The organism is Streptomyces sp. NPDC102406, from assembly GCF_044765725.1.
Lineage (GTDB): Bacteria > Actinomycetota > Actinomycetes > Streptomycetales > Streptomycetaceae > Streptomyces.
On sequence record NZ_JBIWKP010000014.1, the window covers coordinates 1 to 57,671 of the forward strand.

Annotated in this window: 43 protein-coding genes; 26 read left to right on the top strand and 17 right to left on the bottom strand. The window is 73.0% G+C overall.

What is annotated here, in order from left to right:
* The 4 genes from ACIRF8_RS33770 to ACIRF8_RS33785 form a co-directional block, all read right to left on the bottom strand.
* Positions 1–933: homocysteine S-methyltransferase family protein (locus ACIRF8_RS33770; RefSeq protein WP_404221304.1), on the bottom strand; the 933-nt coding region annotated here is incomplete at its 3' end.
* Positions 930–1,913, bottom strand: a complete 984-nt coding sequence (locus ACIRF8_RS33775) for a carbohydrate kinase family protein (protein WP_404221306.1) — start codon at positions 1,911–1,913, stop codon at positions 930–932. The genes ACIRF8_RS33770 and ACIRF8_RS33775, both read right to left, overlap by 4 nt.
* Before the next feature lie 75 nt (positions 1,914–1,988).
* The gene (gene metK, locus ACIRF8_RS33780; protein WP_404221308.1) at positions 1,989–3,212 is read right to left on the bottom strand and encodes a methionine adenosyltransferase; all 1,224 of its coding nucleotides are present in this window, start codon (positions 3,210–3,212) and stop codon (positions 1,989–1,991) included.
* Between the two features lie 221 nt (positions 3,213–3,433).
* A complete protein-coding gene (locus ACIRF8_RS33785; protein WP_404221310.1) occupies positions 3,434–5,710 on the bottom strand; it encodes an MMPL family transporter in 2,277 nt (758 codons plus the stop codon).
* A 406-nt stretch (positions 5,711–6,116) separates the two neighbouring features.
* Here ACIRF8_RS33785 and ACIRF8_RS33790 point away from each other — a divergent pair, with 406 nt between their 5' ends.
* Positions 6,117–6,509: a hypothetical protein gene (locus tag ACIRF8_RS33790; RefSeq protein WP_404221312.1), complete on the top strand. Its 393-nt coding sequence runs from the start codon at positions 6,117–6,119 to the stop codon at positions 6,507–6,509.
* 58 nt (positions 6,510–6,567) lie between these two features.
* Here ACIRF8_RS33790 and ACIRF8_RS33795 read toward each other — a convergent pair whose 3' ends face one another.
* The 4 genes from ACIRF8_RS33795 to ACIRF8_RS33810 all read right to left on the bottom strand — a co-directional run bounded on the left by ACIRF8_RS33795 (position 6,568) and on the right by ACIRF8_RS33810 (position 10,005).
* Complete coding sequence (locus ACIRF8_RS33795; protein WP_404221314.1) at positions 6,568–7,332, bottom strand: thioesterase II family protein; 765 nt, start codon at positions 7,330–7,332, stop codon at positions 6,568–6,570.
* Positions 7,333–7,577: 245 nt separating this feature from the next.
* Positions 7,578–8,354 (bottom strand): ABC transporter permease, encoded by a 777-nt coding sequence (locus ACIRF8_RS33800; RefSeq protein ID WP_404221316.1) that lies wholly within the window; start codon positions 8,352–8,354, stop codon positions 7,578–7,580.
* Entirely contained in the window at positions 8,351–9,313 is a 963-nt protein-coding gene (locus tag ACIRF8_RS33805) for an ATP-binding cassette domain-containing protein (protein WP_404221318.1), read from the bottom strand. The genes ACIRF8_RS33800 and ACIRF8_RS33805 overlap by 4 nt, the downstream gene beginning before the upstream one ends.
* Positions 9,314–9,333: 20 nt before the next feature.
* A complete protein-coding gene (locus tag ACIRF8_RS33810; RefSeq protein WP_404221320.1) occupies positions 9,334–10,005 on the bottom strand; it encodes a DUF4097 family beta strand repeat-containing protein in 672 nt (223 codons plus the stop codon).
* A 786-nt stretch (positions 10,006–10,791) separates the two neighbouring features.
* Between ACIRF8_RS33810 and ACIRF8_RS33815 the strand changes: the two genes are divergently transcribed.
* The 6 genes from ACIRF8_RS33815 to ACIRF8_RS33840 all read left to right on the top strand — a co-directional run bounded on the left by ACIRF8_RS33815 (position 10,792) and on the right by ACIRF8_RS33840 (position 17,530).
* On the top strand, positions 10,792–11,406 hold the full coding sequence (locus ACIRF8_RS33815; protein ID WP_404221322.1) for a ScbR family autoregulator-binding transcription factor: 615 nt from the start codon (positions 10,792–10,794) through the stop codon (positions 11,404–11,406).
* Between the two features lie 92 nt (positions 11,407–11,498).
* The gene (locus tag ACIRF8_RS33820) at positions 11,499–12,263 is read left to right on the top strand and encodes an SDR family oxidoreductase (RefSeq protein ID WP_404221324.1); all 765 of its coding nucleotides are present in this window, start codon (positions 11,499–11,501) and stop codon (positions 12,261–12,263) included.
* 328 nt (positions 12,264–12,591) lie between these two features.
* Positions 12,592–13,554 (top strand): ScbA/BarX family gamma-butyrolactone biosynthesis protein, encoded by a 963-nt coding sequence (locus tag ACIRF8_RS33825; RefSeq protein ID WP_404221326.1) that lies wholly within the window; start codon positions 12,592–12,594, stop codon positions 13,552–13,554.
* Positions 13,541–14,524 carry an NAD-dependent epimerase/dehydratase family protein gene (locus tag ACIRF8_RS33830; RefSeq protein WP_404221328.1) on the top strand — a complete coding sequence of 328 codons (984 nt, stop codon included), beginning with the start codon at positions 13,541–13,543 and terminating at the stop codon, positions 14,522–14,524. Before ACIRF8_RS33825 ends, ACIRF8_RS33830 begins: the two co-directional genes overlap by 14 nt.
* Before the next feature lie 119 nt (positions 14,525–14,643).
* On the top strand, positions 14,644–16,515 hold the full coding sequence (locus ACIRF8_RS33835) for a 2-oxoacid:acceptor oxidoreductase subunit alpha (RefSeq protein ID WP_404221330.1): 1,872 nt from the start codon (positions 14,644–14,646) through the stop codon (positions 16,513–16,515).
* Positions 16,505–17,530 (top strand): 2-oxoacid:ferredoxin oxidoreductase subunit beta, encoded by a 1,026-nt coding sequence (locus ACIRF8_RS33840; RefSeq protein ID WP_404221332.1) that lies wholly within the window; start codon positions 16,505–16,507, stop codon positions 17,528–17,530. Before ACIRF8_RS33835 ends, ACIRF8_RS33840 begins: the two co-directional genes overlap by 11 nt.
* A gap of 29 nt (positions 17,531–17,559) precedes the next feature.
* Here the strand turns inward: ACIRF8_RS33840 and ACIRF8_RS33845 are convergent, their stop codons facing one another.
* From ACIRF8_RS33845 to ACIRF8_RS33860, 4 genes are all read right to left on the bottom strand, one after another.
* A complete protein-coding gene (locus tag ACIRF8_RS33845) occupies positions 17,560–18,405 on the bottom strand; it encodes a DUF4097 family beta strand repeat-containing protein (protein WP_404221335.1) in 846 nt (281 codons plus the stop codon).
* An 83-nt stretch (positions 18,406–18,488) separates the two neighbouring features.
* Positions 18,489–19,004: a hypothetical protein gene (locus tag ACIRF8_RS33850; RefSeq protein ID WP_404221337.1), complete on the bottom strand. Its 516-nt coding sequence runs from the start codon at positions 19,002–19,004 to the stop codon at positions 18,489–18,491.
* Between the two features lie 86 nt (positions 19,005–19,090).
* Entirely contained in the window at positions 19,091–21,415 is a 2,325-nt protein-coding gene (locus ACIRF8_RS33855) for a TOMM precursor leader peptide-binding protein (RefSeq protein ID WP_404221339.1), read from the bottom strand.
* Positions 21,412–21,612, bottom strand: a complete 201-nt coding sequence (locus tag ACIRF8_RS33860) for a hypothetical protein (protein WP_404221341.1) — start codon at positions 21,610–21,612, stop codon at positions 21,412–21,414. The genes ACIRF8_RS33855 and ACIRF8_RS33860 overlap by 4 nt, the downstream gene beginning before the upstream one ends.
* A gap of 278 nt (positions 21,613–21,890) precedes the next feature.
* Here ACIRF8_RS33860 and ACIRF8_RS33865 point away from each other — a divergent pair, with 278 nt between their 5' ends.
* The 7 genes from ACIRF8_RS33865 to ACIRF8_RS33895 all read left to right on the top strand — a co-directional run bounded on the left by ACIRF8_RS33865 (position 21,891) and on the right by ACIRF8_RS33895 (position 28,211).
* Complete coding sequence (locus ACIRF8_RS33865; RefSeq protein ID WP_404221343.1) at positions 21,891–22,583, top strand: tryptophan 2,3-dioxygenase family protein; 693 nt, start codon at positions 21,891–21,893, stop codon at positions 22,581–22,583.
* Positions 22,580–23,449, top strand: a complete 870-nt coding sequence (locus ACIRF8_RS33870; RefSeq protein WP_404221346.1) for an alpha/beta hydrolase — start codon at positions 22,580–22,582, stop codon at positions 23,447–23,449. Before ACIRF8_RS33865 ends, ACIRF8_RS33870 begins: the two co-directional genes overlap by 4 nt.
* Positions 23,434–24,120 carry a 4'-phosphopantetheinyl transferase gene (locus tag ACIRF8_RS33875; protein ID WP_404221348.1) on the top strand — a complete coding sequence of 229 codons (687 nt, stop codon included), beginning with the start codon at positions 23,434–23,436 and terminating at the stop codon, positions 24,118–24,120. The genes ACIRF8_RS33870 and ACIRF8_RS33875 overlap by 16 nt, the downstream gene beginning before the upstream one ends.
* A 128-nt stretch (positions 24,121–24,248) precedes the next feature.
* A complete protein-coding gene (locus ACIRF8_RS33880; RefSeq protein WP_404221351.1) occupies positions 24,249–25,814 on the top strand; it encodes an amino acid adenylation domain-containing protein in 1,566 nt (521 codons plus the stop codon).
* 141 nt (positions 25,815–25,955) lie between these two features.
* Entirely contained in the window at positions 25,956–26,177 is a 222-nt protein-coding gene (locus tag ACIRF8_RS33885) for an MbtH family protein (RefSeq protein WP_404221353.1), read from the top strand.
* Positions 26,178–26,217: 40 nt separating this feature from the next.
* Positions 26,218–27,156, top strand: coding sequence for an ATP-binding cassette domain-containing protein (locus ACIRF8_RS33890; RefSeq protein ID WP_404221550.1), 939 nt, complete (start codon positions 26,218–26,220; stop codon positions 27,154–27,156).
* Between the two features lie 47 nt (positions 27,157–27,203).
* On the top strand, positions 27,204–28,211 hold the full coding sequence (locus ACIRF8_RS33895) for an ArsR/SmtB family transcription factor (protein ID WP_404221355.1): 1,008 nt from the start codon (positions 27,204–27,206) through the stop codon (positions 28,209–28,211).
* 86 nt (positions 28,212–28,297) lie between these two features.
* Here ACIRF8_RS33895 and ACIRF8_RS33900 read toward each other — a convergent pair whose 3' ends face one another.
* The 5 genes from ACIRF8_RS33900 to ACIRF8_RS33920 form a co-directional block, all read right to left on the bottom strand.
* Positions 28,298–30,829 carry an FtsX-like permease family protein gene (locus ACIRF8_RS33900; protein ID WP_404221358.1) on the bottom strand — a complete coding sequence of 844 codons (2,532 nt, stop codon included), beginning with the start codon at positions 30,827–30,829 and terminating at the stop codon, positions 28,298–28,300.
* A complete protein-coding gene (locus ACIRF8_RS33905; protein WP_404221360.1) occupies positions 30,826–31,620 on the bottom strand; it encodes an ABC transporter ATP-binding protein in 795 nt (264 codons plus the stop codon). Before ACIRF8_RS33905 ends, ACIRF8_RS33900 begins: the two co-directional genes overlap by 4 nt.
* A gap of 83 nt (positions 31,621–31,703) precedes the next feature.
* Positions 31,704–32,246, bottom strand: a complete 543-nt coding sequence (locus ACIRF8_RS33910) for a flavin reductase family protein (RefSeq protein ID WP_404221362.1) — start codon at positions 32,244–32,246, stop codon at positions 31,704–31,706.
* Positions 32,243–33,535, bottom strand: coding sequence for a cation:proton antiporter (locus ACIRF8_RS33915; protein WP_404221364.1), 1,293 nt, complete (start codon positions 33,533–33,535; stop codon positions 32,243–32,245). The genes ACIRF8_RS33910 and ACIRF8_RS33915 overlap by 4 nt, the downstream gene beginning before the upstream one ends.
* A gap of 27 nt (positions 33,536–33,562) precedes the next feature.
* Positions 33,563–35,113, bottom strand: a complete 1,551-nt coding sequence (locus tag ACIRF8_RS33920) for a tryptophan halogenase family protein (RefSeq protein WP_404221367.1) — start codon at positions 35,111–35,113, stop codon at positions 33,563–33,565.
* Between the two features lie 311 nt (positions 35,114–35,424).
* Here ACIRF8_RS33920 and ACIRF8_RS33925 point away from each other — a divergent pair, with 311 nt between their 5' ends.
* The 12 genes from ACIRF8_RS33925 to trpC all read left to right on the top strand — a co-directional run bounded on the left by ACIRF8_RS33925 (position 35,425) and on the right by trpC (position 57,098).
* Positions 35,425–36,210, top strand: coding sequence for a BTAD domain-containing putative transcriptional regulator (locus ACIRF8_RS33925; protein WP_404221369.1), 786 nt, complete (start codon positions 35,425–35,427; stop codon positions 36,208–36,210).
* A 168-nt stretch (positions 36,211–36,378) separates the two neighbouring features.
* Entirely contained in the window at positions 36,379–37,374 is a 996-nt protein-coding gene (locus tag ACIRF8_RS33930; protein WP_404221371.1) for a LysR family transcriptional regulator, read from the top strand.
* A gap of 31 nt (positions 37,375–37,405) precedes the next feature.
* Positions 37,406–37,684 (top strand): acyl carrier protein, encoded by a 279-nt coding sequence (locus ACIRF8_RS33935; RefSeq protein WP_404221374.1) that lies wholly within the window; start codon positions 37,406–37,408, stop codon positions 37,682–37,684.
* Between the two features lie 16 nt (positions 37,685–37,700).
* Positions 37,701–38,978 carry a beta-ketoacyl-[acyl-carrier-protein] synthase family protein gene (locus tag ACIRF8_RS33940; RefSeq protein ID WP_404221376.1) on the top strand — a complete coding sequence of 426 codons (1,278 nt, stop codon included), beginning with the start codon at positions 37,701–37,703 and terminating at the stop codon, positions 38,976–38,978.
* Complete coding sequence (locus tag ACIRF8_RS33945; RefSeq protein ID WP_404221378.1) at positions 38,978–40,060, top strand: beta-ketoacyl synthase N-terminal-like domain-containing protein; 1,083 nt, start codon at positions 38,978–38,980, stop codon at positions 40,058–40,060. The genes ACIRF8_RS33940 and ACIRF8_RS33945 overlap by 1 nt, the downstream gene beginning before the upstream one ends.
* A gap of 31 nt (positions 40,061–40,091) precedes the next feature.
* On the top strand, positions 40,092–40,838 hold the full coding sequence (locus ACIRF8_RS33950) for a beta-ketoacyl-ACP reductase (RefSeq protein ID WP_404221380.1): 747 nt from the start codon (positions 40,092–40,094) through the stop codon (positions 40,836–40,838).
* 17 nt (positions 40,839–40,855) lie between these two features.
* On the top strand, positions 40,856–41,560 hold the full coding sequence (locus ACIRF8_RS33955) for a 2-hydroxychromene-2-carboxylate isomerase (protein WP_404221382.1): 705 nt from the start codon (positions 40,856–40,858) through the stop codon (positions 41,558–41,560).
* Between the two features lie 112 nt (positions 41,561–41,672).
* A complete protein-coding gene (locus ACIRF8_RS33960) occupies positions 41,673–52,934 on the top strand; it encodes an amino acid adenylation domain-containing protein (RefSeq protein WP_404221383.1) in 11,262 nt (3,753 codons plus the stop codon).
* A gap of 214 nt (positions 52,935–53,148) precedes the next feature.
* Complete coding sequence (locus tag ACIRF8_RS33965; RefSeq protein WP_404221384.1) at positions 53,149–54,030, top strand: ABC transporter permease; 882 nt, start codon at positions 53,149–53,151, stop codon at positions 54,028–54,030.
* 31 nt (positions 54,031–54,061) lie between these two features.
* Entirely contained in the window at positions 54,062–55,309 is a 1,248-nt protein-coding gene (locus ACIRF8_RS33970; RefSeq protein WP_404221385.1) for a cytochrome P450, read from the top strand.
* Between the two features lie 2 nt (positions 55,310–55,311).
* Positions 55,312–56,262: a TauD/TfdA family dioxygenase gene (locus ACIRF8_RS33975; RefSeq protein ID WP_404221387.1), complete on the top strand. Its 951-nt coding sequence runs from the start codon at positions 55,312–55,314 to the stop codon at positions 56,260–56,262.
* 44 nt (positions 56,263–56,306) lie between these two features.
* Positions 56,307–57,098 (top strand): indole-3-glycerol phosphate synthase TrpC, encoded by a 792-nt coding sequence (gene trpC, locus ACIRF8_RS33980; protein ID WP_404221389.1) that lies wholly within the window; start codon positions 56,307–56,309, stop codon positions 57,096–57,098.
* Positions 57,099–57,671 lie beyond the last annotated feature (573 nt).

Consider the following 57,671-nt stretch of genomic DNA (forward strand, 5'->3'; position numbering starts at 1 on the left):
CACGACCTGGCGCAGGTGCTCGGGTGTGGTGCCGCAGCAGCCGCCGACCAGCGACAACCCGTACTCGCGCACGAACGTCTCCTGCGCGTCCGCCAGACCCACAGGACCCAGCGGGAAGGTGGCGCCCTGCGAACTCAGCACCGGAAGGCCCGCGTTGGGCATGCACATCAGCGGTACGGAGGAGTGCCGCGCCAGATGGCGCAGATGCTCGGTCATCTCGGCCGGCCCCGTCGAACAGTTCAGGCCGATCATGTCGATGCCCAGCGGCTCCAGGGCGGTCAGCGCCGCGCCGATCTCCGAGCCGAGCAGCATCGTCCCCGTCGTCTCGAAGGCGAGCGAGCAGATCAGGGGGGTGTCGGCGCCGAGCGCCCGCATCGCACGCCGCGCACCGACCAGCGCCGCCTTCGTCTGCAACAGATCCTGCGTCGTCTCCACGAGCAGCGCGTCCGCGCCACCGGCCAGCAGCCCTTCCGCGTTGCGCTGGAATCCGTCGCGCAGCACGTCGTACGCGACATGCCCCAGCGTGGGCAGCTTGGTGCCGGGACCCATCGAGCCGAGGACCCAGCGCTGCCGCCCGGTGGAGGCGGTGAACGCGTCGGCGACCTCGCGGGCGATCCGGGCGCCGGACTCGGAGAGTTCGAAGACGCGGTCGGCGATGTCGTACTCGCCGAGCGCCGCGTGGTTCGCACCGAACGTATTGGTCTCCACGCAGTCGACGCCGACCTCGAAATACGCCTCGTGCACGGAGCGCACGATGTCGGGGCGGGTCACGTTCAGGACTTCGTTGCACCCTTCGAGCTGCTGGAAGTCCTCAAGGGTCGGCTCCCGCTCCTGGAGCATGGTGCCCATCGCGCCGTCCGCCACGACCACGCGCGTCGCGAGGGCTTCCCGGAGCGCCGCGACACGGGCGCGGCCCCCGTCCGGGGCGCTCACGACCGTCCGCCCAGGACCGCGGCGAGCGGCCCGACGGCACCGTGGCCGTAGGCGCGTTCGACGATGCGGGTCAGCTCCGCCGTGTCCACCTCGTACGTCTGCGAGCCGACGGCGGCGAGGACCACGGAGGCCAGCGCGCAGCCCAGGTGAGCCGCGGACCGGGCGTCGATGTCGTGCCCGACGGCGGCGAGGAACCCGGCGCGGAAGGCGTCGCCGACACCGGTCGGATCGGCCGTCTCGGCGACGGGGACGGCGGGGACGGTGAGGGGCGCGCGTCCGGCGCTCTCGACGCGGACGCCACCGGCGCCCAGGGTGGTGATCCACGTACCGACGACGGCGAGCACCTGGTCGCGGGACCAGCCGGTGCGCTCGCGCAGCAGCGCCGCCTCGTACTCGTTGGTGAACAGCCAGGTGGCGCCGGTGACCAGCTCGCGCACCTGGCCGCCGTCCAGGCGGGCCAGTTGCTGCGAGGGGTCGGCGGCGAAGGGGACGTCGAGCTCCCGGCACGCGGCCGTGTGGCGCAGCATCGCCGACGGGTCGTCGGGGGAGACGAGGACGAGGCCGGGGCGTTCGTCGACGGCGACGAGGTGCCGCAGGTCGATGTCGCCGGCTTCCTCCATCGCGCCGGTGTGGAACGCGGCGATCTGGTTGGCGTCCTCGTCGGTGATGCACATGAAGCGGGCCGTCTGCCGCTCGTGCGAGACACGTACCCCGCCCGTGTCGACGCCGTGCTCCTTCAGCCACACCTCGTACTCGGCGAAGTCGGCGCCGACCGCCCCGACGAGCAGTGGGGTCAGGCCGAGGCCGCCGAGGCCGAACGCGATGTTGGCCGCGACGCCGCCCCTGCGCACCTCGAGCCGGTCGACCAGGAAGGAGAGCGAGAGGTGCGCCAGTTGGTCGGGCAGCAGATGGTCCGCGAACCGTCCGGGAAAGACCATCAGATGGTCGGTGGCTATGGAACCGGTCACCGCGATGCGCACAGATCACTCCTTGGTCGCTTCGGTCGCTGATCGCCGGTGGTGCACGAGCCGGGCCCACCGGGGCGGGCCACGGGCTCAGATGCCCGCGGCCGCCTTGAGCTGCTGGGCGCGATCGGTGCGCTCCCAGGTGAAGTCGGGCAGTTCGCGGCCGAAGTGGCCGTAGGCGGCGGTCTGCGCGTAGATCGGGCGGAGCAGGTCGAGGTCGCGGATGATCGCGGCCGGGCGCAGGTCGAAGACCTCGGAGATCGCCGCCTCGATGGTGGCCTGCGCGACCTTGCCGGTGCCGAAGGTCTCCACGAACAGGCCGACCGGCTCGGCCTTGCCGATCGCGTACGCGACCTGCACCTCGCAGCGGGACGCGAGTCCGGCCGCGACGACGTTCTTCGCCACCCAGCGCATCGCGTACGCGGCACTGCGGTCCACCTTGGACGGGTCCTTGCCGGAGAAGGCGCCGCCGCCGTGGCGGGCCATGCCGCCGTACGTGTCAATGATGATCTTGCGGCCGGTCAGGCCCGCGTCGCCCATCGGCCCGCCGATCTCGAACCGACCCGTCGGGTTGACCAGGAGACGGTAGTCGTCCGTCTCCAGCTTGATCCCGTCCTCGGCGAGCTGGTGGAGCACCTGCTCGACCACGTGCTCGCGCAGATCGGGGACGAGCAGGGAGTCCAGGTCGATGCCGGGGGCGTGCTGCGAGGAGACCACGACCGTGTCGAGGCGGACCGGGCGGCTGCCCTGGTACTCGATGGTGACCTGTGTCTTTCCGTCGGGTCGCAGGTAGGGGACCGTACCGTCCTTGCGCACCGCGGTCAGGCGGCGCGAGAGCCGGTGCGCCAACTCGATCGGCAGCGGCATCAGATTGGGCGTCTCGTCCGTCGCGTAGCCGAACATCAGGCCCTGGTCGCCCGCGCCCTGCTGGTCGAGCTCGTCACCCTCCGCGCCGCGGGAGGCACCCTCGACGCGCTTCTCGTAGGCCGTGTCGACGCCCTGCGCGATGTCGGGCGACTGCGCGCCGATGGAGACCGAGACACCGCAGGACGCGCCGTCGAAGCCCTTGGCGGAGGAGTCGTAGCCGATGTCGAGGACGGCCTCGCGCACGAGCTGCGCGATCGGCGCGTACGCCGTGGTCGTCACCTCACCGGCCACATGGACCAGACCGGTGGTGATCAGCGTCTCGACCGCGACGCGGGAGGTGGGGTCCTCCCGCAGCAGCGCGTCGAGCACGGTGTCGCTGATCCGGTCGGCGATCTTGTCGGGATGCCCCTCGGTCACGGACTCCGAGGTGAACAGGCGACGGGACATGGCTCTCCAGACGGTAGTGGCCCACAGCGCGAAGGGCGTCAGACACGAAGCGCGGCACAGGCGGGCGAGATCGCCCGGGTGCCCGCCACGATGACCGATCCCGAACGAGGAGCACTCGAAGAGCGGCAGAACCCCGCCAGAGCCGCGCACCGCACGGCGCACGCATGCCCGCGGCCCGGCACGACCCGCAGGGGGTCGCACCGGGCCGCGAGGGGGTCGCGTCAGTGCACGAGGTCGCGCTCGTACCCGTCCGGCTGACCCTGCCTGCCGGGGCCGGCCGCCACCGGGGCGACCGACAGCCGCCGCCGCAGCTTCTCGCCCTCGACATCCACGTTCGGCAGCAGCCGGCCGAGCCACCCGGGCAGCCACCAGGCGGCGTCACCGAGCAGCGCGTGCACGGCGGGCACGAGGGTCATCCGGACCACGAACGCGTCGAACAGGACGGCGGACGCGAGACCGAAGCCCATCATCTTCACCAGGTCGTTGGCCTCGAAGACGAAGCCGGAGAAGACGCTGATCATGATGATCGCGGCGGCCGTGACGACCCGCCCGCTGTGCCGGAAACCGGTCACGACGGCGTCCGTGGCCCCGGCGCCGTGCACGTACGCCTCCCGCATCCGGGTCACGAGGAACACCTCGTAGTCCATGGCGAGTCCGAAGACCACACCGATCATGAACATCGGCATCGTCGTCATGATGGGGCCCGGCTGGTCGACGCCGAGCACATCGGCGGCCCAGCCCCACTGGAACACCGCGACCACGGCGCCGAGCGCCGCGCTCACCGACAGCAGGAAGCCGAGCGCCGCCTTCAGCGGCACGAGCACCGAACGGAACACCAGGAGCAGCAGCAGGAACGCCAGGCCGACCACCAGCGCCAGATACGGCAGCAGCGCGTCGGACAGCGCCTGCGAGAAGTCGATGAACAGCGCGGTCTGCCCGGTCACCAGGATCTCGGACGCGCCCGAGGCCGCCGCCAGCGACGAGGCCCTGGCGCGGACGTCCTTGACCAGATCCTTCGTCCGGTCGTCCGTCGGTCCTGTCTTCGGTACGACACTGAGGATCGCCGTGTCGCCCGCCTCGTTGGCGGCGGCCGGGGAGACGGAGTCGACCCCCGCCACCTTCTTCAGGGCGGCACCGACCTTGTCACCGGCGGCTGCCGCGCCCTTGCCCTCCACGGTCACCGTCAGCGGACCGTTGAAACCGGGCCCGAACGACTGCGACAGCAGGTCGTACGCCTTGCGCTGCGTGGTGTCCGTCGCCATCGTGCCCTCGCCCGGCAGACCGAGCTCCAGCTTCGTGGCGGGCAGGGCCAGCGCCCCGAGCCCGAGGACCGCGACGACGAGCACACCCACCGGGCGGCGCACCACGAACGAGGCCCACCGCGTCGACAGGTTCGGCCTGGTCCGCGCGGCCAGCTTCGCCGCCTTCTTCTCGGACCTGGCCAGCTTGCGGGCCGACAGCGGCTTCTTCGTCCGTACGAGACGACGGTCGGCGACCCGCAGCACCCGCCTGGGCGCGAAGCCCAGCAGAGCCGGTACGAGGGTGACCGCCACCAGCACGGCGACGGCGACCGTGCCCGCCGCGGCGAGACCCATCTTGGTGAGGACCGGGATGTTCACGACCGCGAGACCGGCCAGCGCGATGATCACGGTGAGCCCGGCGAAGACGACCGCCGAACCGGCGGTGCCGGTCGCCCGGCCCGCCGCGTCGTCGGGGGCGTGGCCCTCGGCGATCTCGGAGCGGTAGCGGAAGATGACGAACAGGGCGTAGTCGATACCGACCGCGAGGCCGATCATCATGGCCAGCGTCGACGTCGTGGCCGAGAGACCGAGGGTGCTGCCCAGCGCGGTGATGGCGGACGTGCCGATGGCCACCCCGATCAGGGCGGTCAGCAGCGGCATCCCGGCGGCGAGCAGCGCGCCGAACGTCAGCACGAGGACGACGGCGGAGACGAGCACACCGATCTGCTCGCCGGTGCCGTTCATCTCCTGCTCGACCATGATGGCGTCGCCGCCCGCCTCGACGGTCAGACCGCCGTCGCGGGCCCGGTCGGTGGCCTTGGTGAGCGCGTCGTGCGCCTCGTCGGTGACGTCGGGCGCCGCGACCTCATAGGTCACCACCGCGTACGCGGTACGGCCGTCGTCGCTGATCGAGCGGGCCTTGAACGGGTCCGCCACGGCGGCCACCTGGGGCGCGTCGCCGAGTTCGCCGACGAGACGTTCGACCGCGGCCCGCTCGTCGGAGATCGTCCTGCCGTCGGGCGCGCGCAGCACCACACGGGCGCTCGCGCCCTCGGCGCTCGCGTCGGGGAACTTCTTCTCCAGCAGGTCGAACGCCTTCTGGGACTCGGTGCCCGGCATCGAGAACTGTTCGGTCGGAGGTGTGGGCGCGGACGACGCCGCGGCACCGACACCGACGACGATCAGCACCCACAGGAGTGCGAAGAGGCCGCGGCGCCTGAAGGCGAAGCGGCCGAGTCTGTACAGGAAGGTAGCCACGGCAACCGCACTTCCGTCGAGTGGGGGGTGAGGACGTACGCAGGGAGCCGACCGCCGGGGCGTGCCCGCCCGGGTGGTCGGTACTGCATGCAGACACGGTGACCGCAAAGGCCGTCGGCCGACCGGATCCACCCGGAACTCTGGAGCGGTCCTCCAGCGAATCTCGACGGCATGCCCTGTTTCCGGCCAGTCGCGCACCCGCCGTTCAGCGCTCGTGCTGCATACCGGGACGAGCATCACTGAAGGATCCATGGACCGGCCGCCCCCGGCCTTCCCGGCCGCGCCACGATGGGCGCGCGTCCTGTTCCGGCACCACCGCTGCCGACACCACCGACCCGCCTGCCCCACCGACGCCGCCTACCCCACCGCACGCCATCGGTCGCCCCAGGGAAGGGACCCGCCCCCCATGCCCCGCACCCGCCCGCGTGTCATGGCCGTCCACGCCATCGCGCTCGCCCTCACCACCGCGCTCACCCTCACGGGCTGCGAGGCGGCCCACCGCACCCTGGACTGCGTCCGCACCGCCAACGCCATCGCGAACAGCTTCGACGACCTCCAACGGGCCGCCCGCGACGCCGCGTTGGACCCCTCCGACGCCGACCGCTACTTCTCCCCCATCCGGGACGACCTGAAGGACATCGCCCGACAGAGCGACGACGTCGACGTGGACAAGGCCGTCAAGGACCTGGGCCGGGCCGTGACCAATGTCAGCGACGCCCTCGGCGACGGCGACAAGAGCCCGGACCTGGGTCCCGCCGAGGCCGCGGCGGGCGAACTGACCAAGGCCTGCGCGCGGTGACGGCGCACGCGCCGGTCGACGAAGGCCCCCCACCGGGTTGACGTTCCGTCAGGCTCCGTCACGCGGTGAGGACGGCCGCCCCCGCCACCTGCTCGGCGACCGTCGCGGCGATCCGCTCGACGTGCTCGGTCAGATAGAAGTGCCCCCCGCCGAACACCTCCAGGGCGAAGTCACCACGACTGCGCTCCCGCCAGGCGCAGGCCTCCACGGCGGTCACCATCGGATCCCTGTCCCCGATCAGCGCGGTGATCGGGATGTCGAGCGGGGCGCTCTTGCGCCACCGGTACGTGGCGAGGGCCTGATAGTCCGCGCGCAGCGCAGGCAGCACCATCTCCAGGACCTCGGGATCGTCGAGCATCGACGGGTCCATGCCGCCGAGCCTGCGGACATCGGCCAGTACGGCGGCGTCGTCGTAGCCGCGTCCGTACGGTTCGGGGCCCGGCCCCGGCGCACGCCGACCGGACAGGAACAGCCGCCGCGGCTCGGGCAGCCCGCGCTCCACGAGCAGCCGCGCCGTCTCGAAGGCGACGAGCGCCCCCATGCTGTGGCCGAACAGGGCATAGGGCCGCTCGGGCTCCGCGGCCAGTTCCGGCGCCAGACGTCCGGCGACGGCGTCCACGAGCCCGGCCAGCGATGTGAACGGCTCCTCCGAATAGCGGTCCTGACGCCCCGGGTACTGCACGGCGACCACGTCGAGAGGGGCGGGCAGCGCCTTCGCCAACGGCAGGTACGCCGTCGCGGAGCCGCCCGCGTGCGGGAAGCACACGAGCCGGGGCCCGTGCCCGTCGGACGTCGTGAAGCGCCGGAACCATGTGCTGTCCATAGCGGGTGGACCCTTTCCGTCGGGGTGCGGGAAACGAGAAGCCCGCCGGTGCCCCGCGGGGGGTGGGCGGGGCGCCGGCGGGCGGGTGCGGAGTCACGCGGGCGGTGTGGCCGTGGGCGAACTCCCTGGGCCGAGCATCCCGTCACCTGATGGACGTCCGCTCGTGGACGGCTGGAGAGCCGCGACGCGCGGCGGCGCGCACCGGAGGGGGTCCGGTGCGCGCCGCTCGGGTCGTGCTCTTCGCGTTACTTGGGGTCGGCGTTGAACTGGGCCTTGGACCACAGGTAGCCGAGGACGGTCAGGCCCACGCACCAGACCAGCGCGATCCACCAGTTGTTGCCGATCTCGGAGCCGAGGAGCAGGCCGCGCAGCGTCTCGATGGCGGGGGTGAAGGGCTGGTACTCGGCGATCGGCTGGAACCAGCCGGGCATCGAGTGCAGCGGGACGAAGGCGCTGGAGATGAGGGGGAGCAGGATCAGCGGCATGGCGTTGTTGCTGGCGGCCTCGGCGTTGGGGCTGCCGAGACCCATGCCGACCGCGATCCAGGTGAAGGCGAGGGTGAAGAGGGTGACCAGGCCGAAGGCCGCGAGCCATTCGAGGACCGAGGCGTCGACCGAGCGGAAGCCCATGGCGACGCCGATGGCGCCGACGAGGATCAGGCTCAGGAGCGTCTGCACGACGCTGCCGACGACGTGGCCGAAGAGGATGGAGCTGCGGTGGATGGCCATGGTGCGGAAGCGGGCGATGATGCCCTCGCTCATGTCCGTGGAGACGGACACGGCGGTACCGATGGTGGTGGAGCCGATCGTCATGAGCAGGATGCCGGGGACGATGAAGGCGATGTAGGCGTCGCGGCCCGCGCCGCCGCTCATGGTGTCGCCGAAGATGTAGACGAAGAGCAGGAGCAGCATCACCGGGGTGAGCAGCAGGTTCAGGGTGAGCGAGGGGTAGCGGCGGGCGTGCAGGAGGTTGCGGCGCAGCATCGTGGACGAGTCGCGGACCGCGAGGGACAGGGAGCTCATCGGACGGACTCCTTGGGCTGGGTGGGGACGCCGCTCGTGCTGGTGAGCGCGAAGAACACGTCGTCCAGGTCGGGGGTGTGCACGGTCAGTTCGTCGGCCTCGATCCCGGCCGCGTCGAGCCGGTCGAGGATCGAGCGCAGGTCGCGCTGGCTGCCGTCGCTGGGGAGCTGGAGGGCCAGTGCCTCGTCGTCGCGGGCGGCCTCGGTCAGGGCGAGGGCGGCGGACTGGTAGCCGACGGGGTCGGTGAAGCGGAGGCGGACGTGGCCGCCGGGGACCAGCCGCTTCAGCTCCTCTGCGGTGCCCTCGGCCGCGATCTTGCCGTCGTTCAGGACCGCGATGCGGTCGGCGAGTTCGTCGGCCTCCTCCAGGTACTGGGTGGTGAGGAAGACGGTGACGCCGTCGGTGACGAGCTCACGGATGATGTTCCACATGTTGTGGCGGCTGCGCGGGTCGAGGCCGGTGGTCGGCTCGTCGAGGAAGATGACGCGCGGGCTGCCGACCAGGGTCATGGCGATGTCCAGGCGGCGCTTCATACCGCCGGAGTAGGTGGACGCGGGCTTCTTGGACGCCTCCACCAGGTCGAAGCGGTGCAGGAGTTCGGCGGTGACGCGTCGCCCCTCGGCCTTGGACAGGTGGTGCAGGTCCGCCATGAGGAGCATGTTCTCCTCGCCGGTGATCAGCCCGTCGACGGCGGAGAACTGGCCGGTGACACCGATCACGGCGCGGGCGGCCTGGGCCTGCGTGGCGAGGTCGTGTCCGCCGATCGTGATCTGCCCGGAGCCCGCGTCGGGCGCGATCAGGGTGGAGAGGATCTTCACGGCGGTGGTCTTGCCCGCCCCGTTCGGGCCGAGGAGGGAGAAGATCGTGCCTTCGGGGACGGTGATGTCGAAACCGTCGAGGACGGTCTTGTCTCCGTAGGACTTGCGCAACCCGTGCGCCGCGATGGCCAGGTTCGTCATGGGGGGAGCTCCGTTTCGGGTCAGAGGCCGCGGGCGGTGATGTCGCCGTGCGAGGTGGTCGCGTGGATGGTGAGACCGGCGGCGGCACCGTCGCTGTTGCGCAGCGTGTTGGTGATCCGGCCGTAGGCGGTACGGGCGTCGAGCGAGGCGGAGACGCCGGGAGCGGCGCCGACCGAGATCCGGCCCGACTCGGTGTGCAGCGTGAGGAGGCCCTTCGTGGCTTCGGCGACCGTCAGATCGCCCTTCTGCGCGCGGAGTTCGCCGGGCCCGGTGAGACGGGCCACCGAGAGGTCGCCGTCGGCGACGGTGAGCCGGGTGTCGGCGGTCTCGTCCAGCGCGACGGTGGCCCGCGCCCCTTCGAACGTGACGTCGCCGAGCCGTCCCTCGCTGCGCAGTTCGGCGCTGGCCGCCTTCGCCTCGACGCTGGAGCCGGCGGGCAGGTGGACGGTCACCTCGACGGAGCCGGAGGTGCCGAGCACCCCGTGCTCGGCCTCGGGCGCCTCGATCCGCAGCACGCCGTCGCGGAAGGAGACCTCGATCCGCTCGGCGGCCTTCACGTCGCGGCTCTTACCGGCGTCGGCGGGCAGCACCTCGACGCGGGTCTCGGCCCGGTCGGTCGCGAGGAGCCGGATACGCCCCGCCGGGATGTCCAGGACGGCCGGGACCGGGGCCGGGGTGTCGAACTTCTGCATCGTGCTCTCCTTCATCCGCGTCGCGGTCCCTGCGGCCCGCCGTTTCTGATGATGGAAACGCTACGTTGCATTCACGACTTCGGCAACACAGCTAGTGCGCTCAACTCCACGTTTCCCCAGCTCAAAGCCGAGAAATCATTGCAATGAAGTCGGTTTGAATGCAACGAGCCGAGTGACACCTGTTGCAATGATTGACGGTGAACGCCATGCGGGGGCGCCGGGGGCCGCGCGCGGGCCGTCGCGCCGGGACCGGACGACGAGCCGACTGTCCCGCCCGCCGGTGCAGCCCCGCTCGAACCTCACTCGAGCCGCGACGCCCGCCCGCGCGGCACCGCCGCGCCCGGGTGCGCTCGACCGGCCTTCCAGTGCTGCCGCCTATGCTCGGCGGCCCGGTGAGGGGCGCGGCTGCGCGGGGCCGAAAAGTGACGCCCGACAGCTTTCGATGGCGAGAAACGCTACGTTGCGTTCATTGGCGTGGCAATATATTTACAGCGCAACTACGTTATGACGTAGGGAAAGCTCGGGCGGGGTTGCAACAGTCTCCTGATGGATGCAACGGCGCGCTGGGGATTGTTGCAATGAGCTGGAGGTGAATGTCACGCGTGGCGCTCCCTCCGCTGGTCGGTGACCTGCGATGGACGGCAGGGTGCTCATCCCATTGCGCACAAAAAACCTACCGAGCGGTTTGAATTGACTTGCTATTCGACCGGTTTATACAGTCATGCGCATTCCGGGCGGATCTTGGCTGATGCCGGCCCGTTCACGGACACACGAGGTGAAGCGCCCATGAAGGCGAAGCAGGACCGGTCGGTGCGGACGCTGGAGCGGCTGATCACATCGGCGGCGGAGCAGTTCGCGGACCGCGGCTTCATCCGGGCCACCCTCAGCGACGTGAGCGTGGCGGCCGGTGTCACCAAGGGCGCGCTCTTCTTCCACTTCGCCACCAAGGACGAGCTCGCGGACGCCGTCCAGGCGCGCGGCGAGGACGTCTGCGAGGCCGTCATCAGGGGCATCGCCAGGAAGGAGGAGGTGAGCCTGCAGGTCCTCGTCGACGCCACGCACGAGCTGAACCGACTGCTGCGGGAGGACCCCTTCGTGCGGGCGGGCGTGCGCATCGCCCGGGAACGCACGAGCGAGGCCGCCGCCCCGTCCGACTTCTATCCCCTGTGGCTCGGACGGCTGTGGGACCTGCTGGACGAGGCCCGGCGCAAGGACGAACTGGACGGCCAGGTCGCCGACCGGTCGGCCCGCACCCTCGTCACCGCCGCGGTCTGCGGGGTCGAGGTCCTCGCCTCGATGGGGGTGCCCGCGGACGAGGGCGATCAGTGGCTGGCCGGCCTGTGGGAGCTGTTCCTCCCCCTGCTCCTGCCGCCCGGTGAGCCGAACCGCCTACGGGCATGACCTTCACGGACCTCCCGTAGATTGCCCATGAGTGCTACAAACTTCACACGCTGGGGGCCGAACGCTCCTGCGGGGGAGTCTCAGGGGGAGACATGGGCGCTTTGGCGGGCAAAACGGCGTTGGTCACCGGAGCGAGCCGGGGGATAGGGCGCGGTATCGCGTGCCGGCTCGCCCGGGAAGGGGCCCTGGTCGGCGTGCACTTCAGGGGGGACGACGCCGCGGCCGACGAGACGCTGGGCGCGATCCGCGACAGCGGCGGCAGGGCCTTCTCGATCCGGGCGGACCTCGGCGCCCCCGGCGCGGTGGAGATGATGTACGCCCAGTTCGACGCGGAGGTCGCCCAGTTGGGCGCGGCCCCGGGCCTGGACATCCTGGTCAACAACGCGGGCATCAGCGGTTCGGCGCGGATCGAGGAGGTGACGTCCGAGCTGTTCGACCGCATCTTCGCGGTGAACACCAAGTCCCTGGTGTTCGTGTCGCAGCAGGCGGTCAAGCGCATCCACGACGGCGGCCGGATCATCAACGTCTCGTCGGCCGCGACGCGCCTGGCCTACCCGGAGTCCCTCGTCTACTCGATGAGCAAGGGCGCCGTGGACACCTTCACCCTGGCCCTGGCCAAGGAGATGGGGGACCGGAACATCACCGTGAACGCGGTGCGCCCGGGGTTCATCGAGACCGACATGAACGTCGGCAAGCGGCTGGACGCGAAGGCCGCGGACGAGATGGCGGCCTGGTCCGTCTTCAACCGGCTCGGGCAGCCCACGGACGTCGCCGACATCGTCCTGTTCCTGGCGTCCGACGCGTCGCGGTGGATCACCGGACAGTGCATCGACGCGTCCGGCGGCTCCCGGCTGTGACGACCGGCGGCGCCTCCCCGGCCTGAGCGGCCGTCAACTCCGGTTGCTGAACGCGGCGTTCGGGGAGCGTCCGCTTCGGCCGCCCTCAAGGGCCCTCACCTCGGCACTCCCGCGACGCGTGGGATTCCGGCCAGGCCCCGATGCCGCCGCCACCCCGAACTTCCCAACCCGTCCGCGTACCCAACTTGCCTTCGTCTAACGAAAAAAAACCAGTCGACTGGTATTCTCTCCATACTTTCGCGGCGCGCACTGGGGGCCTCGCGCCCCTCATTTGTTCTGCTCCGGACGCGTTGTATCCAGCTCACGTCTTAGTCAGGGGGACAAGGTGATGAGTCCGCTTATACAAACCGACCGTCCGACTAGTCGGGTAGGTCTAGACCGCGATCTCGATCTCTTCGAACAGACCGTCCCGCGCAGCCTCGTGCACCGGGCCGCGGTCTCCGAAGTGCTCGTGACCGGTTGGCGGAGCACCGAGGGCACCTCGTACCGGCTCGGTGCGCAGTGGTCCCGCGGCCACAGCTACTACGGGTCCGTCGCCAACCGGTGGCACGATCCGATGCTGCTGGCCGAATCAATTCGTCAGTCCTGTCTGCTGCTCGCCCACGAGGCACTGGACGTTCCCATGACGCACCAGTTCCTCACCACGCGGACCTCCTTCCAGGCCGACGAGGCCGGGGTCAGGCTGTCGCGCCCCGGACGCCCGGCCCACGTCGTGCTCGACATGAGCCTGGCCGAGGTCAAACGCCGTGCGGGGGCGGTCAGTTCGTACGCCTACGACGTCGTCGCCCTCCGCGACGGCGAGCGCATCGGCTCGGGCTACCTGCAGGGCCAGTGCGTCTCCCCGGCCGTCTACAAGCGGCTGCGCGGCGACCGCTACAAGGCGCGGGCGTCGGGCCCCGCCGTCCAGCCCGTGGACCCCCGGCTCGTCGGCAGGGACTGCGAGTTCGACGTCGTGCTCGGCACCTCCGTGGCCGACGGCGTGATGCCGCTGCGCATCGACCCCGAGCACCCGGTGCTGTTCGACCACCCCGTCGATCACGTGTCCGGCATGGTGCTGATGGAAGCCGCACGCCAGATGGCCGTGCTCGCCCTGCGGGCCCCTTCGGCCCTGCTGGTCGCCTGCGAGGCGAACTTCAAGCGCTACGTCGAGTTCCACGTCCCGTGCCTGGTGACCGTGGGCCCCTCGGAGCGCGACGCGGAGGGCCGCAGCCTCCTCACCGTCCGCTTCCACCAGGGCGGCGCCGAGGTCGGCACCTGCCGGGTCGCGATGGACACCAGTGCGGAGGACTGAGCCGGACGCGTCCGCGGTGGCCGCCCCGGCCGCCGCGGGCACGGTCCTCGTCGCGGGAGGCACCGGCTTCATCGGACGCGCCGTCGTGCGCGAACTCCAAGCCCGCACCGGCACCGGTGTGCGGGTGCTGTCCTCCCGCGGCGGGACCCGCGTCCCCGCGGGCCTCTCCGTCCGGCACGTACGCGCCGACCTGACCCGCCGGGACAGCCTGCGCGGAGCCTGCGACGGCGTCACGGCCCTGGTGCACACCGCCTCCTACGTCGGACGGGACGCGGAGCGCTGCGCGGCCGTCAACCACGCCGGCACCCTGGCCCTCCTCGACGAGGCGCGCCGGGCGGGCGTGGACCGCGTCGTCCACGTCAGCACCGCCTCCGTGTACGGCGGCGGACCCCACCGCGGGGCGCGCGAGGAGGACCTGCCCCTGCGGCCGGAGTCCGCGGCGAGCGCCTCCAGGATGCGGGCCGAACAAGCGGTGCTCGACGCGGGCGGGACGGTCCTGCGACCGCACCTCGTCCACGGGGAGGGCGACCGGTGGGTCGTGCCGCTCATCGACCGGCTGCTGCGCAGCGTCCCGGCGTGGCCCCGCGACTGCGACCCGCTCATCTCGATGATCGCGGTCCGTGACCTGGCCCGCTGCGTGGTCTCCCTGGCCCTCGACCCCTGGGCGGCGCGAGGACCGGAGATCTTCCACGCGGCGGACCCGCTGCCGGTGACGATGAGCCGGCTGCGCGCGGCACTGCACCACACCCTCGGCACGCCCCTGCCGTCCGGCACGGTCTCCCGCGACGAGCACCGGGCGCGGATCCGCGGCGCCCTGCCCGCGCTCTCCGACCACCAGTACGCCCTGATCACCCAGGACCACTGGTACGACACGGACAAGCTGTGGTCCCGGACCGGACAGCACCCGGGACCCGGCCTGGAACCGCGGCTCGCCGAGAGTCGCGAGTGGTACCTGCGGCACGGGAGTTGACGGCCCCCGGGCGAGCTCCGCTCGCGCACAGCCGCCACTCCACCCGCGGTGCCTAACCTCCCGAACGTTCGACGACCCTGTACCGCACGACGCCAGCACCGACAGGAGCCGACACACGTATGTCCGTGGAATCCAAGGATGTCCGGCGTCTGGACCGGGTGGTCATCCGGTTCGCGGGTGACTCCGGTGACGGGATGCAGTTGACGGGGGACCGGTTCACCTCGGAGACCGCGTCGTTCGGCAACGATCTGTCGACGCTGCCGAACTTCCCCGCCGAGATCCGGGCACCGGCCGGCACGCTGCCGGGGGTCTCCTCCTTCCAGCTCCACTTCGCCGACCACGACATCCTCACCCCCGGCGATGCCCCCGACGTGCTGGTGGCGATGAACCCCGCCGCGCTGAAGGCGAACATCGCCGACGTGCCCCGCGGCGCGGATGTCATCGTCAACACCGATGAGTTCACCAAACGGGCGATGGCCAAGGTCGGCTATGCCGTCTCCCCGCTGGAGGACGGCTCGCTGGACGGCTACCACCTGCACCCGGTGCCGCTGACCACGCTGACGGTGGAGGCCCTCAAGGAGTTCGCGCTCTCCCGCAAGGAGGCCGAACGCTCCAAGAACATGTTCGCCCTGGGCCTGCTGTCGTGGATGTATCACCGCCCCACCGAGGGCACCGAGAAGTTCCTGACGGCGAAGTTCGCCCGCAAGCCCGAGGTGATGAAGGCGAACCTGGCCGCGTTCCGTGCGGGCTGGAACTTCGGGGAGACCACCGAGGACTTCGCCGTCTCCTACGAGATCGCCCCGGCCACCACCGCGTTCCCCACCGGCACCTACCGCAACATCTCCGGGAACCTGGCGCTGGCCTACGGTCTGATCGCCGCCTCCCGGCAGGCGGATCTGCCGCTGTATCTGGGCTCTTATCCGATCACTCCGGCCTCGGACATCCTGCACGAGCTGTCCCGGCACAAGAACTTCGGGGTGCGCACCTTCCAGGCCGAGGACGAGATCGCCGGGATCGGCGCGGCGCTGGGCGCGGCGTTCGGCGGGTCGCTGGCGGTGACCACCACTTCCGGGCCCGGGGTGGCCCTGAAGTCGGAGACGATCGGGCTCGCGGTCTCCCTGGAGCTGCCGCTGCTGGTCATCGACATCCAGCGCGGCGGGCCCTCCACCGGCCTGCCCACCAAGACCGAGCAGGCCGATCTGTTGCAGGCGATGTACGGGCGCAACGGCGAGGCCCCGGTCCCCGTGGTCGCGCCGAGGACACCGGGGGACTGCTTCGATGCGGCGCTGGAGGCGGCCCGGATCGCGCTGGCCTACCGCACCCCCGTCTTCCTGCTCTCCGACGGCTACCTGGCCAACGGCTCCGAGCCGTGGCGGATCCCCGAGGTCGACGAACTCCCCGACCTGCGGGTGCAGTTCGCCACCGGCCCCAACCACACCCTGGACGATGGCACCGAGGTGTTCTGGCCCTACAAACGCGACCCCAAGACTTTGGCCCGGCCCTGGGCGGTGCCCGGCACCCCGGGCCTTGAACACCGTATCGGTGGGATCGAGAAGCAGGACGGCACCGGCAACATCTCCTACGACCCGGCCAACCACGACTTCATGGTCCGCACCCGCCAGGCCAAGATCGACGGCATCCAGGTCCCCGACGCCGAGCTCGACGACCCCACCAACACCGCCACCACTCTCGTCCTGGGCTGGGGCTCCACCTACGGCCCCATCACCGCCGCCGTCCGCCGCCTGCGCGCCGCCGGCGAGGAGATCGCCCAGACCCACCTGCGCCACCTCAACCCCTTCCCGCGCAACCTGGGCGAGGTCTTGCGGCGTTACGACAAGGTGGTGATCCCCGAGATGAACCTCGGCCAGCTCTCCCTGCTGCTGCGCGCCCGCTACCTGACCGACGTACGCCCCTACACCCAGGTCAACGGCATGCCGTTCAAGGTCGAGCAGCTCACCGACGTACTGGAGGAAGTCCTTCATGCCCACTGAACTCACCCTGCGGGCAAAGGACTTCAAGTCCGATCAGGAGGTGCGGTGGTGCCCGGGCTGCGGTGACTACGCGATCCTCGCCGCCGTCCAGGGCTTCATGCCCGCACTCGGCCTGGCCAAGGAGAACATCGTCTTCGTCTCCGGCATCGGCTGCTCCTCCCGCTTCCCGTACTACATGAACACCTACGGGATGCACTCCATCCACGGCCGCGCCCCCGCCATCGCCACCGGACTCGCCTCCTCCCGCCGCGACCTGTCCGTCTGGGTCGTCACCGGCGACGGCGACGCCCTGTCCATCGGCGGCAACCACCTCATCCACGCCCTGCGCCGCAACGTCAACCTCAAGATCCTCCTCTTCAACAACCGGATCTACGGCCTCACCAAAGGCCAGTACTCACCGACCTCCGAGATCGGCAAAATCACCAAATCCACCCCCATGGGCTCCCTCGACGCCCCCTTCAACCCCATCTCCCTGGCGCTCGGAGCCGAAGCCTCCTTCGTCGCCCGCACCATCGACTCCGACCGCACACACCTCACCGACGTCCTGCGCCAGGCCGCCGACCACCCTGGCACCGCCCTGGTCGAGATCTACCAGAACTGCAACATCTTCAACGACGGCGCCTTCGACGTCCTCAAGGACAAGCAGCAGGCCGAAGAAGCCGTCATCCGCCTCCAACACGGACAGCCCATCACCTTCGGCGCCGACGCCTCCAAAGGCGTCGTACGCGACCCCGCCACCGGCGACCTCACCGTCGTGGCCGTCACCGACGCCAACCGCGCCGACATCCTCATCCACGACGCCCACGCCACCTCCCCCACCACCGCCTTCGCGCTCTCCCGCCTCGCCGACCCCGACACCCTGCACCACACCCCCATCGGCGTCCTGCGCAACGTCAAACGCCCCGTCTACGACACCCAGATGGCCGACCAGCTCGACACCGCCGTCGAACAACACGGCAAGGGCGACCTCGCCGCCCTCCTCGCCGGCAGCGACACCTGGACCGTCATCGGCTGAGACGCACCCCGCGCTCCCGAGGACGGCGCTCAGACCTTGGCGCGCCGGATGTCGATGGCGCCGTGCTTGGTGCGGGCGCGGACCTGGACCGTGTCGTCGGTCCGCGCCGGGGCGCCCGAGCTGGTGAGGCTGTTGCGGACCTGTCCTGAGCCGGAGGAGACGTCGAGCCAGGCGGCGGTGCCCTCGCGGATGCCGATGTCGATCGAGCCGTAGGCCGTCTCCAACTGGACGGTGCCGCGGGCGACATCGGCCAGGCGCAGGGCGCCGTGCGCGGTGGTGGCGGTGACCGACGCCTCGGCGCGGTCGATGCTGATGTCGCCGTTGGCGCCGCTCACGCGCAGGTCGCCGAGGGCGGCGCCGACGGTCGTGGTGCCGTGCGAGTTCTTCAGGACGGCGGAGCCCTCGACGAGGCCGACGCGCAGGCTGCCGGTGCTGGTGCTGATCTCGGCCGCGCCCTCGACGCGGTCCACGGTGACCGAACCGTGCGACGCGGCCAGCTTCAGCGGGCCCGTCACATCGAAGCGGGCGTCGCCCGATGAGGTCCGTACGCTGACCTCGCCGAGCCGCCCCTCGCCGATCACCTGGGCCCAGGCGCCGGTCATGTCCACGCGTGAGCCGGCGGGCAGTTCGACCGTGACGTCGACCGTGCCGGTGCGGCCCACGAAGTAGCGCTGCTTGGGCGTGCGGACGGTCAGATTGCCGCCCGCGTACGTGACCTCGGTCTGCTCGGCGGCCCGTACGTCCTGGTCCTTCGTGGGGTTGCGGGGCCGGACCTCGACGACGGTGTCGGTGCGGTCGCCCGCGGTGAGCTGGAGGGAACCGGCCTCCACGCGGGCGGTGACCGTGATGGCTCGGGGGGTGTCGAACGATGGCATGGCGGTACCGTCCTCAAAGTCCTGGATGGCCGGATGGCCGGGGCGACCTGGGTGCAGGGTGGGATGCGCGGGGCGGCGCGGTGTCAGCGCACCCAGCCCTTGAGGCTGTGCCCGACGGCCTGGCTCTTCTCCGGGGTGCGGGGCCCGGCACCGCCGTCGACCGCGGCCGACACGGCACGCACCAGCCACGCGTTGACCGACAGGCCCTCGCGCCCGGCGGCCTCCTCGGCACGGGCCTTGAGGTGGGCGGGCAGGCGCAGGTTGACGCGGGCGGCGGCGCCCTCCTCGCCCTCCGCGGGCACGGGCGCCCGGAGCGGTTCGACGGGCGGGGCGGCCTGCGCGGCCTCGGCGTCGGACGGGGGCAGGGTCACCACGAAGTCGGGGTCGAGACCGCGCAGCCGTACGTCGACCGAGCCGGGCGCGAGCTCCCTGGTGATCTCGTCCATCGCGGCGGAGATCACGTTGAGCAGGGTCAGGCGGGTCGCCGACTCCAGGGGGGCGATGAGCCGCTCGGCCAGCTCGCGGGCTTCGTCGCCGCCGGCCTCGGCGGCCACGGCGAGTTCCCGGCGGAGGGTGTCGATATACGGCGTGAGGTCCATGATGCCATTATGGCGCCAAAATGGCATCATGCGCAAGTCGCGCTGATGCCATCCGGACGGGCCCGTACGGGCGCGCGGCGCTGTGCTCAGACGAACAGCGGCTGGGGGTTCAACTCCTCGTACGTCGTGGCTCGTCGGAGGCGACCCATGGTGACCGGCACATCGAACAGGCGGCCCGGCGCGAACCGGGACCAGAAGTGCCGCAGACCCGGCACGATCACCTTCACCACCGGCAGGCCCAGGTCGGGACGGAGCTGGTCGAGCACGAGCAGGTCCAGGCCCTTGGCGCGGACCAGCTCGGTGACGGCGTGCACGTCGTCCAGCAGATCGGGGCGGTAGGGGGTGTGCCAGTGCGCGGGCCCGCGCGGCGTCTCGCCCGGATCGGGCGTCAGGTAGGGCTGGTTGGCGAGCGTGGCGTGCTGCCACCAGTGCGCCGGCTCGGGGTCGTCGATCCGGTACCCGGACCCGTCGGGCAGCACGTCGCAGACCGCGGGCAGCAACTGCCCCATCTCGGTGAGCGCGCGGCGCAGGGCGATCCGCGGGTCGAAGTGGGCGCCGAAGCCGAAGATGACGTCCTCGGCGGGCTTGTCGCGGCGGCGGGAGAGCGCCGCCATGACGGGGATGCCGAAGTCGGAGGTCAGATCGAGGACCCAGAGGTCGCGGTGCACGCGCCCGTACCCGTCGCGCAGCCGCTGCACGTACGGCTCGTCGAAGGCGTCCAGGTCGACCGCGGGCTGCCGCGTGCGGTTGTACCACCACAGCGCGACCGCGTCCCGCTCGACGAGTTCGAGGAAGCCCTGGAGCAGCGCGTCCTCCGGGCTGCTGCCCGCGGCGTTGCCGTTCGAGTCGGCCCACAGGCCGTCGCCCGCCGCGGCGCCCGCCGCGGCGCCGCCGAAGTAGAGCATCGACGTCGGCAGCAGCCGCTGCGTCTGGTCGGTCAGCGACCACACGGGCGTCCAGTCGGTGGGGCGCGACTCGTCGAAGGGGGCGGTGACGTGCTGGAACCGGGAGTGGGCCGCGTTCCAGTGCTCCCGCTGCGCGAACTGCCGGTCCGCGTAGAGCTGGCAGTCGTTCGGGTGCACGGCCGCCGCGCCCAGGTCGTGGTAGGTGCCGCGGACCACCGGCTCGTCGCCGTGCCGGGTGCCGCTGTAGCGCTCCACCGCCTCGCACAGGGCGCTGGTGCGGGCCTCCGTCTCGGTGAGGCCCTTGCCGCCGCTGAGCGCCCGCAGTCCGGTGCGCAGCCCGGCGAGCGTCGCGGGACCCATCGCCAGGTTGTGCCCGGAGAGGTAGGAGGTGACGAAGTCGGGGCAGCCCGACGCCTGCCGGATCTCCTTGACGACACCGGTCACCGGGTTGACCAGATGGCTGTACGTGTCGAGCATCTGCCGCGCCGTCAGCGCCCGGTGCCCGCTTCCGTCGGTCACGGCCTTCGGGCGGGTGGCGGGCCTGAACGGGGCGCTCACCTGCCGGGCGACCAGCTCGCCGTCCCCGCACGCGGGGCACTGCGGGCGCCGGGTCACCGGGTGGGAGGCGGTGCGCAGGCGCGCCGTGTCGAGCGTACGGATGTGGCTCTGCTCCGGATCGCGCACCCCGGCCAGCCACTTCGCCGTCTCCAGGGCGGCGACGCCGACGGCCAGGGTGCGCCCGGCGGCCAGGGACGCGACGGGGCGGGGGAGCGGCCCGTCGAGCCCGAGGGCCCGCTGCACCGGCACCTCCGAACTGCGGTGCCCGCGCAGCCGTACGGAAAGGCAGTGCCAGCAGGGGCCGTCGGCGTCGGCAGGCCGGAAGACCGGGCCGACCCACGGGTCCGCGCCGCACAACTTCGCGAGCAGCCACGGCCGCCCGGTGGCGCGGTGCGCGGCGTCCACCGCGGCGAGTTCGGGGTCCAGGTAGTCGTCGCACACGACGAGCGTCAGGTCGGCGACGGTGCCGGGCGGGGCGATGGTCAGCCCCTCGTCACGGCAGGCCCGCACCACGGCGTCGGCCGCCACCCCGGGCAGCGCCTCGACGGCGACACTGGCGCCCGCGACCGCGGCGGCCGCACGGCCGCCGTCCAGGCCGATCAGGTCCCAGTACGCCTCGGCGGCCGGGTCGGCGCGGCGCGGCTCGGGCACCCCGAACCGCAGCAGGCCCGCCCGGTCCAGGGCGCGCAGCGCCGCCTCGGCGTCGGCGCCGCCGAGCACCGGGGAGGCCTCGCGCAGCACGGCCTGCGGGCTGCGCGTGCCGTCGAGGAGCGGCACCAGGACCTCGGCCTGCGGGCCGTGCAGCGCCGTGACGCCGCGCCGCGAGACCAGATACGCCGCGTCGTCCGGCAGGACCGTGGGGCGCAGATGACTCTTGAAACCCACCAGGACGTCGTGGTCCGCGTCGAGCACGGGGACCGCGTCCTCCCGTCCGTCGGAAAGCGTCATGCGTCGAGCCGCCCCACTCTCCGCGCGGCAGCCGGGACAGCGGCTTCGGCCAGGATGCAGAACGTGGAGAGCGCGACCATGTGGTCCCCCACCGAGTCGAGCTCCTCGATGACGAGGGCGGCCCGGGAGGGGCGCGTGGGAACGGTGCTGTCGGCGCCGGCGGTCTTCATCTGAAGTCCGGAGGAGAGCATGTTCATGGCAGTGTCATCCTTGTTCGGGGTGTGGAGTGGTGCCGTCCTGTGCGGTTCCTTGCGGGCCGTGCTCGCTTGCTGTGCGCTTCCGAGGAAGATTCTGCGAAGTCCGCCCGGCCGCGCCCAGTGCCGGTGTCATCACTGGGAGATGAAGAACTCATGTGGTCCTCAAGTGGTTCTTTAAGGCTCCGCTTGATCACGGTGATCCGGGGACGGCGCGTGGTTACGCTCGCGGCACCAGCGCCCCTGTCCTGTACGGGGCGTACGCGAGGAAGTAGGCCCTTGTGAATGCCGTCACCGCCGCCCCGCCCTACGGCCGGGTACTCCGGCTCGACGAGCTGCTGGAGATCGCCCGCGTCCACGAGGACGACGTGGACCACGTCCTGTTCATGGCAGCGCACCAGTCCTGCGAGATCCTCTTCGCCGTCGCCCTGCGCCACCTGGAGGAGGTCCGCGCGGCGCTCGACGCGGGCGACGCCGACCTGACCGTGCGCCGGGCCACCCCGCTGCCGCGGCTGATGTCCACCCTGACCGGCCACTTCGACGTGCTCGCGACCCTGACCCCGGCCGCCTTCGAGGACATCAGGGCCGCGCTCGGCGACGCGAGCGGCTTTCAGTCCGCGCAGTGGCGCGAGATCGAGTTCCTGTGCGGCCTGCGTGACGCCCGCTACCTGAGCACGGCCGGTTTCACCGCACGCGACCGGGCCCGGCTCGAAGCGCGGATGGCGGAGCGCTCGGTGGCCGACGCCTACCACGACTTCGCCGCCGCCCACCCGGACCGGGCCGCCGCCGAGCGGGCCCGCCTCGCCCTCCTCGCCTTCGACGAGGCCGCCGCGGTCTGGCGGGCCCGGCACGCGGTGCTCGCCGAGCGCTTCCTCGGCACCGCCGTGGGCACCGCAGGCTCCGAGGGCGCGGGCTACCTGTGGCGCGCCGCGCTGCGCCGGGCGCTGCCCGAGGTCTGGACGCCGGTGTCGTGACCGGCTCCGAGGCCGCCGTCAGCCCCGCGCACGCCACCGACCTCGACCGGGAGTACTCGCCCAGTTCGCGCGTCACCGACCTCGACGTCCACCTCGCGCGCTACGCCACCGACAGCGCCCGGGCCCGCGCCGATCTCCCCGCCCACCTGGACCTGCCCTGCGGCCCGCTGCCCGAGCAGCGCCTCGACCTGTTCCCCGCGCCCGACCCGCACGCCCCGCTCCACGTCTTCGTGCACGGCGGCTACTGGCAGGAGCTCAGCAAGGCCGAAGCGGCCTTCGCCGCCCGGGACTTCGTGGCCGCGGGCATCTCCTTCGCCGCGCTCGGCTACGGGCTCGCGCCCCGCCACCGGCTGCGCGCCCTCACCGCCTCCGTCGGCGACTCCCTGCGCCGCATCGCCACCGGCCGCGCCCGGCTGCCCGTCACCCCGCGCGCCGTACACCTCGGCGGCCACTCCGCAGGCGCCCACCTCGTGGCGAGCGCCCTCCTCGACGCGGCCGACCGCGACGAGCCGGGCCTGTTCGCCTCCGCGACGCTGATCAGCGGGGTCTACGACCTCGAACCCCTGCGGCACACCTACGTCAACGACGCCCTCGGCATGGACGCCGCCGAGGCCGGCGAGTGCAGCCCCCTGCGCCGCCTGCCCGCCGCCCTGCCCCCGCTCGTCGTCGCCCTCGGGGCGAACGAGACGGACGCGTTCGCGGCGCAGCACCGCCGTTTCGTCGCCGCCGCGCGCGCGGGCGGCACCGACGTCACCGACCTCGTCGTCCCCGGCCGCCACCACTTCGACCTGCCCTTCGACCTCGCGGACCCGGCCACGGCCCTGGGCGCCGCGACCCTGGCACGGATCCGGTGCGACACCCGCTGATCGAGGGGCTGTTGCCGCCGTACGCCGCCGGGGCCGAGGCCCGTGCCGACGTCGGCGACGACACCCTGCACCCGCGGGAACGGGCCGCGATCGCCGGCGTGGGCGAGGGACGGCGCCGCGAGTTCACCACGGTCCGGCACTGCGCCCGCTCCGCCCTGACCGCGCTCGGCCACGCCCCCGCGCCGCTGGTCCCGGACGCCCGGGGCGTACCGAGCTGGCCCGACGGGGTGGTGGGCAGCATGACGCACTGCCGCGGCTACCGGGCCGCGGTGGTGGCGCACCGCCGCGACGTGGGCGCGGTGGGCCTGGACGCCGAGCCGTCGCGCCCGCTGCGCGAGGGGGTGCTGCACGCCGTCGCGCTCCCCGAGGAGCGGGAGAGGCTCGCACCGCTCGCCGCCTCGCACCCCGGGCTCGACTGCTGGGACCGGCTGTTGTTCTGCGCGAAGGAAGCCGTCTTCAAGGCGTGGTTCCCGGCCACCAGGACCGAACTGACCTTCCGGGACGTCGCCGTCGTCCTCGACGCGGCGGGCCGCACCTTCCACGCCACCGTCCTGCCCGCCCCGGGCCGTGACCTCCCCGGCCGCGACGCCCCCGGCCGCACCTTCCACGGGCGCTGGCTCGCACGGGACGGGCTCCTGGTGGCCGTCGCCCTCGCGGCCGGGCGCCTCTGACCGGCGAGTTTCGGCCCGGGCTTAAGGGCGTCGCGCAGACGGCCCCGCCGTTCCTACGCTGGCGCCGCCCGGAACTCCGCGCCGGCGCCCCGTCCGCCCGCCCGCCCGTCGCCACCCCAGGAGCAGTCATGGCCCACGTACCCCATCCCAGCTCGGTGTCCGGCGCGGTGCGCCCCGTCGCGGACCCCTCGGTCCTGCACATGATCGTCCGGCACGCGCGGACCCGGCCCGACGCCGTGGCGGTGCGCTCGGCCGAACAGGCCCTGACCTACGGCCAGTTGTGGCGCCGTACGCTCGTGGTCGCGGCGGCCCTGAAGGAGACCGGCGTCGGCGCGGGCGACCGGGTGGCACTCATCGCGGCCCGCACCCCGGACACGGTCGCGGGCGCCCTCGCCGTGATGGCCCTCGGAGCGGCGTACGTCCCGATCGACCCCGAGCACCCCGGGGAGCGCACCGCCGCCGTCCTCGCCGGAGCGGCCCCCACCGCGCTGCTGCACGCGGGCCACGACCCGCGAGCGCCCCTGCCCGCACCGCGGCCCGCCCACCCCGCCCCGCCGCGCATCGACATGGCCGCCCTGCCGGACGCCGCCGCCCCCGACCTGAGTGGCTCGCTGCCCGGCCCCGAGACCATCGCGTACGTCGTGTTCACCTCCGGCTCGACCGGCACGCCCAAGGGCGTCCAGGTGCCGCACGCCTCCCTCGCCAACTACGTCTCCTGGTGCGGTGACCTGGTCGGTCCCGATGGCACCGGCAGCCCCCTCTTCGGCAGCCTCGGCTTCGACCTCGCCCTGACCTCGCTGTGGGTGCCGCTCGCCCAGGGCCGCACCGTCGAGGCGGTCGCCGGGCTGTGGGACCAGGAGACCCTGTTCGGCGAGCGCGCGCAGAAGTACACGTTCGTGAAGATGACCCCGTCGCACGCCCGCTTCTTCGACGTCCTCGCGGAGCCGCCCCGCTACGACCGGGTGACGCGGCTGCTCATGTTCGGCGGCGAGGGCCTCGACCCCGCGCTCATCGCCTCCCTCGGCGACCGCCTCGACGGGGTCCGCCTCGTCAACCACTACGGCCCCACCGAGACCACCGTCGGCTGCTGCGCGCTGCGCTTCGACCGGACGACGGTGCCCGCGACACCGACCGTGCCGATCGGCCGGCCCGCCTGGAACACCCGCGCCTACGTCGTCGACGACCAACTGCGCCCCGTCCCGCAGGGCAGCCCCGGCGAACTGGTCATCGCCGGCCGGGCGGTCGCGGCCGGCTACCTCGGCCCGCAGCCGTCGGGAAACCGGTTCCTCGACGAGTCCGAGCTCGGCGGCCCGGCCGGGCGCGCCTACCGCACGGGCGACGTGGTGGAGCTGCGCCCCGACGGCACCCTGCTCTATCTCGGCCGCGGGGACGACCAGTTGAAGGTCAACGGCCACCGGGTCGAACTCGGCGAACTGCGCCACCACGTGCTGTCCGTGCCGGGCGTCGCCGACGCCGCGTTCGACATCGTGCGCGGCCCGGTCGACTCACTGGAACTGTTCGTCCGCCCCGCCGCCCCGGCCGGCGCCGCCGGCCTGCCCACCGCCGTCCGCTCCGTGCTCGCCTCCGTGCTGCCCTCGGCCCTGGTGCCGGAGACCGTGCACACGGTGGCGGAGATCGTCGTCAACGCCAACGGCAAATGCGACCTCGCGGCCACGAGGTCACGCGTGGCCTGACGGCCCCGCCGCCGGGCAGGGCCGTACACGTCAGCAAGTGGTCAGCGTTTCGTCAGCGCGGGTCGAGATCCTCGACGAGCCCGGAGGTCACGCACGAGGACCCCGGGCCATCGAAATCCGACATGACCTGGAGTGTGCGACGTGGCGAACCCCTTTGACGACCCGGACGGAACCTTCCTCGTACTGGTCAACGACGAGGACCAGCACTCCCTGTGGCCCGCCTTCGCCGAGCGCCCCGCCGGCTGGACGGTCGCCCTCGGCGAGAGCCCGCGCGACACGGCGCTCGCCTACGTCGAGGAGCACTGGACCGACCTGCGCCCGCGCAGCCTGCGCGAGCCCGCCGCCGACGCTCCGGCCGCCTGACGAGACCGGCCGGCCAGGGCGAGGAAGCAGGGTGTCAGCGGTGAAATGGGCGATCGAGGCCGAAGGCCTGTGCAAGCGGTACGACGGGCGCCCGGCGCTCGGCGGCGTCGATCTGGCGGTGCCCCCCGGCACCGTCCTCGGCCTGCTCGGCCCGAACGGGGCGGGCAAGACGACCACCGTCAGGATGCTGGCGACCCTGCTCGCGCCCGACGGCGGCCGGGCCGAGGTGGCCGGACACGACGTGGTGCGCGAACCGGCCGAGGTGCGGCGCCGCATCGGCCTCGCCGGGCAGTACGCCGCGGTGGACGACATGCTCACCGGGCGGGAGAACCTGGTCCTCATCGGCACCCTGGCGCACCTGGGCCGGCGCGCCGCGCGGACCCGGGCGGGCGAACTGCTCGACCGGTTCGAACTGGCCGGCGCCGCCGACCGCCCGGCCCGCACCTACTCCGGCGGGATGCGGCGCCGCCTCGACCTCGCCGCCTGCCTGGTGGCGACCCCGTCCGTGCTCTTCCTCGACGAGCCGACGACCGGACTCGACCCGGTCAGCCGCTCCCAACTGTGGGACGCCGTCAAGGAACTGGTCGCCGACGGTGTGACCGTGCTCCTGACCACGCAGTACCTGGAGGAGGCCGATGTCCTCGCCGACCGGATCGCGGTCATCGACACCGGCCGCGTCATCGCCGAAGGCACCCCCGAGGAGCTGAAGCGCAAGGCGGGCGAGGAACGTCTTGAGGTCGCGCTCACCCGGCCGGACACCGTGGCACGCGCCGCCGACGCGCTGCGCCGCGTCTCGCCCGGCGAACCCACCGTGGACACCGCCGACAGCACCGTGTCGATCGTCCTCAGCGACGGCATGGAGAGCATCGAGAGCGCCGCGGCGGCACTGCGCCAGGCGCACGTGTCCGTCGCCGACTTCACCCTGCGCAGACCCACCCTCGACGACGTCTTCATCTCCCTGACCGGCAAGTCGGCCTGACCTCGCACGACCACGCACCACCACGCACGACAACGGGGGGCATCCCGATGCAACGTATCCACTTCACCCCTGCCGACTTCGCCCGGGTCCGGCTCCGCACCAGCGCCGGGCCGCTCGTGGAGAGCGCCTTCGCCCACGGGCTGCTCGGGCGCGGCGTCGGCGCGCCCTACGCCCGCTGGCGCAGCCAGGTCGGCAAGCGGCTCACCCAGTGGCCGCTGCCCCTGACCGGCGGCAGCGCCACCCCCGGCCTCGACGGACTGCTCGACCTGATCGAGCGCAGCGGGCGCCGCGTCAGCACCGAACCGCACACCGGGCAGGGGCCGCCCGAGCCGCCCTTCCACCCGGCCGCCGGTGACCTGTCCCAGGTGTGGCGGGCCGCCGTGGCCCCGTACTGGGAGCATGTGCTCGGCTATCTCGACGCCGAGTGCGAGGCCCGCGGCCGGGTCCTGATGGCCGGCGGCGCCGAACTGCTCCTGGCCACCCTGCACGCGAAGATCACCTGGCGGTCCCCGGTCCTGGAGATCCACGACGGCCCCGACGAGGACATCCGCCTCGACGGCCGCGGCCTGGTCCTCACCCCGTCCGTCTTCCTCGCCCACCGCCCCGGCCGCGTCACCCGCCGCCTCGCGGAGAGCGGCCCGGTCGTCCTCGCCTTCGCCGCGCCGCCCGACCCCCGCCAGGCGGCGGCGCTGTGGGACGAGCCCGACGACAGCGGCCAGTCGCTCGGCGCGCTGGTCGGCCAGACCAGGGCCGCCGCGCTGCACGCCCTGCGCAGCAGTTGCACGACAGGCCAGCTCGCGGACCGCCTCGGCATCTCGGCGGCCGGCGCCAGCCAGCACACCGCGGTCCTGCGCCGGGCGGGCCTCATCACGACCCGCCGCATCCGCAACACGGTCCTGCACACCCTGACCCCGCTCGGCCTGGCCCTCCTCAAGGGCATGACCCCGCGCCCCGCACCCACGACCACGATCCGCGTCCCCGTCCCGACCGTCCCCGTTCCGACCGTGCCCGGCGTCAGCGTCCCGATCCGGCGCAGCCGGGCCGCGGCGGCCTGAGAACCCGCCTCCAGCACCACGTGGGCCGCGATGCCCGGCACGGATCTCCGTGCCGGGCATCGCGGCCTTCCGCGTCGAGGGGGGGGTCACTCCTTGATGCCCGCCATGTCCCCGGGCCGTCCCCGCAGCACCGCACCGGCCGCGAGCAGCGTCGTCGTGAGTGTCAGCGCCGCCGCTCCGGCCAGCACCACCACGAGGACCCACGGGGAGCCGCCGGGCAGGGCCGTGCCGAGGACGCTCATGCTGAGCGGCACCAGCGTCGCGCCCGCGACCAGGAGACCGAGGACGATACCGGCCAGCGCCACCAGGGACGCCTCGACCGTCATCATCTGGAGGACCTGGCGGCGGGTGGCCCCGATCAGCCGTTGCAGCATGAACTCCTTGCGCCGCTCGGTCGTCGCGAGGACCTGCGTGTTGATCAGGGCGAGCGTCGCGTACCCGACGACGACGCCGAGGACCAGGTACGCCATCCATGCCTGGGTGTCGTTCGCGTCGGCCTGCGCCGCCTGGAGGACCTCCGTGCCGGCCACCTGGAGACCGGGCTGGTCCTTCCCCAACTTGCTGAGGGACGCCGCCAGTTGACCCTTGTCCGTGCCGTCGGTCGCGCTCACCATGATCTGCGGTACGAGCCCGCCGTCGGTGTGGCCGACGAGCACCGACGCCGGGACGAGCGCGGTCTCGTAGCCGCGCCGACCGTCGACGGTGGCCACCAGCTTCAGCTTGACGTGGCTGCCGTCGCCGAGCCGCATCGGGACCAGGTCGCCGAGCTCGTGGTCCTTCGCGTACGCGGCGGGCAGTGCCACGGAGTCGCCGCGCAGCGCGCTCAGCGTGCCGCTCGCCGCGTGGAACGCCGTGGTGCGGTCCAGGCCCTGCGGCGTGACGCCCTGCATCGACACCTCGGTCGGCTGCGGGCCCTTGTCCTCGCCCTCGCTGGGCCGCATCGGCTCGTCCGGCTCCAGATAGCCCGTCGTCGGGATCTGCGCGGACGCCGCCGCCACCCCGGGCTGCTCGCGGATCGTGTCCACGAGGTCGAGCGGGAGCCCGCCGGAGGCCGAGGTGACCACGACGTCGGCGCGCAGGTTCTCCTCGAACGCCCGATCGGCGCCGTCGGACTGCGTGGTCTGCATGTAGATGAGGCCGACCGCGAGGCCGCTCGCCAGCATCACCGGCATCACCGCCGACGCGAGACGGGCGGTGCGCGCCCGCGCGTTGTGCGCGGCGAGTTCACCGGCCAGCCCGGACACCTTCCCGACGGGGCGGCGCAGCACGGCCACCATGCCCCGTACGACGACGGGCCCGAGGAGGCCGAACGCCGCGGCCCAGACCATCGCCGCCGGAGTGGCGACCCCGGCCGCGTCAGGGCCTGCCGAGCCCGCGGTCCCCCAGGCGAGGGCGGCGCCCCCGACCAGGCACAGCAGACCGACGATGAGGCGGAACGCGCTGAACCAGCGGCGCTGCAGGGTCGCCTCGGCCAGCGCCTCGGTGGGCCGGGTGCGGGCGGCTGCCTGCGCCGCGATGTACGCGGAGCCGATCGCGGTGAGCAGCGCCGTGGCCACCCCGATGACGACGGGGACGGAACCGGCCCGGAACGCGATCGACTCGGGCACGACGCCCGCGTCGGCGAACGCGCTCAGCAGCCAGCGCCCGAACGGGGGCCCGGGGATGGTCGCGAGGCCGGTGGCGACGACCGCGAGGAAGAGGGTCTCGCCGAGGATGAGGCGGCGCAACTGCCCCGGCGTCGTACCGATCGTGCGCAGCAGCGCCATCTCGCGCTGCCGCTGCTGGATGGAGAGGCCGAGCGTGCTGGCGACCACGAAGACGGTGACCATCGCCGACAGTCCGCCGAACGCGGCGGCCAGCGGGATCAGGTCGCTGCCGTCGGCGATGACGCCAGGGTCCTCGGCGCGACCGCGGTCGTCCCCGGTGAGCACGGTGACGGGCGCGCCGTCGACGACCTCACGGACGGCGGACGCCACGTCCCGCGCGTTCGCGCCGGAGGCGGGGAAGACGCCGATGTTGTCGGTCCTGCCGACGCGGTCCGCGGCCGTGGCGGCTTCGGCGTCCGCCAGGAAGACGTCGCCGCCGTCGTCGGGGCCGGTGGCGAGGCCCGAGACCCGGTAGCTCTTCTCGGTGCCGTGCACGAGGAGTTCGATCCGCTCGCCGCTCTTGAGCCCCGTACGCCCCGCGAGCTTCTCGCCGAGGACGATCTGGTCGTCCGCGGCGGGCGCGGTGCCGTCGGTGAGCTTGTACGGGGACAGCTTGGCGGAGGACCAGCCGTGGCCGGTGACCTGGCCGCCCCGGCCGAGTGCGGCGGGGAACGAGATGTCCTGGACCGCCGACCCGACCCCCGGGACCTTCGCGATCTTCTCGGCGAGGGCGGCGTCCATGTGCAGGCGCTCGGGGAAGACCAGCTCCTGCTGGGTGTACTCGTAGCGCTGGTCGCCGGTGACGACGATCGGCGCGGCGGCGAGCCGGTGCGGCGGCGCCGCGTTGTGGATGCCGGTCTCCAGGAGGCCCCCGGAGCCGATGACGATGACGGCGCCGAAGAACAGGGCCAGGAACGAGGCGATGAAGCCGCCCTTGTGGAAACGTAAGGTGCGCAGCGCGATCCGGATCATCGGCGCACCCCGTGTCCGGTCTGGAGCGCGAACGGGTCGCCCCACGTGCCCAGTTCCTGCATCTGCTCCGTGACCTGCTCCACGGTGGGGCGCTCCAGGGAGCCGATCAGCCGACCGTCGGCGAGGAAGACGACGCGGTCCGCGTAGGCGGCGGCCACCGGGTCGTGGGTGACCATCACGATGGTCTGGCCCACCACGTCCACGGACTGCCGCAGCAGGGTGAGGACCTCGGCGGCGGTCCGGGTGTCGAGGGCGCCCGTCGGCTCGTCGCCGAAGATCACCGCGGGCCGGGTGACGAGCGCCCGCGCGATGGCGACGCGCTGCTGCTGGCCGCCGGAGAGCTCGCCCGGACGGCTGCGCCGCTTGTCGGTCAGGCCGACCTGTGCGAGGACCTCGTCGACGACGGCCTTCTTGGGGCGGGTGCCCGCGAGACGCAGCGGCAGCGTGACGTTGTCGACCACGTTCAGCGCCGGCAGGAGGTTGAAGGCCTGGAAGACGAAGCCGATGCGCTCACGGCGGAACTTGGTCAGGGACTTCTCCCGCAGCGAGGCGAGGTCCACACCGTCCAGGTGCACCGCTCCCGAGGTGGGCCGGTCGAGACCGGCGGCGCAGTGCAGGAACGTGGATTTGCCGGACCCGGAGGGGCCCATGACGGCGGTGAACGTACCCCTCTCCAGGCCGATGCTGACGTTGTCGAGTGCCGTCACGCGGTTCTTCGTGCCGCCGTAGAGACGGCTGACGGCGTCGAGCCGGACGACCGGCTGGGCATGCGGGTCCTGTGTCCCGTTCATGGGTGTCCTTAATGCCTGGGAAAGGGGTGGCTGGTCGGGGTGCGGGGCGCGGGCCGGGAGGCCGGCGCCCCGCACCGGGAGGATCAGGTGACTGCGGGCCAGGCGGCGAAGGTCCGCAGCCCGTACAGGAGGGGTGGGAGCTCGCTCGGTGTGCGGATGCCGCGCACCCGCCCGTAGACCGTCACGTGGTCACCGACCCGCTGGGTGAGGGAGACGGTGCAGTCGGCGATCGTGTGCGCGTCCCGCGACAGATGCGGTCCCGCGCCCTCGGGTCTTCGGTCCCAGGGCGTGACGCGGAACCGCTCGGGGTCCCCCGAGGCGAACAGCTCGGCGACGTCCCGCGCGTCCTCGTGCAGCAGGTTCACGGTGAACTCGCCCGAGGCGAGGACCGCTTGCAGGGTGGGACTGCCCTCGCGCAGGCACACCAGGAGGGTCGGCGGGTCGAGCGCGACGCTGCACACCGACGAGCACGTCATCCCGCGCGGTGTGCCGTCGAGGTCCTCCGCGGCGATCACGGCGACCCCGGTGGGGAAGCTGCTCATCATCGCGCGGAAGTCGCCGGAGGGTGCCGTCCGCGCGGCGGGGGCCGTCGTGGCCGTCGTGGTCGGGTAGGTGGTCTGGGTCATCGGGTACCGCCTTCTGTCGCCGCCGCGACCAGGTCGCCGGCGGGAACGGGCACGGGGCGGCTCGCGCCGCGGTCGAGGAGGCCGAGCAGCGGGCCCGTCGCGGCGGTGGTGGCCACCGCCATCAGGGTCAGCGCGAGCGCCAGCGGAGCGGTGAGCACTCCCGCGCTGAGTCCGGCCTGGAGCACGATCAGTTCGGTCAGTCCGCGCGCGTTCATGAGCACGCCGATGCGTCGGGAGTCCGCGCGCCGTTCACCCGCGAGGCGCGCCCCGGCGTAGGCACCGAGCCCCTTGCCCGCACAGGCGAGCACGATCGTGACGGCGAGCAGCGTCCAGGAGAGCTGGGAGAACGCCTTGTTGAGCACGGTGATCCCGGTGACCACGAAGAACGCGGGCACCAACGCGCGCCCGGCGCGGCTCAGGGACGCCACCACCGGGGTCCAGGGGGTGTGTTCGCCCGCCGGGAGTGCGAGGCCCACCAGGGCGGCGCCGAGGATGGCCGTCATCCCCAGGTGTTCCACGGTCAGCGCCAGCGCGAGCGCCACCGAGCCGAGGGCGACGGTCGCGGTCCGCGGCAGCCGCGCGCACAGGCGCGCCACCGAAGGCACCCGCACGCCGTGGCGCACGGCGAGCGCGCCCGCCGCACCGAGGCCGAGGGCCAGGAAGGAGTGCACGACGCCGGACGCGCTGCCCGCGCCGAGCCCGATCGCGACCATGCACAGCAGCCAGCCGACCGAGTCGATCACGACGGCGGAGGCCAGGGCGAGCCGTCCCGTCGGGGTGTCGCTCAGCCCCCGGTCGGCCAGGATGCGCGCCAGGACGGGTACGGCCGTGATGGACAGGGTGACGGCGACCATGAGCACGAACGCGGTGAGCGGGGCGTCCCCGCGCACCACCGGGTCGCCTTCGACGAGCACGTAGCCGGCGAGCAGGGCCCCCGCGAACAGCGGCGGCACCAGCGCTCCGGCCGCCACCCACAGGGTGGGGCGCCCGGCGACGCCGGCACCGGCCCGCAGCTCATGGGCGAGCCCGACCAGGAACAGCACGAGACCGATCTTGGAGATCCACTTCAGCGCCTCCAACTGGGTGCCGGGCAGCACCGTGTCGAAGACGTCCTGGCCGAACAGATGGAGGACGACGGGACCGGCGGCGAGTCCGACGACGGTCTCCCCGATCACCTCCGGCTGGCGCAGTCGGCGTGCGGCGGCCCGGCCCGCACGGGCGAGCAGCAGGACCGCACCGAGCAGGACGGCCAAGTGCACTGCGTGGCGCGACAGTTGTAGAAGATCCATGGCGCGGCACCTTTCGGCCGTCGGGACTCAGTGCTGCGCGGCGAAGTAGTCGTAGGCGTTGGGCAGCGTCTCGACGAGGCGGCGCGTCTTGTCGCGGATCGCCGCGAACTCGCGCTCCGCCGGGCCCGGGTCGGCCAGGTCGAGGGCGGGGGAGTGGTGCACGTCGATGCCGCCCATGCCGAGCAGGACGCACATGTACGAGTAGGGCGGCAGGCCGTGGTAGTAGGGGTAGACCGACTCGGAGTCGGGGAGCTGGTTCTTCCACATCTCGATGCGGGCCGCCAGCTCCTCCGGTATGGGGCGGGTCTTCGCGTCGCGCCAGTACTGGGTGTCGTTGCGCTTGGCCGCGACGTAGTGCAGGACGAGGAACTCCCGTACGCCGTCCATGACATGGGCGACCGAGTCGTTGTACAGCTTGCGCTGGACGGGGTTCCAGGTCTCGTCGGGGAAGTGCTTGGCGAGCTGCTCGATGGCGTGGTGGATGAAGAAGATGCCGGTGGACTCCAGGGGCTCGACGAAGCCGCTGGAGAGGCCGATCGCCACGCAGTTGTTGACCCAGGAGTTCTCGCTGCGGCCGACGCGCATCTTGATGTGGTTGGCCTCGACGTCGGCCGCGGCCGGGCCGACGAACTCGCGCAGGGTGCGCTCGGCCTCCTCCGGGGACAGGTAGTCCTTGGCGTACACGTAACCGGTGCCGATCCGGCCCATCAGCGGGATCGTCCAGATCCAGCCGGCGTCCTGGGCGGTGGCGGTGGTGCACGGCAGGATGCCGCGGGCCTTCATGTCCTGCGGCACCTGGAGGGCGACCGCGCTGTCGTTGGGCAGGGTGTCCGCGTAGGAGATGAACGGGGTCTCCAGCGCCTTGTTGATCAGCATGCCGCGGAAGCCGGTGCAGTCGACGAACAGGTCACCCTCGATGAGGCCGTGCTCGGCCGTGCTGACGCCGGAGATCCAGCCCCGCTCGTCGAGCTCGACCTTCTGGACGTCGTCCGTGATGTGGGTGACGCCGCGCTCCACCGAGTACTTCGACAGGTATTTGGCGAGCAGCGCCGCCTCGAACTGATACGCGTAAGGGAACTGCGTCTTGCCCTGGTGCTCGGTCATCGTCAGGCCCTGCATCTCGTCCGCGCCCTCGTCGAAGGGCTGGTCGATCAGGGTGCCGTCCAGGTGGCGCGGGCTGAGCCCGGCGTCGATGACCGACGGCATCACGAAGCAGTCCTTGTCGAACCGGTCCGTGGGGCCGTTCTTCAGCCACCAGTCGGTCAGCGGGAACCCGTTGACCGAGCGCATCTGCTCGAACGGGTGGTAGAAGTAGTGGCCCTTCTCCCGCCAGTTCTCGAAGCGCACCGCGAGCTTGTACGTCGCGTTGCACGCCGGCATCCAGTCCTTCTCCTTGAGCCCGAGGAACTCGAAGAAGTGCCGGATGTCGCTGAAGGTGGCCTCACCGACGCCGACGGCGCCGACCGTGCCGGACTCCACCAGGGTGACATCGATACGATCCCCGAAAGCGGCCTTGAAGTACGAGGCTGTCATCCAGCCCGCTGTTCCGCCGCCGACAATCACAAGTCTGTTGAGCATGAGGTGACTCCTGTTCGCTGACCGACTTCCCGTACACGGGAGGAGCCTAGGAATCGGGGCGGGCGCGCGACAGGTGATTAAGTCAGCGCTGAAAAACGCACGTGGAATCGGTTCCGTGTGGCTGCGGGCCCGGAAAGTCCCGGCGTCAGCGGACCGTCAGTGAGGTTCGGAATTATGCCCGTGTGCGCCGCACCCCAGCAAGGGGGCATACCACGCGGGCGTCCGCGGGCGACGCGGATGGTATTTCCCCCGACCGGTGGACCCGGGCGATATTTGGGCCCTTCAACCGACGAGTACGGGGACGTGGCCCAATGGACATACAGATTCTCGGTTCTGTTTCTGTGCGGTACGGCAACCGGCAGCACGTGGTGGTGTCGAAGCGCCTGACGGCGATCCTCGCCCTGCTGGCCCTGGATCCCGGCCGCACGGTCCCGGCGGACCAACTGGAGGACGAGCTGTGGGCGGGGCGCACCCTCGCCAATGCCCGCAACGCGCTCCAGGCCGGCGTCGGCCGGCTGCGCAAATACCTGGAGTCGATCACCGGACAGCGCGGCGACGAGCTGATCCGCACCGTCGGCGGCGGCTACCAACTCGTCGTACCCGCGACCCTGGTGGACGCCCACCGCTTCCGTGAGCAGGCCCGCAGCGGCGCCGCCCTGGTGGCGAGCGATCCGGCGCTGGCCGCCGTCGTCTTGGACGAAGCCCTCTCGCTGTGGCGCGGACCCGCTCTCCAGGACGCCCACGACGGCCTGCGGGTGCGGATCGCCGCCGCCGACCTGGAGGAGCGGCGCATCACGGCGTACGAGGATCTGACCACCGCACGCCTGGCGGTGGACCCGCAGCGGATCTCCCTGCCGGAGCTGCGCGCGACCGCCGCCGAACACCCCGAACGGGAGCGGCTGAGCGAACTGCTGATGCTGGCGCTCTACCACGCGGGCCGGCAGGCCGAGGCGCTTGAGGTGTTCCACCGCGCGCGCCGCCGCCTCGCCGAGGAAATGGGTCTGGAACCGGGCCGCGCATTGCACCGCGCGTATCAAGCCATTCTCCGCCAGGACGCCCTGCTCGGCGAACCCCGGCAGGTTCTCGCCCATCGCTGACACCGTTCTGACGTGCCGCTGAAGGCCCGCTGAGGAAGGGTTGCCCTCACTCCGGCCGCCATTACCGTGGATCGACAGAGGAATCCCCGCCCGCCCCGGCCCCGCGCTTTTCCCGCGGGGATGCGGAATCGGGCGGAATCCTATGTCTGCTCGGTAGTGAGGCGGCTCATGGACATCGAATTACGGCATGCGCGGATCGTCGTCACCATCAGCGAATCCGGCAGCATCTCCCGCGGCGCGGGTGAACTCAATCTCCCGCAGCCGAGTCTCACCGCCCAGCTCAAACGCATCGAGAAGGCCGTGGGCGGCGACCTGTTCGTGCGCTCCCGCAGCGGTGTCACGCCGACGCCGCTCGGCGAACGCCTCATCCCGATGCTCGGCGACCTCGTACGGCGCGCCGACGAGGTCATCGCCCAGGCGAACTTCGCCACCGTCGGACAACTGCGCCTGGGCAACACCGAATGGACCCCGCCCGCCCTCGGCGACGCCCTCCAGAGCGTGCTGCCCGGCACGGCCGTGGCCACCGAGACCTTCTCGCCCGCCGCCGCGGTGGCGGGCGTGCGCCGGGGCGCGCTCTCCGTGGCCCTGGTGCCGGGCCCGGCCCGCCTGTCCGACCCGGCCGGCGCCGCCCTCGGCAGCACGGTCGTGGTGCGCGAACCGGTCTGGCTCGCGCTGCCCGCGCAACGGGAGCGGGCCCGGGACACCTGGGTGCGTTACTCGCGGGAGCACTGGCTGCACCCCGTCGAGGAGCGGCTGCTCGCCGGGCGCGGCCGGGGCGGGCCCGTGAAGGTGCTGCACCACGTCAGCACCCAGCGCGAGGCGATGGCCTGGGTGCGCGACAGCGGTGCCGCCGCGCTGACCACCCCCTCGGGGGCCACCCCCGACATCCGGCTGACACCGCTCGCCGACACCGAGTTCGTCGAGATGCTGCTGGTGTGGCGGCGCGGCGCCGTCACCGAGCTGACCCTGCGCCGGCTCGTCCGCGCGGTCCGCGCCTACTACTGCGCGTACGCCCGCACGATCCCCCACTACTGGCAATGGCTGATCGCCCACCGCGCGGACCTCCCCGAGCTCCAGCAGTTCCTGCCGGAGAGCGCGGGCACCGACGAGAGCGCGGACCTCAGGTCAGAGCCTGTCAGTGGGTGGTCAGCGGCTCGTCAGTGAATGGTCAGCGGGGTCCGACAGCATCGTTGACATGACAACGACGAATGAACTGAACGCCACGGACCGCGACCGGATCAAAGAGATCATCTGCGACATCCTGGAGATCGAACCCGAGGACATGACCGACACGAGCCGCTTCAAGGAGGACCACGAGGCGGACTCCATGGGCGCCATCGAGATCCTCTCCCAGTTGGAGCGCGCCTTCGGCACCGACATCGACCAGGCGGAGCTGTCGCGCATGGTCCACCTGGACGGCGTCGTGACCGTGGTCGGCGAGGCCGTCACGGCCAAGCTCGCCCGGGCCAACTAGCCACCGCGCCCGACGGATGCGACGGGAGCGCAAGGTGAACGACGACGAGCAGCGGCCGCGCCGGGTGGTCATCACCGGACTCGGCACGGTCACCAGCATCGGGCTCGGGGCCCCGGCCTTCCTGGACGGACTGCGGTCGGGCCGCAGCGGGGTCAAGCCCATCACGGCGTTCGACACGACGGGTTTCGCGCACGCCAACGGGTGCGAGGTGGCCGATTTCGTGCCGGGCGACTGGATCCACCACATCGACCCGCGGGAGCTGGGCCGAGCCACCCAGTTCTCCGTGGCGGCGGCCAACATGGCCGTGGCGGACGCCGGACTGAGCGCCCAGGACCTGCGCGAGCGCAGGATGCTGGTCTCGGTCGGCACCACCGACGCGGAGTCCCGCGACCTCGACACCCTGGTCGGCATCCAACTGACCGAGGGGCCCGAGCAGTTGCCGCCCGGCGTCGCCCGCAGGGCGCAGGCCGGGCGCCTGTCGAGCTCCATCGTCAGGGAACTGGGTCTCGTCGACGTGGAGGCCCTGACCATCCCGACCGCCTGCGCCGCGGGCAACTACGCGATCGGCAGCGGCTTCGACGCCATCCGGCACGGCGAGGTGGAGGCCGCGCTGTGCGGCGGCGCCGACGCCGTCTGCCGCAAGACGTTCACCGGTTTCTACCGGCTCGGCACCATCGCCCCCGAGGTGTGCCAGCCCTTCGACAAGGACCGCAAGGGCATCCTCACCGGCGAGGGCGCCGGCGTCCTCCTCCTGGAGAGCCTGGACTCCGCCCTGGCCCGCGGCGCCCGGATCTACGCCGAAGTCCTCGGCTACGGCCTGAACTGCGACGCCCACCACCCGGTGGCGCCCGACCAGGACAGCCTCGCCCGCTGCATGGAGGTCGCCCACCGCAACGCGGGCGTCGACCAGGACGACATCGACTTCATCTCCGCGCACGGCACGGGGACCCGGGCCAACGACGTGACGGAGGCCGGCGCCATCCGGCAGGTCTTCGACACCCCGCCGCCCACGGTCTCCATCAAGTCGATGATCGGCCACTCCATGGGCGCGGCCAGCGCCCTCGCCGCGGCGGCCTGCGCCCTCGCCATCACCGAGGACTTCATCCCGCCGACCGTCAACCACCGCGAGACGGACCCGGAGTGCGGCCTCGACTGCGTACCGAACGAGGCACGCCCGGCCGAACTGAACGTCGTGCAGAACAACGCCCTCGCCTTCGCGGGCAACAACGCGGTGCTGATCCTCGGCCGCATGAACCGCCCGCGGCGTACAGCACCCCTAGAGGAGGTCGCGTGATGCCGCTCGTCATCTCCGCCTGGTCGGCGATCTCCCCCTACGGCGTGGGCAACGCGCCGCTGAGCGAAGGGCTCGCCGAGGGCCGCGACACCGTGGCCGACCTCGACCGCGACACGTACGAGGTCCCCTTCCGGCAGGCCGCGCTCGTGCCGGACTTCAGCGCCGCCACCTACGTCGGCAAGAAGGGCACCCGGACCATGGACCGGGTGACCGCCCTGGCCGTCACCGCCGTGGGCGGCCTCGTCGGCGCGATCGCCGAGGAACTGGCGGCCCGCCCCGAGCAGACCGCCCTGGTCCTCGGCACCGGCTCCGGCAGCGTCCAGAGCATCATGGACTTCACCAAGGACTCCCTGTCGGGGGAGCGCCCCTACCACGTGGAGCCCGCCCGCTTCCCGAACACCGTGATGAACCGGGCGGCGGGACAGAGCGCCATCTGGCACCACATCAAGGGCCCCAACACGACCGTCGCGGGCGGCTCGCTGACCGGCCTGCTCGCGCTCAGCTACGCCCTGCGGCTGCACCGCGGCGGCCACTGCGCGCGCGTCCTGTGCGGCGCGGCCGAGGAGTTCTCCACCCAGCGCGCCTGGCTGGAGTGGCACGGCCGGGCCGAGGAGGAACGCGAGAGCCCGCTCGGCGAGGGCGCCGCCGTCTTCCTCGTCGAGACCGCCGAGGACGCCGCCGCGGCGGGCCGCACCGCCCTGGCCCGCGTCGGGGCCGCACGCTTCCGCGCCTACCAGGAACCGGACGGCGCCCGGGAGGCGCTCACCGCGTGTGTGCGCACCGCCCTGGACGCGGCAGGGGTGACACCCGACTCCGTCCGCTTCGTGGCCCCGCTCGGCGGCGGCGGGAAGCTCGCCGCCGAGGAGGAACAGGCGGTCACCGACGCCCTGCCCGGCGCGCACCCGCACTGGACACGGCTGCGCGAACACGTCGGCGACACCTCGGCCGCCGCCACCTCGCTGCAACTGGCCGCGATCCTCGCCACCGCCGGGGAGCAGGGCCTTCGCCCCGGCGAAGCGGCCCTGGTGACCGGCATGGAACGGGACGGCCAGGTCGGCTGCGCCGTACTCGTCGGCACCTGACCCCGCCCCCTTCCAGTCAGGAGAGACCAGCATGTCCGCAACCGATCGACCCGTCGCCCTCGTCAGCGGCGGCTCGCGCGGCATCGGCCGCCACGTCGTGACCCGGCTCGCCCGCGACGGCTACGACGTGGCCTTCTGCTTCCGGTCCGACAAGGAGGCGGCCGACGCCGTCACCGAGGAGGCCACCGCGGCGGGCGCCCGCGTCCACGCGGCCCGCCTGGACGTGGCCGACCACGACGCCGTCCGCGACTTCGTCAAGGGCACCGAACGGGAACTCGGCCCGCTGAGCACCGTCGTGTCCTGCGCGGGCATCGTCCGCGACAACCCGCTGGTGCTCCTCGCCCCGCAGGACTGGGACGCGGTCCTGCGGGTCAACCTCGACGGCACGTACAACCTCTGCAAGGCCGCCGTCTTCGCCATGATGAAGCGCAGGGCCGGGTCCGTGATCACCCTGTCGTCGGTGGCCGGCGTGTACGGCAACGCCACGCAGACCAACTACTCGGCGACCAAGGCCGGGATCATCGGCTTCACCAAGGCACTCGCCAAGGAGTCGGGGCGCTACGGGATCCGCGCCAACGCGGTGGCGCCCGGCTTCATCGACACCGACATGCTCTCCGGCCTCGCCGCCGACCACGTCGAGAAGATGACCGAGCGGATACCGCTCGGCCGTCTCGGCCGCCCCGAGGAGGTCGCCGACCTGGTGGCGTTCCTCGCGTCCGACCGCGCCTCGTACATCACAGGACAGGTATTCGGAGTCGACGGCGGACTCGTCGTCTGACCGGAAGGGGTCGCCCCATGCCCAAGAACAAGACGCCACGGTTCTACTTCTCCCTGCGCAGCCCCTACTCGTGGCTCGCCTACCGCAAGCTGATGACCGAGCACCGCGACCTCGCCGAGCGCCTCGAATGGGTGCCGTTCTTCGAGCCCGACCCGCTCAGCGCCCGTCTCATGGAGGACCAGGGCGGCCGGTTCCCGTACTCGGAGATGTCCCGCGAGAAGAACCGCTACGTCCTCCAGGACGTCGGCCGCATCACCAAGTCCCTCGGCATCAAGGTCACCTGGCCGGTGGACCGCGACCCGGTGTGGGAGGTCCCCCACCTCGGCTACCTCGTCGCCGCCCGCGAGGGCCGCGGCCACGACTACATCGACGCCGTCTACCGGGCCCGCTTCGGCCACGGCCGCGACATCTGCGACCCGCGGACCATCGAGGACATCGGCTGGGAACTGGGCATCGACCCACTGCGCCTGTCCCGCGCCAGCGACCAGCCCGAACTGCGCGCCGAAGGCATCCGCATCCTCCTGGACGTCTGCGCGGACGGGGTCTTCGGCGTCCCGTTCTTCGTGCACGGCTACAGCCGCTTCTGGGGCATCGACCGGTTCGACGACTTCGTGGCGCACCTGCGCTCCAAGGAGGAGCCGGCCGCGGCGGTACCGCGCGAGCTGACCGCGGTCGGTATCGGCACCGCCACCGACGACGGCCACGCGGGCGGCTGCGGCTGACCGCCGCCACCCCCCTTTTTTTTCTCCGACGCCCGACGCCCGACGCCCGACGCCCGACTCCCGACTCACCGCTCGACGGCGTGACTTCAGTGACCTTCGCTAGGGGATAGCTATGACATCTGTTCAGACGGTCGGCCTTCCGCTCACCGCTGGCCAGAGGGACATCTGGTTCGACGCGAAACTCTCCGGCGGGGGCGCGACCTACAACACCGCCATCTACTGGGACATCCGCGGACCGCTGGACCTCGACCTGTTCCGCACCGCGCTCGCCCGGCTCGCCGAGGAGTCGCAGTGCCTGCGCGCCCGCTTCGACGAACAGGGCGGTGAGCCGCGCCAGTTCATCGAACCGCTCGGCACGCTGCCGCTGACCGTCACCGACGTGCGCACCGCCGCCGACCCCGCGACCGCCGCCGAGCAGGCGATCCGCGCCGACCTCGCCGTGCCCTTCCCCCTCGACGAAGGGCCCTATGCGCCGCTGTACCGGCTGAGCGTGTTCACGCTCGGCCCGCGGCGCACCTTCTTCTGCCTGCTCAACCACCACCTCGTCTCCGACGGATTCAGCTACGTCATCTACTTCCAGCGGCTCTCCGAGATCTACGAGGCCCTTGTGGACGGCACCTCCCTCGACGCGCACCGCTTCCCGCCGCTCACCGACCTGGTCGAGGCCGAGGCCGCGTACAGCGCGTCGGCGAAGGGCGAGCGCGACGCCGCGTACTGGCAGGGACAGGTGGGCGACGGGCCCCAGTTGCTCAGCCTGGCCACGCGCGACGCCGAGCCCGCCCAGACCTTCCACCAGGAGAGCGCCGTACTGCCCCCGCGCACCGCCGAGCTGCTGCGCGCGGTCGCCTGGGAGTCCCGGGCGACCTGGCAGAGCACGCTCGCCGCCGCGCTCGGCGCGTACACCGCGCGCACCGCCGCCACCGAGGACGTCCTGATCGCCCTGCCGGTGACGGCCCGCGTCGGCGGCACCATGCAGCGCATCCCCGGCATGGTGGTCAACAACGTGCCGCTGCGCCTCGCCGTCCCCGCGACGACGACCCGCGCGCAGTTGCTCGCGGCGACCTACAAGGCGTTCGCCGGGGCCCTCAAGCACCAGCGCCACCGGGTCAGCAGGATCCGCCGCGCGATGGGCCTGCCGAGCGACGACCGGCGGCCTTTCGGCCCGTTCCTCAACATGATGCCGCAGGTCGAGAAGCTGGCCATCGGCCCCTGCGAGGCGACCATCTACAGCCCCTCCACGGGCCTCGTGGACGACCTGGAGTTCACCGTCGCCGACAAGGGCGACGCGGGCCTGTCGGTCGACCTCAGCGGCAACACCGCGCGCTACGACCGCACCGAGGTCCGCGCCCACCTGGACCGGTTCGTCGCCTTCCTCGAAGCATTCCTCGCCGCCGCACCCGACGCCCCGCTCACCGGCATCGACCTGCTCACCGACGCCGAACGCGCCGACCTCGCCACCACCCTCACCGGGCCGGTCCGCGAGACGCCCTACCTGGGCGTCGTCGAGCGCGTACGCGAGCACGCCGCCCGCACCCCGCACGCCGTGGCCGTCACCGACGACGGCGGCAGCATCGACTACGCCGACCTGGTCGGGCGCGCCTCCGCCGCCTCCCGCGCCCTGACCGGGCACGGCCCCGTCGCCGTCCTCACCGAGCCGGGCCGCGACTTCGTCACCGCCGAACTCGCCGTCCTCGGCGCCGGCCGCGCCTTCGTCCCCCTCGACCCCGGCGCGCCGCCCGCCCGCCTCACCGCCCTGCTGCGCGACAGCGGCGCCGCCTTCCTGCTCACCCAGGACGAGCACGCGGACCTCGCGCGCACGGCCGCCGCCCCCCTCGGCACCTCGGAACCGCTGCCCGTGCACGTCCTCGACGGGCGCGCCGACGCCGCGGACGCGCTGGCGCCGGTGACCGGTGGCCCGCTCGACCTCGCGTACGTCATCTACACCTCCGGCTCCACCGGCAAGCCCAAGGGCGCCATGGTGCAGCGCGGCGGCATGGTCAACCACCTCCTCGCCAAGGTCGAGGAGTTCGCGCTCACCGCCGCCGACGCGCTCGTCCACAACGCGCCCGTCACCTTCGACGTCACCGTCTGGCAGACCCTGACGACGCTGCTGGTCGGCGGCCGGGTGCGGGCCTTCGGCCGGGGTGACGCCGCCGACCCGGACGTCCTGTTCCCCGTCATCGGCGCCGAGGGACTGACCGTCATCGAGGTCGTGCCGTCGCTGCTGCGCGCCACGCTCGACGTGTGGGACGCGGCGGGCGCCGCCCCCGCGCTGCCCGCTCTGCGCTGGATGATCTCCAACGGCGAGGCGCTCCCCGCCGACCTGTGCACCCGCTGGTTCGCCCGCTACCCGGACATCCCGCTCGCCAACCTGTACGGGCCCACCGAGTGCTCCGACGACGTCACGCACGCCTACCTCGGCGGGGCCGCCGAACTGGACGCGCCCGTCGTACCGATCGGCCGGCCGCTGCGCAACACCCGCCTGCACATCCTCGGCGCCGACCTGCGACCCGTCCCGCGCGGCGTGCAGGGCGAACTGTTCATCGCGGGCCACGGCGTCGGCCGCGGCTACCTCGGCGACCCGCGCCGCACCGCGACCACGTTCGTGCCCGACCCGTTCGCCGCCGACGGCTCCCGCATGTACCGCACCGGCGACCACGTCCTGCTGCGCCCCGACGGACAACTCGCCTTCGTGGGCCGCACCGACCACCAGGTCAAGATCCGCGGCCAGCGCATCGAGCTCGGCGAGGTCGAGTCGGCGCTGCGCGAACTGCCCGGCGTCGCCGACGCGGTGGCCGCCGCCGTCACCGACCCGGCCGGACAGAAGCGCCTGGTCGGCTATGTCGTCGGGGACGGCGCCCGCCCCGACACCGCCGCCGCGCGCGCCCTGCTGGCGCAGCGGCTGCCCGGCGCCCTGGTGCCCGGCGTCCTCGTCGCCCTGGACGAGCTGCCGCTGACCGCGCACGGCAAGGTCGACCGCAAGGCGCTGCCCGCGCCCGACCTCGGCGCCCCCGCCGGGGGCCGGGCCGCGCGCACCGGCGACGAGCACCTCCTGTGCGCGGTCCTCGCCGACGTCCTCGGCCTGCCCGAGGTGGCACCGCAGGACAGCTTCTTCGCCCTCGGCGGCGACAGCATCAGCTCCCTGCAAGTGGTCAGCAAGGCCCGCAAGGAAGGGCTGATCATCACCGCCCGCGACGTGTTCCGGCACCGCACCCCCGAGGCCATCGCCGCCGTCGCGGGACACGCCGCGCAGGCCGGTCAGGCCACCCCCGCCGCCGAGGAGGACGGCACAGGCGAGGTCGGCCTCCTCCCGGTCGCCGACCAGCTCCGCGAACTCCTCGCCCATCTCCCGGACGCGGCAAGGGAGTTCGCCCAGTACGTCACCGTGGCCGTGCCCGCCGCCGTGGACGCCCCGCGTCTGGAGCGCGCGCTCCAGGCCCTCCTCGACCACCACGACACCCTGCGCCTGCGCCTGACCTCCCCGGTGCCCGGCCTGTGGTCCCTGGCCGCGCGGGACCGGGGCGCCGTGGCCGCAGCCGACGTGCTCAGCACCGCCGTCGTCGCCGCGGACGCCGACCGGAGCGCCCGCCTCGCCGAGGAACTGGCCGCGGCACGCGCCCGGCTGCGCCCCGAGGACGGACTGGTGGTCCAGGCGGTCCTGCTGACCGAGGAAGGGCCCGGCACCGCCACCCTGCTCCTCGTCGTCCACCACCTCGCCGTCGACGGCGTCTCCTGGCGGATCCTGCTGCCCGACCTGCGCGCCGCCTGGGAGGCCGTCACCGAGGGACGCGAGCCGCGCCTCGACCCCGTACCGACCTCCTACCGCCGCTGGGCGAAGAACCTGTCCGAGGAGGCCCGCACCGCCGACCGCGTCGCCGAACTGCCGCTGTGGACCGAGCAGGTGACAGGCCCGTCCGCCGCCCTCACCGACCAGCCCCTGAACCCCGTACGTGACGTGCACGGCAGCGCAGGACGCCTGCGGATCGAACTGCCCGCCGAGACCACCGCGGCCCTGCTCACCCGGGCGCCCGTCGCCTTCCACGCCGAGATCAACGAGGTGCTGCTCACCGGCCTCGCCCTCGCGCTCGCCGACCGCGCCCGGCGCACCGGGTCCGCCACCACCCGCACCCTGATCGAACTGGAGGGCCACGGCCGCGAACCCCTCGCGGGCGACGCCGACCTGTCCCGTACGGTCGGCTGGTTCACCAGCGTCTACCCCGTCGGACTCGACGTGGGCGCACCCGACTCGGCCCGCGACGACGCGGACGCCCTCGCCACCGCGCTCAAGCAGGTCAAGACCACCCTGCGCGCCCTGCCCGACCACGGCATCGGCCACGGCCTGCTGCGCCACCTCAACCCGCAGACCGCCGCCGTCCTCGCCCGCACACCCGTCCCGCAGCTCGGCTTCAACTACCTGGGCCGCTTCCTCGCGGGCGACGGCGACTGGACCATGGAAGCGGGCGCCTCCGGCCAGACCGCCGCCCCCGCCACCCCACTGCGCCAGCCCCTCGACGTCGTCGCCGTCGCCGAGGACCGCCCCGGCGGGCCCGTCCTGATCGCCGACTGGACCTGGGCAGGCGCCCTGTTCGACGAGGCCGACGTACGGGAGCTGGCCGAGACCTGGTTCCGCGCCCTCACCTCGCTCGCCGCGCACGCGAAGCGGCCGGGCAGCAGCGGACGCGTGCCGTCCGAGTTCCCGCTCGTACGGATCGAGCAGCGGGAGATCGACGCCTACGAGCGCGAACTGCGCGGCGTCACCGACATCCTGCCGCTCTCCCCGTTGCAGCGCGGCCTGCTCTTCCAGGCCGAGTTCGACCGCCAGGGCATGGACGCGTACACCCTCCAGGTCGTCATGGACATCGACGGCGCCATGGACCGCACCGCACTGCGCGCCGCCGCCGTCGCCCTCGTCGACCGCAACCCGGGCCTGCGCGCGAGCTTCCGCGAACGCGAGAGCGGCGACCCGCTCCAGCTCGTCCCGGACCACGTCGAACTGCCCTGGACGGAGGTCGACCTGACCGGCGTCGCGGCGGCCGACGTGGACGCCGAGCTGGCCCGCCGCACCGACGAGGAGTGGCTGCACCGCTTCGACGTCACCCGCGGCCCCCTGACCCGCTTCACCGTCTACCGGATCGCCGATGACCGGCACCGCGTCGTCTGGACCACGCACCACATGCTGGTCGACGGCTGGTCCCTGTCGGCCGTGCTCGCCGAGGAACTGGTCACCCTGTGGGCGGGCGGCCCCGACACCACCGCCCTCGCCCGCGTCGCTCCCGCCCGGCGCTACCTGGAGTGGTCGGCCGCCCAGGACAAGGACGCCGCGCGCGCGGCATGGCGCGCCGAACTCGACGGCCTGGAGGAGGCGGGCGGCGCGACCCGGCTGGGCCCCGCCGACCGCGACCGCGTCTCCGTGCTCCCGGAAACCCTCGTCACCGACGTGCCCGCCGAGGTGACCGCCGCGCTCACCCCGTGGGCGCACGCCCGCGGCCTCACCCTGAACACGGTGATGCAGGGCGCCTGGGCGGCCGTCCTCGGCGCGCTCACCGGCCGCGACGACGTCACCTTCGGCGCGGTCGTCTCCGGCCGCCCCGCCGAACTGCCCGACGTGGAGCGGATGGTGGGCGCGTTCCTGCACACCCTGCCCGTCCGCGCCCGGCTCGACGCGGGCCGGCCCTTCGAGGCGGTCCTCGCCGACCTCCAGGACCGCCAGCTCGGCCTCGAACCCCATCACCACCTGGGCCTCGCCGAGGTCCAGCAGTGCGCGGGCACCGGCGAACTGTTCGACACCGTCGTCAGCTTCCACAACTACCCGACGGGCGCGCTCGACCGCATCGGCGACCACCTGCCCGGCCTGACCATGCGCGGCTGGAAGGCGCGCGTCGTCGCCGAGTACCCGCTCGCCATCGGCGTCTTCCCGGCCGCGGACGGCCGGCTTCGGGTGGAGGCCCAGTACCGGCCCGACGTGTTCACCGCGGAGCGGACCGACGGCTTCGTCCGCCGCTTCCTGCGCGTCCTCGCCCACCTCGCCGCGGACCCCGCCGCCCCACTCGCCCGCGTCGACACCCTCGCCGACACCGAACGCACACTGCTCACCGGCGCCTGGGCGGGCGTCGACGCGGCCCGCCCCGAGCCCGCCGAACGCGCCACCGACACCTTCGAGCGGTGGGCCGCCCGCTTCCCCGACAAGCCCGCCGTCTCCCTCGGCGACGACGTCCTCGACTACGCGGCCCTGAACACCCGCGCCAACCGCCTCGCCCGGCTCCTCGTCGCCCGCGGCGTACGCCCCGAACAGCCCGTCGCCGTCCTGCTGCCGCGCTCCCCGGAGCTGGTGGTCGCCGCCCTCGCCGCGATGAAGGCGGGCGCCGTCTTCCTGCCCGTCGACATCGACTACCCGGCCGACCGCATCGGCTACCTCCTCGACGACGCGCGCCCCGCCGTGCTGCTCACCGACACCGCGACCGCGCACCGCGAGGCGGGACTGCCGCCCCTGCCCGGCCCCGGCGCCGCGACCCTGCTCCTCGACGCGCCCGACACCGTCGGGGAACTGGCCGGGCTGCGGGGCGAGAACCTCACCGACACGGACGGCAGGCTCGAAGCGCTGCGCCCGCAGCACACCGCGTACATGATCTACACGTCCGGCTCCACCGGCCGCCCCAAGGGCGTCACCGTGCCGCACACCGGGCTGATGGCGATGGCCGACAGCCTCACCGAACGGTTCGCGCTCGACGAGGACGTGCGCGTCCTGCAATTCGCGTCGTTCAGCTTCGACGCGTCGGTCTTCGGCATCATGCTGGCCCTCCTCAACGGCGGCACCCTCGTCATCGCCGACGAGGAGCACCGCACCCCGGGGCAGCCGCTCGTCGACCTCATCAACGACGCCCGGATCAACCTGGTGGCCCTGCCGCCCGTCGTCGCCGGCGCCCTCCCCGAGGGCAGCACGCTCCCCGCGGACCTGCGCATGGTGGTGACCGGCGAGGCCGTCCCCGCCGAGGTCGTCGACCGCTGGGCCGGTTCCGTGCTGATGTTCAACGGGTACGGGCCCACCGAGGCCGTCGTCGGCTGCACCGTCAGCGGCCCGCTCACCCCCGGCCGGGGCCGCCCCCCGATCGGCCGCCCGACCAGCGCCCACCGCGGCTACGTCCTGGACCGCGCCCTGCGCCCGGTCCCGGTGGGTGGCGTCGGCGAGCTCTACGTCGGCGGCGGCCTGGCCCGCGGCTACCTCGGCCGCCCGGGACTGACCGCCCAGCGGTTCCTGCCCGACCCCTACGGGCCGGCAGGCAGCCGCATGTACCGCACCGGCGACCTGGTGCGCTGGCTGCCCGACGGCGAACTCGACTACCTGGACCGCGCCGACGACCAGGTGCAACTGCGCGGCATCCGCATCGAACTCGGCGAGATCGTCACCGCGCTGACGGCCATGCCCGGCGTCGAACAGGCCGCCGTGGTCATGCGCGAGGACGAGGCGGGGGAGCGGCGCCTGATCGCCTACGTCGTCCCCACCGCAACCGGAACCGGGACCGACGCGGCGGACACCGGCGCCCTGCGCGAGCGCCTCGTGCGGGAACTGCCCGACTACATGGTGCCCTCCGCCGTCGTCGCCCTGGACGCCCTCCCCCTGACCACGAACGGAAAACTGGACCGGGCCGCCCTGCCCGACGCCGAACTCGGCTCCGGCGCCCAGGGACGCGCGCCGCGCACCCCCGTCGAGGAGATCCTGTGCGGCCTGTTCGCCGACATCCTCGGCCGTGAGCGGGTCTTCGCCGACGAGGACTTCTTCGAGATCGGCGGACACTCCCTGCTGGCCACGCGCCTGGTCAGCCGGGTCCGCGGTGTCCTCGGCGCCGAACTGCCCATCCGCGCCCTCTTCGAAGCCCGTACCGCCGCCGCCCTCGCCGCACGCGTGGAACAGGCCGACCGGGCCAGGCCGCCGCTGGCGCCCGCGCCCCCCGGCACCGAGCTACCGCTCTCCTTCACCCAGCAGCGGCAGTGGTTCCTCAACCGCCGCGAGGGCGCCGCGGACGGCTCGTTCAACTCCGTGCTCGCCTTCCGGCTCACCGGACAGCTCGACGCCGACGCCCTCCAGGCCGCGCTGCGCGACGTCGCCGAACGCCACGCGGTGCTGCGCACCGTCATCCCCGACACCGACGGCGTGCCGTCGCTGCGCGTCCTGGACGCCGCCGCGGGCGCACCGGCCCTCAAGGTCGTGGCCGTCCCCGCCGAGGAGGTGAGCGCGGCGGTGGCCGCCGAGGCCGACCGCGGCTTCGACCTCACCGAGGAGACCCCGCTGCGCGTCCGCCTCTTCCCCGCGGGACCGGGCGAGAGCGTGCTCCTGTTCGTCCTCCACCACATCGCCTTCGACGGCTGGTCGATGGGCCCCTTCCTCGGCGACTTCGCCGCCGCCTACCGTGCCCGCGCCACCGGCCGCGCCCCGCGCTGGGAGCCGCTGCCCGTCCAGTACGCCGACTTCGCCGTCTGGCAGCGCGGGCTCCTCGGCGGCGCCGAGGACCCCGAGAGCCTCGCCGCGCAGCAGCTCGACTTCTGGCGCGACGCCCTCGCGGGCCTGCCCGAGGAGACACCGCTGCCCACCGACTTCCCGCGCCCGGAGCGGGGAACGCGCGAGGGCGACGTGGTGCTGTTCGACGTGGACGCCGAACTGCGCACGCGGATCAGCGAGTTGGCGCGCTCCACCGGAACCACCGAGTTCATCGTCTGCCAGGCGGCCCTGTCGGCCCTGCTGACCCGGCGCGGCGCGGGCACCGACATCCCGGTCGGCGTCTCGGTCGCGGGCCGCACGGACGACGCCCTCGCGGACGTCGTCGGCATGTTCCTCAACACCCTGGTGCTGCGCGGCGACACCGGCGGCGACCCCACCTTCCGCGAACTGCTCGACCGGCTCAGGGAGACCGACCTCGCGGCCTTCTCCCACCAGGACGTGCCCTTCGACCAGGTCGTCGACGCGCTGCGGCCGGCCCGCGCGCTCGGCCGCCACCCGCTGTTCCAGACGTCGCTGACCGTGCAGTACGACGGCGTACGCGACCTGGGCCTGCCCGGTCTGACCGCGCGCCCCGAGTACGTCCCGTCCCGGCAGGCCAAGCTCGACCTCGTCGTCGAACTGGTCCCGGCGCACGACAAGGACGGCATGCAGGGCCTGCTCACCTTCAGCAAGGACCTGTTCCGCCGGGAGACGGCCGAGACGCTGGCCCGCCAGTTCACCCAGGTGCTGCGGGGCGCGGTCGCCGACCCGGAGACACGCCTCTGGGACCTGGAGATCACCGGGCCGCACGCGCCGGACCTGCCGGAAGCGGCGGCGCCGGACGTGGTGCTGCCCGAGGTGCCGTTCTCCGACGTGACGCTGCTCGACCTGTTCGCCGAGCGGGTCGCCGAGGCCCCCGACGCCGTCGCCACCGGCAGCGGCTCCCAGGCCCTGTCCTACGCCGAACTCGACCGCCGCGCCGACGTGCTGGCGCGCACCCTGGCCGCGGCCGGGGCCGGGCCCGAGCGGACCGTGGCGCTGGCCGTGCCGCGCGCCGCCGACCAGGCCCTCGCGGCGCTGGCGGTCCTCAAGGCGGGCGCGGCGTACGTGCCGCTGGCCGCCGACGAGCCGGGCGACGGCATCCGCGCCCTGTTCGCCGACATCGACCCGGTGTGCGTCCTGACCACGGCGGGCCTGGCCGGACGGCTGCGGACGGCCGGGGTCCCGGTGCTCGTCCTCGACGTCGCGGGCCTGCGCGGCCAAGGCGCCGCGCCCGAGCCCCGGCCCGCCGCCGCGGCCCGGCCCGCCCAGGCCGCCTACGTGATCCGGGGCGGCGCGAGCGGCGCCGTCGTCGAGCACCGCGTGGCGGCCGGCCGTGTCACCGCGGCGCTCGGCGAGGGACGGCCCGAGGAGGCCGGACTCTTCGGCGCGCTGCTCGCCGGGACCGGCGTCGCCACCATGGAACGCCCGCCCGCCGCCTGGGCCGCCCCCGACACCTTCCCCGCGGACGCGGCCCGCTGGCCCGCCCACGGCTACGTACTGGACGAGGCGCTGCGCCCCGCCGCCGAGGGCGAGCTGTACCTCGCCGGAGCCGCCGTCGCCCGGACCTACGCGGGCCGCGCGGGCGCCACCGCCGAACGGTTCGTCCCCGACCCCTGGGCCGGGGCGGGCGCCCGCATGTGGCGCACCGGCCGGAAGGTCACCCGGGGCGGCGCCCCCGCACCCGTGGAACCGGCCGCCGCCCCGGCCGCCCCCGCGCCCGTGGCCGCCACCGACCCGATCGAGTCACAACTCTGCGCGATCGTCGCCGAGGTGGTCGGCGCCGAGTCGGTGGCGCCCGGGGAGAACTTCTTCCGGACGCGGTCGATGGACAGCATGAAGTCGATGCGCCTGGTGGCCCGGGCCCGCAAGGCAGGCATCGGCATCACCATCGCCGACGTCTTCCGGCACCAGAGCGTCGCGGCCCTCGCCGCGTCCCAGCGCCCGCACCCCGCGCCCGAGCCCGCCCCGGCCCCCGCCCTGCGCGTCCGCGACACCGTACGGGTCGTGGCCGAGGCCATCGCGGAGACCGAGGAGCTGGCGGACACCGACACCTTCGCGCCGATGCTCCGCATCCGGCCCACCGGTGACCGGCCGCCCGTCTTCTGCGTGCACACCGGCGTCGGACTCGCCCTGTCCTACCTGCCGCTGGCCCGGTACATCGGCCCGGAGTACCCGCTGTACGGCCTCCAGTCGCCGTCCGTCGTCGCCGGGGCGCCGCTGCCCGAGAGCATCGAGGAGAACGCCGCCGCGTACGTGAAGCTCATCCGCGAGGTGCGCCCCGAGGGGCCCTACCACCTGTTCGGCTGGTCCTACGGCGGCCTCCTCGCCTACGAGATCGCCGTCCAGCTCCGGGCCGCGGGACAGGAGGTGGGGCTGCTCGCCAACCTCGACGCCTATCCCCGTACCGACGTCGTCGACGAGCGGGACGTCCAGCGGAGCCTCGCCTGGCTCCTCGAAGGCATCGGGCATGACCCGTCGGAGTTCGCGGGCCGCGAGCTGACCCCCGCCGACGTCATCGACATCCTGCGCCGTGACAACAGCCCGCTGGTGCGGATGGGGGAGGAGCGCATGACCCGCATGGTCGACCTGATGGCCCGTCACCAGGTGCTCAACACCCGGTACCGGCCGGGCCGCTTCGACGGGGCGATGCAGCTCTTCCTCGCCGACCGCTCGCCCTGGGGCGACGTCACGGACAAGGAGCGGCTGTGGGAGTCCTACGCACACGGGACGGTCACCAGCCACCACGTCGACTGCGGGCACGACGACATGTTCTCCGGGCCCCACCTGGACGGCATCGGCCGTGCCGTCGCCGCCGAACTCGACCGGCTGCACGCCGCGTCGGACGGGGACCGGCGATGAGGCCCCCGGCCCCCCAGCGGCCCGCACCCCGAACGGCGGCCCACACGGCGACGCACACGGTGGCGCACGCGGCGATACGCGCCACGACCCGCGCCAGGGCCGCCCGCCGACGCCGCCTGTGGGCGGCGGCCCGCCGCGCCGGCTGGCGAGGCGTCCTCCTCACCTCGGACCTGACCCCGCCCCGGGCGACACGCGACAGCGATCGGATCCCGTCATGACGACCACCCTCCCCCCGGCGCCGTCCCCCGCGGCGCCGCCCTCCCCCGGCCGGGCCGCGCCCGCGGACCCCCTCCTCGACGGGGCCCGGCCGGGCGGGGTACGGGCCTTCGCGACCGAGGTGTCCGCCGTCCTCGGACGGCGGCTGCGGCGACTGCGCCGCGGCCCGGGCCGCGCCATCGGTGTCGTACTGAACCCGCTCGTGTCGATGGTGCTGCTCGGCTACCTCTTCCGGGACGCCATCACCCTTCCCGCGGGCGGCAGTTACGTCGAGTACGTCTTCGCCGGCGGCGCCGTCCAGGTCGGCCTCGCCTGCGTGGGACCGACCGCCGTCTCGATGGCGATGGACCTCCAGGGCGGCATCGTCGACCGGTTCAGGTCGCTGCCGATCAGCAGGTCCGCCGTGCCCCTCGGACACACCGGCGCCGACTTCCTGACCGCCATGGCCGCCCTCCTGGTGACCACGGGCGCCGGGCTGCTCCTCGGCTGGCGTTCGCACACGGGCCTGCTGCCCACACTCGCCGGGTTCGGCCTGGTCGCCGTCTTCACGTACGTGATGCTGTGGCTCGGCGTGCTGCTCGCGACGACCCTGCGCAGCATCGAGACGATCAGCGTCGTCGCGCCGTTCATCGTCATCGTGCTGCCCTTCCTGTCCAGCGCCTTCCTCTCGCCGCAGACCATGCCCGGCGCGATCCGCCCGATCGCGCAGTGGAACCCGGTCAGCGCCGTCATCGCCGCCTGCCGCGACCTGTGGGGCAACCCGGCCACCACGAGCCCCGGCTTCGTCGGCGACCACCCGCTCGTCGTGGTCGCGGTGACGCTGAGCGTGCTGTGCGCGGTCTGCGTCGTCATCAGCCTGCGCCGCTTCCGCAAGTCGTAGCAGCCGTCCACACCTTAAGGAATCTCCCACCATGCCTGTCATCGAACGCACGGCGGCGCCGGATCCCGCCTCGCTCGACCTGACCGATCCGCAGACCTTCCTCGACGTCGACCAGCACGCCATGTGGCGCAGGTTCCGCACCGAGAGCCCCGTGCACCGGCACCCGGCGGGCCCCCACACCCCCGGCTTCTGGGTGATCTCCCGGTACGCGGACGCGGTCGCCGTCTACCGCGACAACAAGCGGTTCACCTCGGAGAAGGGCACCGTCCTCACCACGCTCCTCCAGGGCTCCGACTCGGCGTCCGGCAAGATGCTCGCCGTCACCGACGGGGTGCGCCACCGCGAGATCCGCAACCTCATGCTGAAGTCGTTCTCGCCGCGCGTGCTCGCCCCCGTCGTGGACGGCGTGCACCGGCACACCCGCGAACTCCTCGGCGCCGCCGTCCGCGCGGACCGCGTCGACTACGTCACCGACGTCGTCGACCACATCCCGATGCACACCATGGGCGACCTCCTCGACATCCCGGCCGCCGACCGCCCGAAACTGGTCGACTGGAACACCCGGACCCTCTCGCGCCACAGCTCGGACGAGAGCGAGTTCGAGTCGCTCATGGCGCGCAACGAGATCCTGCTCTACATCTCCCAGCTCGCCGCCGACCGCCGGGCCGCACCCGGCGACGACGTCCTGAGCACGCTCGCCACCGCCACCATCGACGGCAAGCCGCTGAGCGACGACGAGATCGTCCTCAACAGCTACAGCCTCATCCTCGGTGGCGACGAGTCGACCCGGATGTCGATCATCGGCGGCCTCATCGCGCTCGCCGACAACCCCGAGCAGTGGCGCCGCCTCAAGAGCGGCGAGGTCACCTCGGAGTCGGCCACCGAGGAGATCCTGCGCTGGACCACGCCCGCCATGCACTTCGGGCGCCGCGCCCTGGTCGACGTGCCCCTCGGGGACCAGGTCATCAAGGCCGGTGACGTCGTCACCCTGTGGAACGCCTCGGCCAACTTCGACGAGGACGTCTTCCCCGACCCGTACACCTTCGACATCGGCCGCACCCCCAACAAGCACGTCGTCTTCGGCCACGGCCCGCACTTCTGCCTCGGCGCCTTCCTGGGCCGCGTCCATGTGAACGCCATGGTCGAGGCGTTGCGCGACATGGTCGCCGACATCACGCTGCTCGGCGCCCCGCAGCGCCTCTACTCCAATTTCATCCAGGGTTACAGCGGCCTGCCCGTCGCACTGCGCGCGGAGCCGGCCGGCGAGGAGGTTCGCTAGAGATGCGGCACGAGATCAGGACCGCGGGCGCGACGAAGCTCGCGGTCCTTCACACCGAGACACCGGCCGCCACCTGGGACGACGCCCGCTGGGAGGAGGTGCGCGGGCGGGCCCGCGTGCTGCTCGACGCGTACGGGGTGGTCCTGCTGCGCGGCGCGGGCATCCCCGACACCGCCGCGTTCCACGCCGCCGTCAGCGGCTTCGGCAGCGACCTCATCGAGAGCTACCGCGGCGGCAACACTCCCCGCACGACGCTCGCCGACGGCGTCTTCACCTCCACCGAGTACCCGCCGCGCTACGACATCAGCCTCCACAACGAGCTGTCGTACGCGAGCAGTTGGCCCGAGCGCCTGTACTTCTGCTGCCTCGACGCGGCCGACACCGGCGGCGCCACCCCGGTCTGCGACGGCGAGGCGCTGCTCGGCGCCCTCTCGCCCGAGCTGCGGGAGCGATTCGCCTCCGGCGTCGTCTACCGCCAGTACCTGCACGGCGGGGCCGGGCTCGGAAAGTCCTGGCAGTCGACGTACGAGACACCGGACAAGGCGGTCGTTGAGGAGTTCCTCACCGCGTCCGGCGCCGAGTTCGAGTGGACCGGCGACGGCGGCCTGCGCGTGAGCCAGCACCGGCCCGGCGTCCTGAAGAACCCGCGCACCGGCCGCGACACCTGGTTCAACCAGGCCGACCAGTGGCACCCCTCCAACCTGCCCGACGACGAGGGCGAACTGCTGCTGTCGCTGACCGACTCGGTCGAGGACCTGCCGCACTGGGTGACCTACGCCGACGGGACCCCTTTGAGCGACGCGGACCTGGCCGAGGTCCGCGCGGCGCAGCGCGCGCACAAGCTGAGCGAACCCTGGGAACAGGGGGACGTGATGATCGTCGACAACATGTCCGTGCTGCACGGCCGCGACGCGTTCACCGGCACCCGCAAGGTCGTCGTCTCCATGACCTGAAGCGGCACCCGGCCGGTCACCACCCAGAGGACGGAGGCGTACGGATGACAGTGCTCGACGACATCGTGACAGGGGTCAGGGAGGACCTGGCCGCTCGCCGGCGGGAGGTGACGGAGAGGGAGCTGCGGGAGCGGGCGGCGGCGCACGGCCCCGGCCGCGACTGCGCGCCGCCGCTGCGCGCGGCGGGCGGGCCGCCCAAGGTCATCGCCGAGGTGAAACGGGCGAGCCCGTCCCGCGGACCGCTGGCGGAGATCCCCGACCCCGCCGGGCTCGCGACGGCGTACGAGAAGGGCGGTGCCGCCGCGATCAGTGTGCTGACGGAGCGGCGCCGGTTCGGCGGCAGCCTCGCCGACCTGGACGCGGTGCGGGCGGCCGTCACGGCGCCGGTGCTGCGCAAGGACTTCGTCGTCGACCCGTACCAGGTGTGGGAGGCGCGGGCACACGGCGCGGACCTGGTGCTCCTGATCGTCGCGGCGCTCGAACAGCCCCTGCTGGCCGACCTGGTGGCGCTCGCGACGGAGACCGGACTCACGGCGCTGGTCGAGACCCACGACGAGGCGGAGGCCGAACGCGCGCTCGCGGCCGGCGCGCGGGTCGTCGGCGTGAACGCGCGGGACCTGCGCACGCTGCGGGTCGACCCGTCGACGTTCGGCCGGGTCGTGCCGTGGCTCCCCGACGACGTGGTCCGCGTCGCCGAGTCGGGCGTGCGGGGCCCCACCGATGTGGCGCGGTACGGGGCGCTCGGGGCGGACGCGGTGCTGGTGGGGGAGTCGTTGGTGACCCGGGGCGGGGGTGCGCGGGCCGCCGTGGCCGCGCTGGGTTCCGGTGGCGGGTGACGGGTGGCGTCCGCCGGGTTCGGTGGGTTCGGTGGGTTTCCGGGCGCGGCTCTCGTCGTGGCTGGTCGCGCAGTTCCCCGCGCCCCTGAGGCCAGGCTTCGCCGGCCATCGCAGGGGGAGCGGCGGCGAAGCCGCACGCTCCAGGGGCGCGGGCAACCGCGCGACCAGCCCCCCCGCCCCCGCACCCGCCCCCGCACCCGCCCCCGCACCCGCCCCCGCACCCGCCCCCGCACCCGCCCCCGCACCCGCCCCCGCACCCGCACCCGCACCCGCATCCGCCCACCGGCACCACACCCCGTACGGCGACCAGGCGGATTGGACGGGCCAGCCGGGCCAGCCGGGCCAGGCGGGCCAGCCGGGCCAGGCGGACCGGGCGGACCAGCCGGGCCAGGCGGGCCAGCCGGGCCAGGCGGGCCAGCCGGAACAGGCGGGCCAGCCGGACCAGGCGGGCCAGCCGGACCAGCCGGGCCCCCGGACTGGACGGACCAGGCGGACCAGGCGGGCCAGCCGGGCCAGGCGGAACAGGCGGGCCAGCCGGAACAGCCGGAACAGGCGGACCAGCCGGACCGGACG

Excerpts from the sequence above, each read along its gene's own strand:
- ACIRF8_RS33790 (WP_404221312.1), top strand. The coding sequence starts at position 6,117 with ATGCCCCGCACCCGCCCGCGTGTCATGGCCGTCCACGCCATCGCGCTC.
- ACIRF8_RS33915 (WP_404221364.1), bottom strand. The coding sequence starts at position 33,535 with ATGGATCTTCTACAACTGTCGCGCCACGCAGTGCACTTGGCCGTCCTG.
- ACIRF8_RS33800 (WP_404221316.1), bottom strand. The coding sequence starts at position 8,354 with ATGAGCTCCCTGTCCCTCGCGGTCCGCGACTCGTCCACGATGCTGCGC.
- ACIRF8_RS33965 (WP_404221384.1), top strand. The coding sequence starts at position 53,149 with ATGACGACCACCCTCCCCCCGGCGCCGTCCCCCGCGGCGCCGCCCTCC.
- ACIRF8_RS33895 (WP_404221355.1), top strand. The coding sequence starts at position 27,204 with ATGCAACGTATCCACTTCACCCCTGCCGACTTCGCCCGGGTCCGGCTC.
- ACIRF8_RS33815 (WP_404221322.1), top strand. The coding sequence starts at position 10,792 with ATGAAGGCGAAGCAGGACCGGTCGGTGCGGACGCTGGAGCGGCTGATC.
- metK (WP_404221308.1), bottom strand. The coding sequence starts at position 3,212 with ATGTCCCGTCGCCTGTTCACCTCGGAGTCCGTGACCGAGGGGCATCCC.
- ACIRF8_RS33900 (WP_404221358.1), bottom strand. The coding sequence starts at position 30,829 with ATGATCCGGATCGCGCTGCGCACCTTACGTTTCCACAAGGGCGGCTTC.
- ACIRF8_RS33880 (WP_404221351.1), top strand. The coding sequence starts at position 24,249 with ATGGCCCACGTACCCCATCCCAGCTCGGTGTCCGGCGCGGTGCGCCCC.
- ACIRF8_RS33835 (WP_404221330.1), top strand. The coding sequence starts at position 14,644 with ATGTCCGTGGAATCCAAGGATGTCCGGCGTCTGGACCGGGTGGTCATC.
- ACIRF8_RS33840 (WP_404221332.1), top strand. The coding sequence starts at position 16,505 with ATGCCCACTGAACTCACCCTGCGGGCAAAGGACTTCAAGTCCGATCAG.
- ACIRF8_RS33950 (WP_404221380.1), top strand. The coding sequence starts at position 40,092 with ATGTCCGCAACCGATCGACCCGTCGCCCTCGTCAGCGGCGGCTCGCGC.
- ACIRF8_RS33925 (WP_404221369.1), top strand. The coding sequence starts at position 35,425 with ATGGACATACAGATTCTCGGTTCTGTTTCTGTGCGGTACGGCAACCGG.
- ACIRF8_RS33975 (WP_404221387.1), top strand. The coding sequence starts at position 55,312 with ATGCGGCACGAGATCAGGACCGCGGGCGCGACGAAGCTCGCGGTCCTT.
- ACIRF8_RS33955 (WP_404221382.1), top strand. The coding sequence starts at position 40,856 with ATGCCCAAGAACAAGACGCCACGGTTCTACTTCTCCCTGCGCAGCCCC.
- ACIRF8_RS33940 (WP_404221376.1), top strand. The coding sequence starts at position 37,701 with ATGCGACGGGAGCGCAAGGTGAACGACGACGAGCAGCGGCCGCGCCGG.
- ACIRF8_RS33920 (WP_404221367.1), bottom strand. The coding sequence starts at position 35,113 with ATGCTCAACAGACTTGTGATTGTCGGCGGCGGAACAGCGGGCTGGATG.
- ACIRF8_RS33970 (WP_404221385.1), top strand. The coding sequence starts at position 54,062 with ATGCCTGTCATCGAACGCACGGCGGCGCCGGATCCCGCCTCGCTCGAC.
- ACIRF8_RS33805 (WP_404221318.1), bottom strand. The coding sequence starts at position 9,313 with ATGACGAACCTGGCCATCGCGGCGCACGGGTTGCGCAAGTCCTACGGA.
- ACIRF8_RS33930 (WP_404221371.1), top strand. The coding sequence starts at position 36,379 with ATGGACATCGAATTACGGCATGCGCGGATCGTCGTCACCATCAGCGAA.
- ACIRF8_RS33935 (WP_404221374.1), top strand. The coding sequence starts at position 37,406 with ATGACAACGACGAATGAACTGAACGCCACGGACCGCGACCGGATCAAA.
- ACIRF8_RS33860 (WP_404221341.1), bottom strand. The coding sequence starts at position 21,612 with ATGAACATGCTCTCCTCCGGACTTCAGATGAAGACCGCCGGCGCCGAC.
- ACIRF8_RS33825 (WP_404221326.1), top strand. The coding sequence starts at position 12,592 with ATGAGTCCGCTTATACAAACCGACCGTCCGACTAGTCGGGTAGGTCTA.
- ACIRF8_RS33855 (WP_404221339.1), bottom strand. The coding sequence starts at position 21,415 with ATGACGCTTTCCGACGGACGGGAGGACGCGGTCCCCGTGCTCGACGCG.
- ACIRF8_RS33905 (WP_404221360.1), bottom strand. The coding sequence starts at position 31,620 with ATGAACGGGACACAGGACCCGCATGCCCAGCCGGTCGTCCGGCTCGAC.
- ACIRF8_RS33845 (WP_404221335.1), bottom strand. The coding sequence starts at position 18,405 with ATGCCATCGTTCGACACCCCCCGAGCCATCACGGTCACCGCCCGCGTG.
- ACIRF8_RS33850 (WP_404221337.1), bottom strand. The coding sequence starts at position 19,004 with ATGGACCTCACGCCGTATATCGACACCCTCCGCCGGGAACTCGCCGTG.
- ACIRF8_RS33820 (WP_404221324.1), top strand. The coding sequence starts at position 11,499 with ATGGGCGCTTTGGCGGGCAAAACGGCGTTGGTCACCGGAGCGAGCCGG.
- ACIRF8_RS33910 (WP_404221362.1), bottom strand. The coding sequence starts at position 32,246 with ATGACCCAGACCACCTACCCGACCACGACGGCCACGACGGCCCCCGCC.
- ACIRF8_RS33810 (WP_404221320.1), bottom strand. The coding sequence starts at position 10,005 with ATGCAGAAGTTCGACACCCCGGCCCCGGTCCCGGCCGTCCTGGACATC.
- trpC (WP_404221389.1), top strand. The coding sequence starts at position 56,307 with ATGACAGTGCTCGACGACATCGTGACAGGGGTCAGGGAGGACCTGGCC.
- ACIRF8_RS33795 (WP_404221314.1), bottom strand. The coding sequence starts at position 7,332 with ATGGACAGCACATGGTTCCGGCGCTTCACGACGTCCGACGGGCACGGG.
- ACIRF8_RS33945 (WP_404221378.1), top strand. The coding sequence starts at position 38,978 with ATGCCGCTCGTCATCTCCGCCTGGTCGGCGATCTCCCCCTACGGCGTG.
- ACIRF8_RS33960 (WP_404221383.1), top strand. The coding sequence starts at position 41,673 with ATGACATCTGTTCAGACGGTCGGCCTTCCGCTCACCGCTGGCCAGAGG.